This is a genomic window from Sorangium sp. So ce145, from assembly GCF_051525985.1.
Taxonomy (GTDB): Bacteria; Myxococcota_A; Polyangia; order Polyangiales; family Polyangiaceae; genus Sorangium; species Sorangium cellulosum_B.
Window position 1 is genome coordinate 3403529 of sequence record NZ_CP150315.1, and the last position, 57671, is coordinate 3461199.

Sequence of the window (57671 nt, forward strand, 5' to 3'; positions counted from 1 at the left end):
CGCGCCTTGCCCACGTTCGCCGTTCTCTCTCACCTTTCTAGAGGCCTGGGTTAGCGTGTAGCCTCCGATCGACCGCAACGGTCGTTCAAAAGCGGGTCACAGGAGGGAATTTGACGCGCACCGGAGGACATGAGGGGGAAAAGCAGCACGCGCCCGCACGGGGCGTCAAGCGACGCGCGCTGGCGGCTGCTGCGGCGGGAGCCTTGTTCTTGAGCGCGCTCCCTGTGAGCGCGCAGACGAGAACGTTCTACCTGGACCGGCTCTACATGGCCGGCGCTCCCGACGACTCGATCGCGCTCTGGCGACCGCAGGTGGCGCCGGAGACGCGCTTCTTCGGGCAGTTCGGGCTCGGCCTCGGCCTCAATCCCTTCCGGGTCGAGAACATGCTGAATGACGAGCAGGCCGCGGGTCGGTTCAGCAGGGAACACGGCTCGCCGGTGTCCTCGCAGCTCATCGGCTACTTCAACGGGGGCGTCGAGCTGCTCGACCGCTTCTCGTTCCAGGTGGGGCTGCCGATCATCGCCCTCCAGACGAGCAACCCGACGAACGACCCGAACGTCCTCGGCGCAGAGGACGCGGCGAGCCCGGCGACCGCCGCGCTCATGGACATCCGGCTCGACGGGCGGGCGATCCTGTACCGCACCGAGGATCGCTTCTTCAAGCTGGGCGCCAACGTGACGGCGTGGGTTCCGACCGGCAGCAAGCTCTCGTTCTCGGGCGACAACGCCGCGAGCGCGATGATCGGGCTCTCGGGGGAGATCGATCTCAAGTCGATGTTCTTCGTCCTGAACACCGGGGTGCACTTCCGTCCGTACTCATCGCTCAACGACTTCGCCGTGACGAACGAGTGGAGGTGGGGGATCGGCGGCTTCCTCCCGCTGCGGAACGGGGCGCTGCGGCTCGGCGCGCAGATCTTCGGATCGACGGGCCTCGGCCGCGACACGACGTTCACCGGCGACAACACGCCGCTGGAGTGGATGGCCGAGGGGCGGCTCGCGCTCGATCAGCGGAAGAAGGGGTGGCTCGGGGTCGGCGCCGGAACGCGGCTGTCCGGCGGCTACGCGCCGGATTTCCGGATGGTCGGGGTCATCGGCTACTCGTTCGGCATCAAGGATGTCGAGCCCGTGTCTCCTGGCAGGCGCTTCCAGGCGGTCCCGCCGCGCGCCGCGGACACGGACACGGACGGGCTCCCCGACGACATCGATCTCTGCCCGACCGATCCCGAGGACGGCAAGCCGCCGAACGCCGACGACGGCTGCCCGGCGCTGCCCGATCGCGACGGCGACGGCATCCCCGACATCAGCGACAAGTGCCCGGATCAGCCCGAGGATTTCGACAAGATCAACGACGCCGACGGCTGCCCGGAGGACGACGCCGACGAGGACAGCATCCCGGACGCGAAGGACGCCTGCCCCAAGGAGCCGGGCCAGCCGAGCCCCGAGCCGACGAAGAACGGCTGCCCGCAGTTCATCCGCCGCATCACGGGGTCGAGCGAGATCCAGATCCTGAAGCAGGTGCAGTTCGCGACCGGCAGCGCGAGGATCCTGCCGAACAGCTACAGCATCCTGGACGAGGTCGTCCGGCTCTTGAAGGTGAACCCCGAGATCACGCTCGTCGCGATCGAGGGCCACACCGACAACCGGGGCTCGGACCAGCTCAACGAGAAGCTCTCGAACGATCGCGCTCACTCGGTCAGGACGTACCTGATCGAGCGGGGCGGCATCGATCCCGCCCGGCTCACGGCGGCGGGCTTCGGTCCGAAGCGGCCGATCGACGACAACAACACCGAGGCCGGGCGCCAGAAGAACCGGCGCGTCGAGTTCCACATCCGCGAGAGCAACACGGGCGGGAACAAGGCTGGCGGCGACAAGGGTGGCGGTACCGTCACGCCGTAGGTGGCCCATCCGGGCGGCGCGCGCGGGAGCCCTGCTGTGCGTGGTGCTCTCGCCGGCGTGCCGCCCTGAGCAGGGCACGCCCTACCGCTGCAGCTGCACCTTCGTCACGGACTTCGACGACGACTCGAGGCTCGACGTGGAGGTCTGCGCTCCGAGCGACGCCCGCGCCGAAGGCGTCGGACGTGGATGCGCGCAGATCCACGCGCCGGGCCCGGTGTCCGGATGCACCTGCGGAGGCGCCCCGGATCGCGGCCCGTGCGAGCTCGGCGCGTGCCGCGTTACGCCAGCAGCGCCTTGAGGTCGGCCGCCGTCGTGACGGGCGCCGAGCACGTCCGCCCGCGGCATGCGTAGGCGACCGCCCCGTCAGGGCGCGCGGGCTTGCCCTCGGCGACGACCTCGACCGCCGCGGCGCTCTCCGGCCGAGCCGGATCCACGAGCACGATCGCCCGGTTCGGCAGGTACACCTTGAACGCCTCGCGCGTGAGCTCGGCCGCCGACGCCGAGCTCGCCTCGCCGACCACCACGACCGTCACTGCACCGCGCGTCAGCCGGTCGAGCACGCACACGGTCTGGCCGAGACCGAAGGCGTTCTCGAGCGCCATCGGCGCGAGGACGTCCAGCTGCCGCTCTGCCGGTGAGAGGTAACGCTCGTCGGCGATCTCGGAGAGGCGCAGGCAGAGGAGCGCCGCCATCGAGGCGGCCGAGGGCGCGGCCTGGTCGTAGATGTCCTGCGTGCGCGCGATCAGCGCGTCGCCGTCGTCCGGCGTGAAGAAGAACCCGGGCGCGGCCTCGTCCCAGTGGTGCGCGATCATCGCGTCGGCGATCGCGCGCGCGACGTCGACGTAGCGCGGGTCGGAGGTGGCCTCGTAGAGGTCGAGGGCCGCGTTCCCGAGGTACGCCTGGTCGTCGAGGAACCCAGGCCGGACGTCGCCGACGGCCGCCCCGGAGCCGCCTTGCTCGCGGTTCGCGCCTGGGGGCGCGCCGTCCTTGAGATAACGGCCGACGCGGCCGCCGCGGAGGAGCTTCCGCTCGAGCAGCGCGAAGGCGCGCGCCGCGGCGTCGACCCAGGCGGGCTCGTCCAGCGCGCGGCCGGCGTCGGCGAGCGCCCCGATGAGAAGCCCGTTCCAGCTCGCGAGCACCTTGTCGTCGCGCGCCGGCCGGGGCCTCGCGTCGCGCGCCGCGAGCATCGCGACCCTGGCGCGCGCGAGCGCGTCGCGGCACCGATCGAGGTGGGTCGAGGGGCCGCCTCCCGCGCCGTCGTCGATGACCGCCGCGGCCTGCTCGAGCGTGCGGTGCTGCGAGAGCACCGTCGCGCCGCTGTCCTCGAAGTTGCCCTCCTCGCTGATGCCGAAGACGAGGCGGGCCATGTCATACGCGAGCTGATCCGCGCCGACGGCGTCGCGGAGCTGCTCGAGCGTCCACACGAAGAACTTGCCCTCGCGCCCCTCCGAGTCGGCGTCCTGCGACGCGTAGAAGCCGCCCTCCGGGTCGCGCATCTCGGCGAACAGGTAGCCGACGATCTCGCGCGCCGTCTCGGCGTAGATCGGCTTCTTGAACGCGCGGAACCCGTCGGCGTAGAGGCGCAGGAGCAGCGCGTTGTCGTAGAGCATCTTCTCGAAGTGGGGCACGAGCCAGCGCTCGTCCGTCGAGTAGCGGTGGAAGCCGCCGCGCAGGTGATCCCAGATGCCGCCGTCCCGCATCCTGTCCAGCGTGAGCTCCACGCCCTCCGCCGCGACGCGATCGCCCTCCAGCACGCCGCGGCGGAGCAGCACGTCGAGCGCCATCGTGTTCGGGAACTTCGGCCGCGATCCGATGCCGCCGTGGCGGGGGTCGAGGCGCGCGAGCAGCTGCCGCGACGCGCGCCGGAGCAGATCCGACGACGCGGGCGCGGCGACGCCTGCAGCGCGCGCCGGCGCGCGCTGCGCGCGCTCGATGGCCTCGGTGATCTCCTGCGCCTGCTGCTCGACGTCGTCGCGCCGGTTCCTGAAGGCGTCGGCGATCTTGTCGAGCACCTTCGGGAAGCCGGGCATGCCGAGCGCGTCCTTCGGCGGGAAGTACGTGCCCGCGAAGAAGGGGCGCTGATCCGGGGTGAGGAACACCGTCAGCGGCCAGCCGCCGCTCCGGCCCATGAGCTGCACGACGAGCTGGTAGATGTGGTCGAGATCGGGCCGCTCTTCCCGGTCGACCTTGATGTTCACGAAGAGGTCGTTCATGTGCCGGGCGATGGCCTCGTCCTCGAACGACTCGCGCTCCATCACGTGGCACCAGTGGCAGGCGGCGTAGCCGATGGACAGGAGGATCGGCTTGTCCTCTCGGCGAGCGAGATCGAGCGCCTCGGCGCCCCACGGGTACCACGCGACCGGGTTGTGCGCGTGCTGCAGGAGGTACGGCGACGACTCGCTCGCGAGCCTGTTCTTGTGGGCTGCCATGGGCCCCACGTAGAGCCGGGCGCGGGGGGCCGCCAGCCGTCCGTCAGCCGTGGCGCGGTCGCCGGCGCTACGCCCGCTCCAGCACCAGCGCGCAGTTGTGCCCGCCGAAGCCTGCCGAGCACTTCACCGCGTGACGCAGATCGACCGCCCGCCGCTCCCTCACGACGTCCAGGGAGCACTCCGGATCGAGCTCATCCACGTTGATCGACGGGTGCAGCAGCTGGTCGCGCAGCGAGCACACGACCGCGATCGTCTCGACGGCGCCGGCGCCGCCGAGCAGGTGCCCGATCATCGACTTGGTCGCCGAGATCGGGATGCGCGCGAGGCGCTCGCCGAAGACGCGCCGCAGCGCGAGGACCTCGGCGGCGTCGCCCTGCGGCGTCGAGGTCGCGTGCGGGTTGATGTAGCCGATCGCCTCCGGCGCCGTGCCCGCCCTGGCGAGGGCGCGCTCCAGCGCGAGCGCGAGCCCGAGCCCCCCCGAGTGCGGCCGCGTGAGGTGCTCCGCGTCCGTGGTCATCCCGAAGCCGGCCACGACGGCGAGCGGCTTCGCGCCGCGCGCGAGCGCGTGCTGCTCCTCCTCGAGCACGAGCGCGCCTGCTCCCTCGCCCATCACGAAGCCCTGACGGCGCCGGTCGAACGGGCGGCTCGCGCGCGCCGGGTCGCCGTCGACGGCCCTGGCGAGCGCCTTCGCGTTGCCGAACCCCGCGACGGTGTTGAGCCGCGTCGCGGCCTCGGCGCCCCCCGCGACCATCACGTCGGCCTCGCCCGCCTCGATCATGAGGGCCGAGGTCGCGATCGAGTGCGTGCCCGTCGCGCACGCGCTCGCGAGGTTGTACGACGGCCCCATGAGCCCGTATCGCATGGAGATGAGCGCCGCGGCGCCGTTCGGCATGACCCCCGGGATGAAGTAGGGCGACACGGCCCGCGGGCCGCGCGCCGCGCTCCTGCCGACCTGCTCTTCGAAGATCTCGACCGACCCCATGCCCGTGGACATCAGGCACCCGACGCGGGTCCGGTCGATGCCGCTCGCCGGCGCCGCGGTGGCGAGCGGCGGCGCGCCCTGTGCCCGCGCGCCCGCGCGCTCCGCCGCCTCGTCCTCCGCGGCAGAGGCGCGCTCGAGCGGCACGATGCCGGCCTCGCGCAGCGCCTCCACCGCGGCCGCGAGGCTGAAGTGGGTCACGCGGCCATAGATCTCCGCCTCCTTGGGCGACAGGTACCTCGCGACATCGAAACCCTTCACGCTGGCCGCGATGTCGCTGCGGAGCCTGTCGACGGGGAAATCGCGGATGTAGTCCACGCCGGATCGGCCGGCGAGGAGGTTTTGCCAGGTGGTCGCGACATCGTTGCCCAGCGGGCAAACGGCGCCGATCCCGGTCACGACGACGCGCCTTCGCATCGGACTGCTCTTGCTCGTTGGGGGGAGGTGGAAGGTTCAGGCGGACAGCGCCTGGGGCGCAGTGTTGTCCAGGTTGGGAGCGCTTGCGAGGCCCTCGATCGAGGGGTCACGGCGCTCACCGCCGCGGCGAAGCTCGAGCGCCGTGCGCTGGGCGGCGAGCATCTCGTGCCGGTTCACGCCGAGGTACTTGAGGATCGGCATGTAGACCTTCTGGATGAACACGTTCCGGTCGACGCCGGCCTCGCGCATCTTGAGGATGCGCGAGTCGTAGTCGGGGACGATCCCGACGCCCGGCATCTCGAAGTTCGCGAACACGTGCGCCATGTCCGTGAGCGTCCCCGGCCGGTCCTCCTCGAGCAGCACCTTGATGACGCTCTGGTAGAAGCGGCAATGGGCGATCTCGTCGCGGGCGATGTAGTCGTAGATCGTCCGCAGGCACTCGTCGCCCTCCGTCGCGGCCCGCTCCCGGTGCTTCACGTAGATGACGAACGTCGCCATCTCCTGCACGCAGCCGTAGAACGTCATCTGCCGCGGCGTGTGGAACGGGAGGTCCCACTTCTTCGCGAAGATCTGGTGCTGCAGATCGCTGAGCTGCTCCTCCGTGCGCTTGCCGGAGCGCAGGAGGTACTGCATCAGCGTGAGCGAGTGCTTCGACTCTTCATAGGCCCAGTTGGCCTGGAACCACGCCTGGCCGAAGTACTTCCGCACGAGGTTGATGCCGTTCGCCACGTAGTCGGGCAGGTACATCTCGACCGAGCAGAAGGTCTCCGCGCACAGGGCGAGCTCCTCGCTCGCGTCCTTGTTGACGCGCTCCCACGGGATGTCCTGGAAGACGTTCCAGCGGCGCTCGCGCTCCGCCTTCTCGAAGAACGTCATGTACTCCTGGAAGATCTTCTCCTCCAGCCGGCTCATACGGTCGCCTCCAGCCGCTCTCCGACCTTCTTGCAGAGGTCGCCCACGGTGATGAGCTCGACCAGATCCTCGTCCGGGATCATGATCCCGAGCTCGGTCTCCATCTCTCCCACGATCTGCATCATCGAGAGCGAGTCGATGCCGAGCTCCGTGATCACAGACGTCGCGGTGACATTGGGGAACTCGCGCTTGTCCACCCGGGCGGCAACCGTCTTGAAAATCTCGAGCAGATTGGTCTTGTCCGTCATGGTTCAGTCGATCCTGCGAAGCTCGTATTGAGCGAGGGAGCTGTAATGCTTGTCGAACGCGTTCACGCACGTCGACAGGTAACGATCGTAGTCGTCGAAGACCTTGTCCCCCCACGTCGACCGGATGGTCTTCTCGTTCAGCCTGAGCCGGCGGAGCCACTCCGCGGTGGTGCGCTGGTAGTGCTCGCGCCGCGTGTTCACCTGCATCACCTCCCAGTAGGGGTTCGCCGCCTGGATGATGTCCTCGAGCCGAGGGTTCAGGCCGCCGGGGAAGATCTCCTTCGTGACGAAGTAGATGTCCTCCAGCTCTTTCCTCGTGCCGGCGGGGAGCCCGCCCCAGGGCGTCATCCGCGGCGTCCGGTTGCGGAGGATGGTCTGGAGGCCGAACCAGGCGCCCTTGTTCGTGAGCTCCCAGGCCTTCTTGAAGTAAGCCCGATAGATGTCGATCGCCTTGCCCTGGCGCGCCTCCTCCGGCGAGCACAGGTGATCGATCATGCAGATCGAGATGAGGCTGTCGAACCGCTCGGCCGTCGCGAAGGTCCGGAAGTCGCCGCCGACCACCTCGACGCCGGGGATCTTCCGGGCGTTCACCTCGGCGGCCTGCGCGGTGGACAGGGTGACGCCGACCGCGCGCGTCACGCCGCGCGCCGTGGCCACGTACTCGAGCGCCGCGCCCCAGCCGCAGCCGATGTCGAGCACCTTCCTCCCGGGCCCCGCCTTGGCGAAGTCCGACAGGATCCGGAGCTTGTTCAGCTGCGCGGCCTCGAGCGACTGCTCGGGGGACTCGTAGACGGCGCAGGTGTAGTTCATGCGCTCGTCGAGCCAGAGCCTGAAGAACTCGTTCGAGACGTCGTAGCTGACCTCGACCTCGGCCTTACTGGATCCCATCGATGACTCCTTCGACACGTGCCGGGGCGCCGCCCGCGCGGCCCCCTTCGGTTCGCGACACAGGTCCGCTCGCGCGGATCGCGTCGCCATGGGGAGAGGGCGTCGCGCCCTCGTCAATGTCCGAGGCGACCTCGAGCTCGCCGGCCTCGAAGCGCCGCTTCATCTCGCGGCGCCGCACCTTGCCGCTCGACGTCTTCGCCAGCGTCCCCCGCTTGATCAGCGCGACCTCGGACAGCTGCACGCCGAGCTGGGCGCGCACGGCCTGGGTGATCGCCTGCGCGACGCCGGCCACGCTCCGCTTGGCCTCGGCGACGACGATCGCGCGCTCGGCCCCCTCGGCGGTGAGGCACGAGAACGCGACGCAGTGGCCGTCGCGCACCCCCTCGACGGAGGACGCGATGCGCTCGATGTCCTGGGGGAAGTAGTTCTTGCCGCCCAGGATGATGAGGTCCTTGGAGCGGCCGCACAGGTACACCTCGCCGGCGACGGTATAGCCGAGATCGCCTGTCCGCAGCCAGCCCCCTCCGAACGCCGCCTCGGTCGCCTCTGGCTCGTTGAAGTAGCCGGCGGCGACGCTCGGGCCGCGCACCCAGATCTCCCCGACCTCACGCGGGCCGAGCGGCGATCCGTCTGGGCCCGCGATGATGAGCTCGTGGCAGGGGAGGGGGCGACCGCAGGAGACGAGCTCCAGCGAGGCGCCGCCGTTCGCGGGCCACGCCTTGCCGGCCTGCATCGCCTTCGCGTCCACGCGATCGGTGGTGAGCGGGGCCTTGAGGTCGCTGAACGTGATCGCCAGCGTGGCCTCGGCCATGCCGTACGAGGGAAGGATGCTCTCCGGGCGGAGCCCCCGCTCGCTGAAGCGGCGGAGGAACGCGCGGAGCACGTCGGCCTGGATCGGCTCGGCGCCGCACCCGAGCGCGCGCACGCAGGAGAGGTCCCAGCTGCCCGCCTGCGCGTCGGTGACGGCGCGCGTGGCGAGGGCGAAGGCGAAGTTCGGGGCAAAGGTGATCGTGCCGCGGAACCTGTGGATCGCGTCGAGCCAGAGCGACGGGCGGCGGATGAACGCCGTCGTCGGCAGGAACATCACCGGCACGAGCGCGTAGAGCGGCGCGATGACGAAGCCGATGAGCCCCATGTCGTGGTAGAGGGGCAGCCAGCTGACGCCGCGGTCTTCCGGCGTGGAGCGCAGCCCGTCGAACATGATGGCGTGGCTGTTCACCGTCAGGTTGCGGTGGGTCACCATCACGCCCTTCGGCCGGGAGGTGCTCCCCGACGTGAACTGCAGGAACGCGAGGTCGTCGAGGGACACGCGCCAGGGCTCGGCCGCGTGCGATGCGTCGGACGCGTCTGACCCATCGCGCGCGCGCAGGTCGCGCTCGAGGACGACACGCAGGCCTGGCAGGGCCTCACGGCTCTCTGCGTTCGCGGCGAGGTAGGCGTCGATCATCTCCTTGAGCTGCTCGTTCGTCACGAGCACGCTGGCGCCCGACGCCTCGAGGATGTGCTGCACCGTCTCGCCGTACGCCTCGAGCTTGGCCAGCGACTGCGGCGGGTACATCGGGACGGCGACGATGCCTGCCGTCAGCGCGCCCACGAAGGTCAGGACGAACTCGTCGGCCTCCGTCAGGATCAGCGCGACGCGGTCGCCCTTGCGGAGCCCGAGCTTGCGAAGCGCGTAGGCCCGGCGCCTCGCCTCGAGCCAGAGCTCGGCGTAGCTGATCGCTCGCTCCTCCCCGGAGCTGCGAACGAACGTGACTGCGCGGTCGGCGTGCACCGAATTCTGCTGGAGGACTTCGACGAACGTGCGCATAGGCTCTCTGGCGGCTCAGGTCGCTCGGATGTCGTGATCCGTCCGATAAGGACAGCGGGGGCCTGAGTGAGCGCAGCCATAAGCGAAAATCGAGCCAGGGCAAACAGAAAACACGGGAATCCAGGGTTTGGGCTTGATTCCGCCGTGAACGCCTCTGGTTCCACCGGGCGCGGTGGTCATAGGTGACGAAAAATCGTGCGCACAGTGCGTCGAATATTCGTCACATCGGCCCCTGAGTGCGAATCGAGGTTCGCGTGGCGCGGGAGCCACACGGGCTGATTGCACCGACCCGGGTTGACGTTGCCGGCGGCCGGCGCCGACCCGGGTTGAGGTTGCCGGCGGCGCTGCCGACGCCGACCCAGGTTGAGGTTGCCGACGCCGACCCGGGTTGAGGTTGCCGGCGCCGACCCAGGTTGAGGTTGCCGGCGCCGACCCAGGTTGAGGTTGCCGGCGCCGACCCAGGTTGAGGTTGTCTGGTTGGGCCGCTGAGACGCCGACGCGGCTTCGGGAGGCGGGCGCACAAAATGCAAGGAGGCGCCGGTCTCCCAGCGCCTCCCGCTCTCATGCGCGACGTCGCCTGCTACTCGGCGCCGTCCAGGCCCATGTGGCCCGCCGCCTCATCGTCATGGGCGTCTTCGCCCTTCTTGTCGTCCTTCTTCTCGGTCTTCTCGAACCTCTTCGGCTCTGCGGTGGCCCAGTCGGCCGACCACGACGACAGCACGTAGATCGTGCCGTCGCCGCCTTCCTTCGTCGCGTAGCGGCTCGAGCCCTTCGCGATCTTGCCCACCTTGACGGTGAAGTCGCCCGCGTTGTCCTTCAGCTTGATCGTGATGATGCCGCCGTTCGAGGCCGCCGCGTCGAGCCCCGTGTCCGACTTCTCGTCGCCGAAGTCCTCCGCGCCGAGGTTCTTGTAGGCGCGCAGCAGGTCCTTCACCTTGGCCTCGTCGAACTTCTCCCATTTCGCGGAGGCCGCGCCCAGCTTGCCGCCCTTGTCGCGCTGAGCGAACGTGCCGGCCCACTTGTCGCCGTTCTTCGAGAAGCTGAACAGGCCGTTCTTGTTCTCGACCGAGACCTGGATGGCGTTCTCGTCCTCGAACTTGAGGATCGACGTCTCGCGCCAGTTCTTCGGCTCCCGCGTGTAGAGGTAGCTCGAGTAGCCGCCAGCGACGTAGACGCCGTCCTGCCCGTCGACGCGCGCCATCTGCCCGCGCGAGCCGCTCTTGCCGAAGTACAGGTCGAGCGCCTTCTCCTCGCCCTTGTACGCGACGACGTGGACCGCCTTCTCGTCGGTGAGCTCGTACTGAGGGTACGTGCCGCTCGTCCGGTCGATGACCTCCTTCAGCTTGAGCTCCTTCAGGTTGTCGAGGAGGCTCCGCACGTTCGCCGCGTTCGCCTTGGCGTTGACGGGCTTCGTGACCTCCCACGTGTCGCCCTTCTTCTCGAGCGTCACGTCGGACTTGTCGGCGTTCTTGATCGCGATCTTCGTGACCTTCTCGACGTCATCCTTCGAGACGCCCACCTTCGGCAGATCCGCCGTGGCGGCGGTCGCCGAGTGCGCGGCGAGCTCGTCCTTCTGCTTCTTCTGCGTGAAGTACACGCCGAGGCCGAGGAGCGCGAGGACGGCGAGGGCGATGTAGATTCTGTGCTCGGTCTTCATGGCTCTTTCACCCGATGGGGCTCTGGCTCAGTCGAGCGTGATGTTCTCGCGGGCGCTCTCGCGACGCCGCCACCGGATGAGGCCGAACACGGCGAACAGCGCCGCCGGCAGGAGCGTCAGCGTCCACTGCACGCGCTGCTGCACGGTCTTGCGCTCCGCCCGGTACTCCTCGGCCTTCTTGGCCAGGGTGGCCTCGTCGTCCGTGGCCTCCTGCTTCGGCTTCTCGATGCCCGCGTAGGTCAGGTTCGTCTCGCCGAACATCTTCGCGGTCGCGGCGAGCAGCGTGCTGTCCCCCGCCATCCAGTCGAGGGTGTTCTTGAACGCCAGGATGGTGGCGGTCAGGTACTTCTGCGCGTACGGCTGCGAGAGCATCAGGAGATCCTCGTCGCCGCCCATCCCGCCCATCATCGCCATCTGCGGCGGCATGGGGGGCGGGTTGCCGGAGCGGGCGAACGGGTTCGCGAGGAACTGCGACGCCGAGAGCACGAGGATCCGGCCCTTGTCCGCGCTCTCCGCGGGCGCGCTGATGCCGAGCCCCTCCTGGCCGCCGAAGGCGCTCTTGAGCTTGCCCTCGACCGTCACCGCGATCGCGCGCTGCGCGTACTCGCCCTTCGGCTTCCAGTCGGCCGAGAACTTCATGTCGATGGCCTCGGACACGTCGACCGTCGTCTTCGGCGTCGAGCGCGCCACGACCTTCATCGTCGCCTCGGGCTGCTTCTCCGGGTGCGGCACGAGGGTCGACGGGAAGGGGAAGGCGAGCTCGGGGAGGCGGAAGAAGCCGGGGAACGACGAGTCGAGGATCTGCTCCTTCTCGTCGAAGCGGCTGTCCTCCTGGAGCTGGAGGATGCCCGGCGCGCGGAACCACATCATCTGGCCCGACTGCGTCTGCACCGGGATGGCCATCGAGCGGCTCCAGTCGAGGATCGCCTCCTTCTTCATCTCGACGCCGTAGCCGTCGAGCAGCTTCTCGAGGCCCCAGGTGTTGAGCGACGCCTTCATCGCCGGGTCCGACGCCTTGAGGTTCACCGCGCCGGCGAACACGGCGAGCGCCTTGTTGCCCAGCATCATGAACTGGTCGATGCGGCGCAGCTCCTTCTCGGTGAACTCCTTGCCCGGCTGCGTGATCACGAGGCCGGCGAGCTCCTTGTTGATCTCGCTGTCGCCGCCCTTCAGATCGACGTCCTCGAACTTGTAGAACGGGAAGTGGTGCTCGAGCAGCGCGCGCATCGACGGGCCGCCGCCCCGGCCGCCCTGCGACGCGACGAGGTTCGCGTCCGTCAGCTTGATCTCATCCTTGCCGGTCACGACGCCGATCTTGGTGTCGATGGCGTCCGCCTTGTCGCGGATCTCGCGGATGGTGTTCGTGATCCAGAACTCGAGGCCCTGCGCCTGGTCCGGCGAGAGCATCGGGATCGCCTCCTTCTCGCTGCCGTACTTGAAGGCGATGCCCATGAACCCGCGGGTGATCGTGGCCTGATCCTGGCCGGTCTCGCTCCCCTCGCCGAAGGCGGCCTCCTGCAGGCCCGCCTCCTTGGCGGCGGCGCGCTGCTCGTCCGTCTTCGCCTCGATGATCGCGTAGTGGAGCTTGCCGTTCGAGGCCTGCTCGTACTCGTTCATGAGGTCGGTGAGGTCCTGGATGAACGCCTCGTGCTTCGGGAGCCCCCGGGTGACGTAGACGTCGATCTGGAGATCCTGCTTGAGCCCCTCGCGGACGAGGTGGGCCGAGCCCTTCGAGAGGGTGAACCTCTCGGCCTTCGTCATGTCGAAGCGCTTGTAGGCGCCGTACGAGATGATGTTGGCCGCCACGAGGATGGCGGCGACGATGGCCAGGTAGACGCCTGTCTGCGTCGCGGCTTTGGCTTTCCGTTCCATGGTTGGTCCTTACGCCCACTTCCTGCGCTCGAGCGCCCTGAACGAGGCCATGAGGCAGCCCGCTGTGATCGAGAGGAAGAAGACGATGTCTCGGGTGGACACCATGCCGCGCGCGAACGGCGTGAGGCGGGTGTCGAAGCTGATGAAGGAGAGGACGTCGCGGAAGAGCGACGGGGCGTAGTCGGCGAGGTTGTCCACGCCGTGCAGGAAGCCGAGCACCAGGAAGGTGATGAAGAACGCGATCACCTGGCTGTCGGTCAGCGACGAGATGAGGAGGCCGATCGACACCGCCGCCGCGCTGTAGAGCACGAGGCCGATGTACCCCGAGAGCACCGGCCCGCTGTCGAGCGCGCCGAGGTGCCAGGGCCACACGAACATCATCAGCGGGTAGAGGATCGTCGAGAAGACGAGCACGAGGACGAGCCCCCACGCGCCGAGGAACTTGCCGAGGACGACCTCGTGATCCTGCACGGGCAGGGTGATCAGCATCTCCAGCGTGCCGCTCCGCTTCTCCTCGGCGATGAGCCGCATCGTGATGACGGGGATGATGAGGAAGGAGAGCCCTATGGGCGCCCAGCTGAACAGCTGCACGAGCGAGGCGCGGTCCGCCTGCCAGAAGCCGCCGTTCATCAGGAAGAAGATGACGCCGAGCGCGATCAGCCCGAAGCAGATCACGACATAGGCCAGGGGGGAATCGAAGTTGGAGCGGAACTCCCGCTTCGCGATGGTCAGGGTGGTGCTCATACCGTTCAGCCCTTCTTCTTGGCGGGCGCTTCTTCCTCTGCGCCTTCGTCCTCGTCGCCGTCGCGGCCGTCCTTGGCCTCGTCGCCGGCGCTGTCGTCGTCCTCGTCCTCTTCGTCCTCGTCGTCGGCCGCGGCGCTCGCCTCGTCCTCATCGTCGAGGTCGTCGGTGATCAGCTTGCGGCCGCGATCCTTGCGCTCGTCGCCGCGCGTGAGCGCCTTGAACACGTCCTCGAGGCTCTGCGAGTCGCGCCGCATCTCGAGGAGGAGCCAGCCCTTCTGCACGACGAGCTGGAAGAGCTCGGGCCGGATGTCGCCGCCGAGCGCGCCGAGGAGCTGGAAGCTGTGGGCGCTGTCGCCTGTCGGCAGCTCGGTGACGCTCGTGACCCCGGGCAGACCGGAGAGCGCCTCCTGGACCTCCTGGGCCGTCGGGGGCTTGCGCGCGCCCGACCGGTAACCGTCGCCGCCCTCGAAGACCTTCTTCTCGTGGACGGTGATGACGTACCGGACCTTGCCGCTCTTGGCGCGGATGTCGTCGAGCGGGCCGTCGGCGACGACGCGCCCCTTGGAGACGACGATGGCGCGGGCACAGGCGGCCTCGACCTCGGAGAGGTTGTGGGTGGAGAGGAGGATCGTCCGCTCCTTGCCGATCTCCTTGATGTAGCGGATGACCTCCGCCTTCTCGTTCGGGTCGAGGTCGCTCGTCGGCTCGTCGAGGATGAGGATCGGGGGGTCGTGGACGAGCGCCTGGCCTAGGCCGACGCGCTGGCGATAGCCGTGGGAGAGCGTGCCGATGTCCTTGCCGAGCACCTGGGCGAGGCCGCACACCTCGACGATCCCCTTCATCCGCTTCTTGAAGAGCGAGTGATCGAGGCCGCGCATGTCGGCGACGAACGAGAGGTACTCCCAGACGTTCATCTCGCCGTAGAGCGGGGCGCGCTGGGGCAGGTACCCGAGCTTGCGCCGGACATCGAGCGGGTCGTCGAAGACGTCGTACCCGTGGACCCGCGCCGTCCCGGCCGACGCCGAGAGGAAGCAGGTGAGGATGCGCATCGTCGTCGACTTGCCGGCCCCGTTCGGTCCCAGGAAGCCGACGACCTCGCCGCGATGGACCTCGAAGCTCACCTTGTCGAGCGCGCGCAGCGACCCATAGCGCTTGGTCAGCGAGCTCGCCTCGATCATCACATCGCTAGCCAAAATGACCTCCTTAGATGGTTCCTTGAGAAGCGGAGCGCCCTGCTCCGTCGTTCGCCCCTGGCGATCCCCCCCGCCCTGGCCGGCGGACGCGCCGTTGTGGCACCCTGGATCACCCATTACCCAGGCGAAAGGCGGCGCCATCGTAGCGGCGGGTGGATCTCTGTCAACAGCGCCGACCCGAAGCCGCTGAACCTGGGGTTTATTCCCGGCGATCGGGGGCGCACCGGGCACGGTTGTCCGGGCTATCCCCGGTTTGGCGGGGTCGCAGCGGTTCCTCCGCGGCGTGTCGTGCGTGGGACGGGCTCGCCCGGCGCGCGCCGCTGCCGAATTTCTCCTTGACCTGGGCGTCTGTGTTGGACTAGTTGGCCACACCTCGCGTGAGCCTCATCGTCCAGAAGTTCGGCGGCACGTCCGTCGGGTCCATCGAGCGCATCCAGCGGGCGGCCGCGCGGGCGCTCGCCACACAGCAGGCCGGTCATGACGTCGTGGTCATCGTCAGCGCGATGTCCGGCGAGACGAACCGGCTGCTCAAGCTGGCGTCGGACATCGCGCCGGTGCCCGACGCGCGGGAGATGGACGCGCTCGCGGCGACCGGCGAGCAGGTCTCGGCCGCGCTGATGGCGATTGCGATCCAGGCGCAGGGGGGCAAGGCGCGGAGCTTCCTCGGCCACCAGCTGAAGATCCTGACGGACAGCGCTTATACGAAGGCGCGGATCAAGGCGATCGACGCCCAGCGGCTGCACGAGGCGCTGGCCGGGGGGAAGATCGCGGTGGTCGCCGGGTTCCAGGGCGTGGACGACGCGGGCAACATCACGACGCTCGGCCGGGGCGGCAGCGACACGAGCGCCGTGGCGATCGCGGCGGCGGTGGGCGCCGAGTGCGAGATCTACACGGACGTCGACGGTGTTTACACAACGGACCCGAACATCTGCAAGACGGCGCGGAAGATCGAGCGGATCAGCTACGAAGAGATGCTGGAGCTCGCCTCGCTGGGAGCGAAGGTCCTTCAGATACGGAGCGTGGAGGTTGCGATGAAGTACGGTGTCCCGGTGCATGTGCGGTCGTCGTTCTCGGACGTGCCGGGCACGTGGGTCGTCAGCGAGGAGCAGTCTCTCGAGAGCGTGACGGTGACGGGCGTGGCGCTCGACCGGAACGAGGCGCGGGTCATGCTCGTCGGCGTCGACGACAAGCCGGGCGTGGTGGCGCAGATCTTCGGCGCGCTGGCCGAGGAGAACATCAGCGTCGACATGATCATCCAGAACGCGCCGAGCTACGGCCTGGAGACGCGCGGCACGTCCGGCGAGGTGAAGGCCGACGTCACGTTCACCGTCGGCAAGGCGGATCTCCCGCGGGCGAAGCTCGTGATGGAGAAGGTCTCCAGCGGCGTGCGCGCGATGAGCATCCGTTACGAGGAGGACATCGTGAAGGTGTCGATCGTCGGCCTCGGGATGCGGACGCACGCGGGCGTGGCGGCGCGGATGTTCCAGCTGCTCGCGGCGGAGGGGATCAACATCCAGGCGATCTCCACGAGCGAGATCAAGATCTCGTGCCTCGTCTCGACGAAGTATGCCGAGCTCGCCGTCCGTGCGCTGCACGATGGCTTCGGGCTGGGCGGCAAAGCCTGACCGAACCCGCGCTACCGTCGTGATGCGCTCGCCGTGAGCGGCCCCCGACCCGGTCGGTGAGGCGGCTCGCGGCGCGTTGCGTTATGGTGTCGCGATCGCTCCGTCGGGGCGCACAGCGTCGCTCCATGCGAAGCTCATCGGACCGAGCGACGTTGCCTCGGCACCCATGGAAACATCCACCTCCAGGGCGGCCCTGCGCGGGTGGTGGACGAGGGGTAGTCCATGGGCGGCGCGCAGAGCGCCTGGCACGAGGGGCCGAGCTCCTCGAGCGTGGATATCATGTTCACGCGGGTCGATCGCCTCGTCCAGAACAACTTCCATGTCCGGAGCTCGCGGCTGGCGAACGAGCGCGCGGACATCGCTCTGCCGAGCGAGGACTGCGCTGAGGACGACCTGATGTGTCGCTGAGACGGCCCCCTGCGCGCGCCGCGCCGGCTCCGATGACACGCCGTACAGCGTCAGCGTCGCTTTCTTGATGTCCGCCGCCGCGCGACGGCCGAGAGATCGAGCCGGAGGACCCTGCGCCGCACGCAGCACGGAAGAACACGCGAGGGGACCCAGGCTTCCATCGCTCGGAGGTGCTCGAGCGATCCCACATATCGAAGGGGCGGCGTTCACTTCACAGCCGGCCTGCGGAGTCGGGCCTCCGATGTCCGATGTCACGTGACATGGGACATGTCACGCCCCCGATCTCCGATGTCACGTGACATGTCACGCCTCCGATCTCCGATGTCACGTGACATGTCACGCCTCCGATCTCCGATGTCACGTGACATGTCACGCCTCCGATGTCCGATGTCACGTGACATGTCACGCCCCCGATCTCCGATGTCACGTGACATGTCACGCCGCTGCGTCATAGCAGCGGCCGCTTGATCGGATCCGCTGAGTAGGTTATCGCTGCCGTGGGGCGGTGACAGGTCTGTCTTCGACATGTATTTAGTCGAGAGCCCGCCTCGCCACCACGTCTGCTGGAGGAAAATCAATGACAACGAAAAAGCTCGCTTTGCGCTTCCGGATCGCATCATCGCTCATGTTGTTCTGCGTCGCCGCGGGAGCTGCCGTGTCCACGGCGTCGTGCACGGTCGCCGCACCAGGCGACGCGAGCGACTGCGCGCCGGGCGAGGCGGGGTGTGACAGCGAGACCCAGGCTACAGATGCCTTCGCCCTGGAGGAGGAGCTCGTCTGCGACAACACGAGCGTCTGCGGAGATTCCACGAGCGGGTGTGTACAATGCGCGCTCGGAGGCAACTGCTCGGCTGCTCTCAACGCCTGCGCGGTCAGCGACGCATGCATCTTCTACCTGGATTGCACCACGGTCACGTGCGGGCTGGAGCCTGAATGCGTGGCCGAATGCGCGGAGACGTTCCCGGCGGGCGCCGCCCTGGCCCATGCCGTGTATTCCTGCCTCTACTGCGACGAGTGCCCGAACGACTGCAGCGGAGTGGGCTACGCGTGCGAGTGACGGCGCAGCCCGCGCCGACCTTCACCGCCGCACGTCGCGCGCGACGCGGGCGCCGAACGCCTTGAGCTTCTGATCGGCGCTTGCCGGATCGAGCGGCCGTCCTTGGCGCAGCAGCGGACTCGGCACCCGCTGCTGCGCTCCTTGGTTCGCGCTCTCCAGGGAAGGGACGCTAGTCCTGCGCCATCGCCGCGGCGAAGCGCAGCAGCCCCTCGCCCCAGCCGCCGAGGATGTACGTGCGGTCGTAGAACTCGGGCACGAGCGTGTCCTGGTACCCGGCGACCTGGACCAGGAACACGCGCACGTCGCGGTTCACCCGAGCGCGGTACGTCGCCACGAGCTTCGCCACGTCGATGTAGTGCCCGTTCCAGGCGAAGTCGGCGTAGTCCTTCGGCCGCGTACCGTACAGGCCGCCGTGGCCGGCCTGCATGTCGCTCATCACGAACACCGAGTCCCAGCGCTGCCGCTCGCGGATCGCGCGATCCCAGAAGAGCCACACGCCGTTCTCGGTCGCCGTCCCGATCGTGCGGGCGAGGTGCTCCGCCTTCTCGAGCTGCGAGAACACGCTCTCCTGCTTGCGCACCGCGAAGGTCTCCAGCCGGTCGCCGAACACGCCGAGGTGCCCGTCGCTCGAGCGCATCCCGGCCACGACCCCCGTGAGGTTCGCGATCGTGGAGATCTGCATCGTCCCGAGGCTGCTCGTGGTCGTGCCCTGCGCGGAGCCGCTGTTGTCGCAGAGCACCATCACGCGGCCGGGGAAGTACGGCACCTGACCGAGCGATCGGTTGAGGCACTTCTCCACCGCGTCGAGCACGGCGCCCGGCGCGCATCCCTTCACGGCGCGGTAAGCGCTGTAGTACCGGAACGGCAGCTGCTTGCCCTCCGCGGCCGTCTCGACGAGCTTCGGCAGGAACTGGTCGAACGGCACGCCCGCCTCGATCAGGTTGCGCAGGTTGCGCAGCAGGGCCATGTGGCCCATGACCGGCAGCGCCTTGCGCCACGCGCACCGGTTCGAGCCGCGCGCCGAGACGATCGCCTCCCAGGTGCGGCCCGTCGCGCGGAGCGCGCCCTTCGCGAGGCGATCCACGCTGGGGCTCTTCGGGTGCACGAGGTTCATGACGTCCACGGTCTTGCTCCCCTTGCCCTCGAGCCGGTACTTCGCGAGGGCGTGATCATCGAAGCGCTCGAGCGCGTCGCGCAGCGCGCGCTTCAGCGCGTTCGGCACCGGCTTGCCGAAGCGGTAGAGCTGGTACGCGAGGGCGACCGCCGGCTCGTCCGCCCGCTTCAGGATGGACGGCGCGTAGCGGCGCACGAGGCCCGTCCCGCGCACGGAGGCGGTGTTCGCCGCGCGCACCAGGATGACCTGGGGCGTCGTGCGCAGATGCTCCTCCTCGCGCAGCCGCGCCGCCTCGGCGAGCGTCGCCTCCGGATCGGCCGCGAGCGCCTCGTCGATGGCCTTCTCGATCAGCGCCGCCGGCGAGAGCTTGCGCCACTCGGCCGGGTCGACGGCGCCGAGCGTCTCGCGCAGGCGCCGCACCTCGGCGTCCGAGAGGCGCGCGCGGGCGGCCGCCTTCTTCGCCGCCTTCGCCGACACCTTCGCCTTCGCCGCGTTCACGGCCTTCGCCGGGCGCGGATCCGCGGGGTCGCGGTGGTAATACATGGGCTCGCCGAAGAAGCACGACGAGGCCGCGAGGCGGAGGCGCGTCAGCGGATCGGCGATATCGTAGGAGCGGCCGCCCATCCAGTTCAGGTGCGCGTCGGCGCTGCGCTTGTCCTGACGCTTGAGATGCTGAAAGAACGCCATGATGACACCTCCATCCTCGACGCACGCGCGGCGAGGGGTCGAGAGCGGGGCGCAGATTGAAGGTGCGCCCCGCTCGAGAAAGCGGGCGCAGCGCGGAGGATGGTGGTCACGGGGTTGGTCGTGTCGAAACGAAGGAACCGTGACGCTCACTGCCGCGCTGCACCCTGGTGCCAGAGGCGGGACTCGAACCCGCGACCTCGTCCTTAGAAGGGAAGTAACCCCGGAGCTCACTGCCGGCGCTCATCGCGCCGGAGAACACCGTCCGGAGTTGTTTTCGCGCTCTAACCGCTGAGCTACTCTGGCGTGGACGCTGGGGGGTATTGCAGGGCGGATGCCAAGGTGGTCTCGGCCGGTGCCGACCGCAGAAACTCCGGGGTTCACGGGCGGGAGCGAGGGCAGCCGACGGGGCCCGTCCGTGCGCTGCATATCCTACGGGATAAAATCCTAGATGAAACGCTAGAACGGGGCGATCGCCGTGGTCGGCGCGCCAGAAGGCGCGCGCCGCCGACGAACGCGCCCGTCGAGCGAGCCGGCTGCGACGCGGCGCGAGGGATGTGGCGCAGCCTGGCCCATCAGGCGGGGGATGAGCGGGATGCGCCAGAATTGGCCGTGCTCGGCGGCATCGGGTTTGCTGGAGCCGCCTCATGCTCATCCGAACGCCAAGCTGCTTCGTGTTGGCCACGTACCTTTCCCTCTTCGGCTGCGCCCCCCTCGACGACGATGGGAGCGCGTCGGACACGGGCGGCGCTCCGGGCGCGAGCGTCGACGCCAGGCCCGCTCCGGAGGGCTGCAGCGGTATTCTGGAGGTGTCGGATCCGGCGCTCGCCGCGGGCCTCCGACAGATGCTTGGCCTCGGCGCCGACGAGCCGATTCCGGGGGCGGCGGTCGCCGTTCCTCGATTGCTCATCCTCAGCAGACTCGGCATCGAGGACCTGAGCGGCCTCGAGTGCGCCACGTCGGCCGAGCAGCTGGCCCTCGGAGGTAACGAGATCGAGGACATCTCGGTCCTCGCGCGCCTGCCGCGGATCACTTCCTTGTACCTGGACGAGAATCGGATCGTCTCGCTGGGTGCGCTCTCCGGGCACCCGGCGCTCTCCACGCTGTCCGCGAAGGACAATCTCATCTCGTCGACGGGCGACCTCAATGACCTTCCGGAGCTTCAGTACCTGATGTTGTCGGGCAATCCGCTCGAGGCGCTCGAAGGGCTGGACGGCGTGCAGGCCCTCTACCAACTCGCGGTCGATCGCACGCACATCGCCGAGCTCTCGAGCCTCTCCAAGTTTCCGGCCCTGAACGTCGCGCACTTCACGAACACCGACGTGAGGAGTCTCGGGACGCTGCCGCGCCACGGCTCCCTGAGGGCGCTGATCCTGGCGGATGCGGAGGTCGAGGACGCGCGCCTCGGAGCGGAGCTTCCAGCCCTCGAGAACCTTCAGCTCGACGGCAATCACATCGCGTCGATCGCGGGGCTCGATCCCGCGAACGTGCCCAAGCTGAAGAACCTGGGGCTCGATCGCAATCCGCTGACGGACACGTCCCCGCTCGCCAGCCACCCGCAGCTGGTGGTGGTGCAGATCAGCGAGATCGGATCGAGCGGCGCGGATCTGAGCTGGGTCACGGGGCTCACGGGTCTCACGTGGATCGAGGCGCGCTCCGACGCCATCACCGACCTCACACCCCTCCTGGGCGTACAGCGCATCGTCAGACTGGATCTGTCGGACAACCTGATCGAGGACGCGTCTCCGCTGAACGACGTCGTGTTCCAATCCTGCGCGCGGGTCTCTCTCTCGGGGAACCCCGGCGAGAGCTCGTTCGGCAGCGTGCTGGACGCGCTCTGCGCGAGGAATATCGAGGTCGACGGCCATTGCTCGCCCGCTGCGTGCACTCCTTGCCCGAACGCGAACTGCGAATGAGCGCCTCGGCTCGACGGCGCCGAGCCAGGGCGCTGCGCGCGGACCGCCTTTCACGTCAGGATCCCTGGCCGTGGGGATCCAGAGGGCGCGTGAGGCGGACCTGTGCGGGGGATCCGGAACGTCGCGACCGTGGCGCGCGCTCATCACCGTGGACGCGAGGGGGGTACGATCCAGGGATCGGTAGAATTTTGAAGGAACGCCCAGATCCAGACCTGGGGGTTACGTCGTGGCGCGTGCCCTGGGGTAGGTCGAGACCTCTGAGGCGGGTGCGAGGGGAGGGCTCAGCCAGGTCGCGACGTCGGCGGCAGGCTGGAGACGAGGGTCTGGTCAGGTCGCGACGTCGGCGGCAGGCTGGAGACGAGGGTCTGGTCAGGTCGCGACGTCGGCGGCAGGCTGGAGACGAGGGTCTGGTCAGGTCGCGACGTCGGCGGCAGGCTGGAGACGAGGGTCTGGTCAGGTCGCGACGTCGGCGGCAGGCTGGAGACGAGGGTCTGGTCAGGTCGCGACGTCGGCGGCAGGCTGTCGTCGGCTGCGCCCCCGTTCCCGCTCTCGCGAGCTCGACTCCTTTCGTCGGCGCCGGCGACAGGTATGATGGCGCCCGCCCTGAACGCGCACGCGCGCGGTGGAGTCGCTCCCATGCCCGATCCCTACATCTACCAGCGTGACATCGAGACGTACGGCCGTTTCACCGCGTCGCAGATCCAGAAGCTCGTCCTGCCGGTCGACGCGGGGTTCGACAAGGCGCTGCGCACCGTCACGGCGCGCCTCGACGCCGCGACCGAGGCCCTGCGCAAGGCGAAGCTGGACGCGACGGCCGCTCCCGTGCCTCCCGGCGCGTCCCGCGGCTCGAGGGGCGGCCGGGCCAACCCGGTCGCGGCGGGCCGCGGCCTGCTGCGCCGCCTCGTGGAGCACGCCGCCTCGCGGCCCAACGGGGTCGCGCTGGCCCGCGAGCTCCTCCAGGGCCAGACGCTCGCCACCGTGCTGCGCCGCCGCCCCGCGGCGCTCGCCGCGGCGCTGACGCGCGCGATCGAGGTGCTCGAGCAGCACGAGGGGCAGCTGTCCGAGCGCGAGGCGTGGACGGCCGACCTCGAGCGCTCCCGGGACGCCCTCGAGCCGCTCATCCGGAGCGTGCGCAAGACGCGGCTCGCGCGCCGCACCATCACCCCGGAGATGAAGGCCGCGCGCGACGAGTGGCTCAACACCTACCGCGCGGCGAAGCTCCTCGTGGAGTGTGTGCTCCGGCTCCACGGCAAGACGTCGTTGATGCCCGAGATCTTCGGCGATCTGCCGCGTGCCCCCCGCGCCGCCGCGGTGGCCACCGCCGGGCGACGCCCACAGGCCAGCGCGCACGCGCACGCGCACGCGCACGCGCACGCGCACGAGCACGAGCACGAGCACGCGTGACGATTCCGCTGCTCACGCCGGAGCTCGACGGGTTGAAACCGCCAGGAGAGAGCGGAATTTAGAACCGCCATGACACCACGGACGCCAAGGAGAGAAAGAATCTTGGCGTCCTCGGCGCCATGGCGGTTCATTTCTCTCCTTACCTGCCGTCCCCGCCCCCGAGGTGCGCCCGGAAGAATCGCACGAGGTGCCCGTACTGGAGCACCTGGTTGTCCCGCTTCTGCGCGCCGTGCCCCTCGTCGGCGAACAGGATGAGCTCGGACGGGATCTTCCTTGCCTCCAGCGCCTGCTGGATCTGCACCGACTCACCCGCAGGGACCCGCGGATCGGATACGCCTTGCACGATCAGCAGAGGCGCCTTCACCCGATCGAGGTACGTGATCGGCGAGAGCTTGAGCAACGCGTCCCGATCCTTCTCGGGATCACCGTACTCGGAGATCCGGAGGATGCGCCGGTAAGGCGCCGTGTTCTGGAGGAACGTCACGAGGTTGCTCATGCCGACGACGGCGGCGCCCGCGTCGTACGCGCCGGCGAACATGGTCATGCCGATCAGCGAAGAATAGCCGCCGTAGCTGCCGCCGAAGATGCCGACCTTCGGCGGCCGGCCCTCGTGGCCGAAGCTCGCCTTGACGAACTTCGCGGCGTCCTCGATGTCCGTGATGACGTCGAGCCGCTTCGCGCCGTCGTCGGCGTGCAGCCATGTCTTGCCGTAACCGTCGCTCCCGCGGACGTTCGGCTCGACGAACACGAACCCGGCGTCGACGAAGATCTGCGCCCGCGCGCTGAACCCAGCCCTGGTCTGGGACTCAGGGCCGCCGTGGAAATGGACGATCACGGGACACGGCCGCTCGCACCGCGCAGGGCGGCGCACGAACATCGGGATCTGCGCCCCGTCGCGCGCCGGATAGGACTCCAGCGCGGCCGCCGAGAACGCGCCCGGCGCCACCTCGGGCATGCTCGGAGCGTGCCACTGCGAAAGCTTGCCAGTCGTCCAGTCGAGGACATGCGCCGTCGCCGGCGACGTCGAGGTCTCCAGGAGCAGCGTCGTGAAACGGCCGTCCCGCGTCGTCGAGCCCGGGATCACGTGATCCGCCGACGGGAGCGCGGGCAGCTTGATCTCGCGGTGCGACCTCGCGTCGAGCGCGCGGAGCCGCGTGTAGCCCCGCTCGTTCACCGTGTAGAGGATCCTCTTCCTCGCCCGATCGATGGAGAACGCGCTGACGTCGAACGGGATCTCCGGCGAGATCGGCGTGAGCTTCCCCGCCTTCCAGCTGTAGAGCCGGCGATGCTCCCCGAGGCGCGGCGTGAGCACGAGGACCTCGCCGGGGGCGGCGCCGTACAGGGCCTCGTAGTCCTCGCGCTCGCCCTGCCCGAAGAGGGGAGTCAGCGGGTCGGCGCCCGGAGCGGCCTTCGCGAAAGGCGCCCACTCGAAGAGCTCGCTCATGTTGGAGCCCACGTCCTTCGCGAGCAGCAGGCGGCCGTCGGCCGTGGCATCGACGGCGCGCCAGATGCCCTCTCGATCGAACACGGGCTCTCGCTGCCTCGACGCGATGTCGTACCGGTAGATGACATACGCGTCCTTCTTGACGTCGTTGGCCCGATAGTAGACGTGCCGCCCGTCGTCGGAGACGAACTGGAGCTGCGTTTGCACGCCAGGCAGATGCTGGATGGCGACGAGCGGGCCGCCCTTCACGTCCTGTAGATAGAGCCCGGGGTTCTCCTCGCCCTTGCGGTCGCGCGAGAGAACGAGGCGCGCACCGTCCGGCGTGACGTCCGCCACGACGGTCGGATCCTCGCCGCCCGTCAGCTGCAGCGGGAAGCGCTGCGGCCCGTCGAGCCGGAAGACCTGCCTCGTCCCCGTGATCGTCCACGTGAAGTAGAGCGCCTTGCCATCCGGCCCGAGGACACCTCCGGAAGGAGCGCGCACGTCGAGCATGGCCTGGATCCGGCGCGAGACGTCGTCCGGGAGCGGAGGCGGCGCGTAGCGCGCCAGGATCTCCGGAGAGACGCTCGTCGCGCCGTGCCCCGCGTACCCGGGCCGCTCCGGCGCGGGCGCGGGCAGCGGCGGTCTAGCGGGCGAAGGGTGCGCCGGAGGCGCTGACGCGGCAGGCCGAGGCGCAGCCGCCGGAGGGACCGGCGGGGCCGGCGCGCACGCCGCGGAGAGGGCGAGGGAGCCGAGCAAGCCGAGCAAGGAGCGCCGCGCGGCGCCGTGGCGCACGCGCTGCGTCGAGGAGGACGACATGCGGCGCATTTCGCCGGAGCGGGCGCACGCCGGCAAGGTCAAAGGCCGCGCGGCGCGGGCAAGGTCAAAGCCGTGCGGCGCGGGCCCGCCTCAGTCGGGCTCGCCGGGGAGCTTCGCGCGGCCGAGGGCCGCTTCCGCCGCCGCAAGCTGCGCCGCGAGCTTCCGCAGCTCCTCGGCTTCCTCGCCCTGGAGCGAGATGTTCGGGACGAGCGCGTTCAGGGCGCGGCGGTTGTACGCGAGCCCGAGCGGCGAGCCCTTCTCGAGGTTCATCACCATCGACTCGGCCAGCACCGCCAGCGCCTCCCGGTGCAACCCCTTCGCCGAGAGCACCTCCGCGAGCGCGGCCGTCGAGCGGGCCAGGCCGAGCAGGTCGCCGAGCGCCTCCTCGGCCTCGATCGCCGCGGTCAGGCGCTGCGTCGCGCGGTCGAGACGGCCGTTGCGGAGCTCCAGCCGGCCGATCGTCTCCCACACCCGGGCGAGCTCCCGGGTGTCGCCGAGCTGCTTGTAGGCGCGCTCCGCGGCGAGCGCGTGGTCGAGGCCCATCGACACCGCGTCGGACTCGCGCCCGGGGCGGGCGGGGACGTGGAGCGGGATCCGCGCGAAGAGGTGGTCGGTCTCGGCGAGCTCGACGCGCGCCGACGGATCGACCCGGGCCCGCTCCTCGAAGGTCCGGCGCGACTCGATCAGGAGGTGCGTCGCGCGGACGGGATCGCCCATGCGCACGTGGACCGCCGCCTGATCGTTGAGCAGCCGGGCCGCGCCGAGCGCGTCCCCGGCGTCGAGCAGCTGGCGGCTCGCGGTCGCGAGCTCCTCCAGCGCGCGCTCCAGCGAGCGCGCGTCGCCCATGTCGTAACAGACGCCGGCGATGAGCGCGGCGACCTCGGCGTGCAGCTCCGGCGGGTCGCCCTGCGCGAGGAGCGCGCGCGCGGCGTCGAGCACCTCGAGCGCGCCCGCGAGCGTGCTGGCGGGGTCCGGACCGGCCCCCTGCCATTGCACCCGCGCGATGCCCGCGAGCGCGCCGATGCGGAGCCGGCGGCGCGCGGGCGTGGCCGGCATGCCGTCGAGCAGCGAGAGCGCCTTCCGCCCGTAGCTCAGCGCCTGGGCGTACGCTCCCATGTCAGCCGCCTCGACCGCGGCCGCGCAGTAGCGCCGCGCCGCTTCCTCGTGCTCGCCCGCCTCGGTCAGGTGCGCCGCCGCGCGCACGTCGTGGAGGTGGCGTCCAGCGCCGTGCGCCGCCGCGCTCGCGGCGCCCGCCGCCTCGGCGCGATCGGGCGCCGCGGGCGCCGGGTACATGGACACGCCGAGCGGCGCCGCGGCGCGCAGCGACTCGGCCGCGGCGCGCCCGGCGACGGCGTCGGCCGCCGCCGGCCAGGAGAAGGCATGGCGGGATCCGGAAGACGAGCGCTCGGACAGCGCGGCAGGGACGCGCAGCGAGGCGCCGCGGGCCGAGCGGCTCGGCTCGTCCGGGAAGGCGCCGCCGAGGGACGCGAGATCGCGGGGCACCCGCATCGGCCCCGGGATGGGCGCGTCGAGCGAGTCGGGCGGGGCGTCGAACATGATGGACTCGGGCGGCTCCGAGACGCGGCGGCTCTCGGGGCTGCGGTGGAACAGATCGGCGTAGGGCCACGCGGGATTGCCGGGCCCTGCGGTGGCCATCGGCGCGGGCCTGTCCTGGGTGACGCGCGGCGGCGCGCGGCGCGTGTTGCTCATGGACGCACCGCCCGCAGGGGCCATGGCTGGCGGCGGCCTCAGCGTCTCGGCCGCCCGCGGCACCCCGCCGCGCGCCACCGGGAGCGTGGGGTCGGCGGTCTTCTCCCACTCATCGGCGGTCGCCGCGCCGCCGGCCTCGGGGGCCGGCCCGCCGGCGACGGGCACGCCGGGCGAAGCGGCCGCTGGTGACGCCGTCGCCGGCGACGGGCCCGGCGGCGGGGGCGCGGCGGCCATCGTGCGCGGCGTCGCCATGGCGGGCAACGACGCGGACGGCGGCGCCGTCGAGAGCGGCGGCGCCCCGGCCTTCGCCTGCGCGGCGGCCCTCGTGGTCGGGTCGTCGCCGCGAGGCACGCCGAGGTTCGCTCCGCCGATGAACTGCCGCTCGACGGTCGACGTGAGGATCGCCGCGCTCTGGGTCGGCGGCGCCGCGGCATGAGCCGGCGGCGCCGCGGCATGAGCCGGCGGCGCCGCGGCATGGGCCGGCGCCGCCGCGGCATGGGCCGCCTGGTGATCGGCCGCTACGACGCCCGGCGCGGCGCGCGGCTCGCGCGCGGCCGGGGCGTCCGGAGCGGTCCGCTCCTCGCTGAGCAGCGTCGCGAGCCGCCGGTGCCACACGCGGGCGAGCGACGGGAGGATCGAGCCGCGGAGCGTATCGACGGTCTCCTGCGGGAGATGGAAGCGCCCGTCGCCGCGGTCCTCGACCGGAACACCCGCGTCCGAGGCGCGCTGCAGCGCCTCGAGCACGTCGAGCGCGTCGACGCGGAGGAGCGCGGCGACGAGCTCGCTCTCGAACCCCGAGCCGACGATCGCGCCGGCCCGGAGCACCCGGAGCACCTCGCCGGGCAGCTCGCGCACCGCGACCTGCGGCGGCGGCGGCGGCGGCGGCGTGGTCGCGCTCGTCAGCGTGATCGCGCCGTCAGTCGGCCGGAGGAGCGCGTCGGCTCCGCAGGCGGCGCGCATCGCGTCGACCAGGCCGCCTGCGGGGCCGGTCGGCGCGTGCAGGCGGAAGGAGAGGACGAGCGGGACGCGGAGCGCGTCGGGGCGGGACACCACCCGGCGCAGCACGTCGAGCGTGGCAGGATCGGCGTGCTCGACCGCGTCGAACACGATGGCCCACGTGCAATCCGCCTGCTGCGCGAGGCGGTTCGCGGTCTCGATGAACTCGGCGTCCACCATCAGCTCGTGCACGTCGCCGAGGAGGCGGCGCCGGAGCCCCGAGGCGGCGCGGCTGCGCGCCTGATCGAGCGTCGGCTGCGCCCCGCCGGCGAGGCGCTCGATCTGGGTCCGGGCGTCGCGCAGCGGTCCGAGCGTCATCTCGGGGACGTCGCAGCGCACGCGCACGATCCGCAGCCCGAGCCGCGCCGGCGGATCCCCGGGGACGACGTTCAGCAAGGCCGTGTGCCGGCCCTCGGAAATGCGCTGCCAGAGCTGTTCCACGGTCCGCTCCTCCTCTCTCCAGGCGCACACGGCCCAGAGCGGGGCGCATCGTCGTGCGCCACGGGATCATCCGCGGAGTGAAGCTCGCCGCGGCGTACTTTCGTACGCCTGGCTCGCCTGCCTCGCGGCTGAGCCCGTATCCTACGAGCCTGCGCGCTGCACTAGTATCCCCAGAGGAACTCCGCGCGGGCGAACGCCGTGAAATAGCTCCCCGGACCGTCGCCCGCGCCAGGGAGGAGCAGCGTGTACTTGCCGGCGAAGCCAGCGGCGAACTCGCGATTGAACGCGTAGTCGATGCCGAACGGGATGGAGACCCCGAACTGCCCCCGGTGGCAGCCCGGCTGGCCAGACGAGCCGCAGGGCGCGAGGCGTACACTGTCGTATGCGCCGGTCATGAGGCCGACGTAGGGGACCCACTGCAGAATATCGATGACGTACGTGGCGCCGGCGGATGCGCCGAGGAGCATGAGATCGCGCCCCGGGTGGGACGCGGTGTTGACCTCGGCGACCGCGTTGAAGGCGTCGGTGAGCCCGTAGGCGAGGTGCAGGCTGCCGCCGATCCCCGGGTACGTCCCGCCGTCCGCGAGGAGCGCGTACCCGACGCCGGCGCCGGCATGCCATTGCCGTTCAAAGGCGTCGGCCCGCGAGGGGGCCAGGAGCGCGAGGAGCGCGAGCGCGGCGGCGGTCAGCAGGGCGACAGGGGGGCATCTCATGGTCGGTTGCGGCGAGCAGCCCGGAGCGCCCCCGCGACGAACCATGGGTCGAGGGCGACGACGGCGCGCGCCGGGCGCTCGATGAGGGCGCGCGGCGCGAGGCTAGCACGCGCGCCGCAGGACATGTTCAGCGGAGCTGCTCGCGGCGACGGGGAGCGCGCGACGCCTCCGCGCCCTCGTCCTCGAGCTCGTCGGCGTAGATGCGCGCCGCGGGGTCGGCCGCGCCCTCGCCCGGATCGATGCGGAGCGACGGCCGGGGAAAGCGGACGGCGGCCGCCCCCGAGATCCCGGGGAAGGTGTAGAGGATCTCGCCGCGCTCGCCGATCTCGACGCCCACGTCGCCGGGGCGCTCCTTGGCGAGCTCGGTGAGCAGGGCGTCCGCCTCCGGGGCCGGCAGGTCGAGCGCGACGCCGACCTCCTGCGCCGTGAGCGGGCGGCGGCGGTGCGACGCGAGCGAGAAGATCGCCTGAACCTGGGCGTCGCGCGAGGCCTTGGCCCCGGAGCGGGAGAGCTTCCGCCCGCCCAGCAGGAGGAGCAGGCCGACGGCGAGGGCGACGAACCCGATCGGCAGGCCGATCGCGAGGCCGGCGATCGACCCCGGGAACAGCGCGGCCGCGCCCAGGCCGAGGAGGAGCGCCACCGCGGTCCCGCCGATGAGGACCAGCCAGCCGAGCACGCCGGCGACCGCGCCGCCGACCCTGGACGGCTGCCCCGCCAGGCTGACCGATTTGCCCGCGAACGGCAGGCGCTCTCGACCGCACGCGGTGCAGTACGCGGCGAGCCCGCGGTGGATGACGGGCGCGTTCTTTCCGCAATGAGGACACATGAGGACTCCCCCGCGAGCAGATCTTCGCGAGCCAGGCCGTAGCGTAGGAATGAAGCCCCTCCGCCGCCAGGTGTGCGGCCGCGGGATCTCCAGGTTTTTCGCGGGCACGCCGCGCGGGTCGGCGTCCGTCGGCGTCCGTCGGCGTCGGTCAGCGCCGATCCGCGTCGATCAGCCTCAGATTCCGAGGTAGCGCGCGATCTCGGCGCGGGCCGGGTCGGAGGCCACGGCGCGCAGGGCGTCGTACCGGCGTTGCCATGCGGCCGCGCTGCCTTCATCTCCACGCCATCGCGCCGCCTCGGCGCGGGCGAAGGCGTAGCGCCGGAGCGAGAAGCGCGAGGCGTCGAGCGCGAGGAAGGCGTCGAGCCACACCTCGGGATCACCCTCGCCGTCGCCGAGCAGCTGGGCCGACAGCGCGGCGTACGGGACGAGCGCGGGCGGCGCGTCGCCGCGCCGGCGGAGGGCGGCGTAGCGGAGCGCGCGGCGCGCGGGCGGCGGCGCGTCGCGCGCGGCGCTCCAGGTGGAGAGCGCGCGCGAGAGCGCCGGCTGATCGTCGCGCGCCCAGGGCGCGTCGAGGCTCGCGAAGCCGACCCACGGCCAGGCGGCGGCGTGATCCGCGGGCAGCTGGGCGGGCGGGCTGCCCTGGCGGAGCGGCGAGTCGCCCGGAGGGAGCGCGAGGGAGAGCCGGGTCCACCGCGATCGCGCGTCGAGCAGGGCGAGCTCCGCGCGGGCAGGCATCGCCTCGCCGGCGGGGTCCACCGCGCGCGCGGCGGCGGCCTCCTCGTCGGCGAGCACGGCCGCGCGCGCGGCGTCGCGCCGGCGCCCGCGCGAGGCGAGGAGCTCGGCGCGCTGCAGGAGCACGGCCGCGCGGAGCGCTGGCGGCGCGGCGCCGAGGTCGACGCGCTCGACGAGATCGAGCGCGCGATCGCGCTCGCCGACGAGGGCCCACACGCTCGATCGCGCGAGCGCCCGGGCCGCCTCCGGCGCGAGCTCCGGGGCGAGCGAGCCAAGGCGATCCAGCGCGTCGACCGCCCGGGGCGCATCGCCTTCGAGCGCGAGCTCGCGGGCGGCGCGCAACGCGAGCGCGCCCGCGGCGGCGCGCAGCGCGTCGGCCTGGGACGGCGAGATCTGGGGGGCGGCGGCCAGCTCGGCGGCGCGCGCGGCGGCGCGCGCGCGCAACGACCCGGCGATCGCGGGCCTCGCGAGCCCGCGCTCCGGGAGCCAGTCGAGCGCGCGCAGCGAGCTCGCAGGCAGCCCCGTCGGCGCGCGGGGCTCCGAGCGCGCCGGGACGCCGTCGTGGCCTGTCTCTCCGGCCGCGGGCTCGTCATCGTCGTCCGGCCGCGCGAGCGCGGCGGCTTCGGCCGCGTCGAGCGCCTCGTCCTCCGCCAGCACGACGGCGAGCAGATCGCCGCGGGCCTCGGGATCGAGCGCGGCCGAGCTGCCGAGCAGGTCGCGGATCGCGCGCGTCGCGCGCTGCGTCGCCTCGACGGCGTCCTTCCGGGCGGCGGCGAGGCGGGCGCGCTGCGCGAGCCGCACCTCCACGGCGTCGGCCACGCCGGCCTCGGGGGCTTCCGGCATCGGCGGAGGCTCCACGCCGGCCCGGGCGGCGCAGGCGACGAGGACGGCGCGGACCTCGCCCCAGTTGCGCGCCATGCCGGCGTAGCGCCTCGACGCCCGGTCGTCCTGGTTGAGCGTCAGGAGCTCGATGCCGCGCTTCGCCTCGGCGCCCGCGCCGAGGCAGAGGATCGCGCCGGTGGTCGTGCGCAGATCCTCGTCGCGGGGCTCCATCGCCGCGTACCCCTTGGCGATCGCGAGCGCGCGCTGCAGGTCGCCCTCGGTGAGCGCCGCGCGGAGCGTGTGCACGCGCACGTGCCAGTCGGTCCAGCGGTCCGGCTGCGCGAGGAGCGTGCGGCGATCGCCGAGCCTCGCCGCCTCGCGGCCGAGGCTCGGCGCGCCGCGGGCGGGCCCGAGCTCATCGAACGTGACGCGCCCGGTCCCGGCGGCGACCATGGCCTGGGCCGTCGCCACCGCCTCGGTCGCGCCGGCGAGCGCCGCGCCATCCGGCCGGCCGACCGCGGCGTCGGTGTAGTCGGCGACCGCCGCGCGCACGCCGAGCTCCTCGGCCAGCGCGCTCGCCGCCCTGTAGGTCCAGGGCAGCCGCGACGGCAGCGCGAACCAGCGGATCTCGGGCCTGCAGTCGGGCAGCGCCGGGCCGCGCGGCGCCTCGATCGAGGCGAGGCACGCGGCGGCGGTGCGCGTGCCCGCGAGGATCGCCGCGACAGGGCCGAGGAGAGCGAGCGCGGGCACGGCCACGGCCGCCGCCGCGAGCGCCAGGGCGAGGGGGCGCCGCCAGGGCGGCCGCGCGGTCGAGGCGTCGCGGTGGAGCGGGGAGCCCCCGTCGCGCTCACGAGGCCGTGGGGTGGGCTGCGCGCACACGGGACGGCTTTTAGCCCACGGCACGGCCGAGCGACACTGCCTCCGCGACGCAGCGTGTTCCGCGTCCCGCGAAGCGACGTCACCCGCGGAGCGCGCGCCGTGCGACGCGCAACGTCGGCGCGCTCCTCGCCCGGAGGCCGGCGCGCGCGGCTAGGGCGCGCTCCGGCCCTCGGCGGCGCCGGCCTCCGGGGCGAGGAGCGCACCCGCGAGATCCGTGACCGCCGACAGATCCTCGACGCAGGCGACGTCGAGCTCGAGCCCGCGGGCGAGCTGCGGCGCGCTGGCGAGGGCGACCTCGGCGACGGTGAGCTTCCGCCCGGTGAGCTGGTGGAGCGACGTCACGCCGTGCTCCCGGATGCCGCAGGGCACGATCAGCTCGAACGCCTTGAGGTCCACCGCGACGTTGAACGCGAAGCCGTGCATCGTGAGCCATCGGGACAGGCGCACGCCGATCGCGCCGAGCTTCGCGATCTCGCGCGCCCACTCGGCGCCGCCCCACGCCTCCGGGGCGGCGCGATCCGCCCAGACGCCGATCATGCCGTCGACCACGCCGCCCTCGACGTGGTGCTCGCGCGCGAGCAGGATCATCACCTCCGCGAGCGAGCGCACGTACCTGCGCACGTCGCAGCGGTCTGGCCTGAGATCGAGCAGCGGGTAACACACGAGCTGGCCGGGGCCGTGGTAGGTGACGTCGCCCCCGCGCCCCGTCGCGACGAGGTCGATGTCGCGCTCGTCCAGCGCGCGGGCGTCGAGGAGCACGTTCTCGGGGTTCGCTCGCGGGCCGAGCGTGATCACGGGATCGTGCTCGAGGAGCAGGATCGTGTCGCCGATCCGCCCCTGCGCGCGCGCCTCGACGAGCTGCTTCTGCAGATCGTGGATCGGGGCGTAGCGGCGCCGGCCGATCCACACGGCGCGCGCGCGCCTCGGCCGGGGCGCCTCGACGGCCGTCGCCTGGCCGTTCGCGGGCTGGAGGAGGTCGCGGAGCGAGGTGGTCGGCATGGCTGGCTACTCCGGGATCTTCTCGCCCCGCGCCCGCCGCTCCTCGCGGTAGGCCTCGATGTGCGTCGTGAAGGTGGCCGCGACCTCGGGGTCGAACTGCGAGCCCGAGCACCGCTCGATCTCGGTCACCGCGACCTCGTGGGGGAGCGCGCGGCGGTACGAGCGGTCGCTCGTCATGGCGTCGTACGTGTCGGCCACGGAGATGATGCGCGCGATGATCGGGATCTCGTTGCCCCGCATCCGGAGCGGGTAGCCGCGCCCGTCCCAGCGCTCGTGGTGCAGGTGCACGCCGGGGATGAGCGGGTGCAGGAACTTGATCGGGTCGAGGATATCGCGCCCGTAGGTGGGGTGCCGCTTGAACACCTCGTACTCGTCGTTCGTGAGCTTGCCCGGCTTGTTCAGGTTGAGCACGCACCCGATCTTGCCGATGTCGTGCATGAGCGCGCTCTGCCGGACGATCTCGATCTCGTGCGGCCCGAGGCCGAGCCGCTGCGCCAGCAGCACGGCGTAGACGGCGACCCGATCCGAGTGGCCCGAGGTGTAGCGGTCCATCTTGTCGATCGCCTTGGCGAGGCCCTCGATCGTCTGCTGGAACGTCGCCTGGAGATCCTGGTAAAGGCGCGCGTTTTCGATCGCCGCGGCGGCGCGCGAGCCGATGATGCTGAGCAGCTTGCGCTGCCCCTCGTCGAAGCGCCTCGTCCGCGTGAACGACGCGACGGCGAGGAAGCCCATCAGCCGCTTCTGGATGCGGAGCGGCACGGCGACGAGCGACTGGAGCGGGAGCGCCGGCTCCGCCGCGAAGAACCTGAGCCCCTTCATGCCCTGCTCGAGCAGCTGCGCGTCGGGGCGGAAGTGCTCGAGCACGAGCGCGGGGTCGAGCCGCCCGAGGTCGGCGCCCGCCGGGATGGACGGGCCGCGGAGGTGCTGGCGCTCGAAGAAGCCGCCCTCGCCGTCGTCGAGCCAGGTCGAGATGAGATCGCCGCACACCTCGTGGAGGCAGCTGTCCGCGACGGTCTCCAGCACCTGGTCGAGCGAGAGGCTCGCCGCGATGGCCTCGCTCACCTTGTAGAGCGACACCGCCTCGCGCAGCCGGATGTTCTCGGCGGCCATCCGTTGCTTCTCGATCCCGCGCTGGACGACGTGCACCACCTCGTCCAGCTTGAACGGCTTGAGCACGTAGTCGTAAGCGCCGCGCTTCATCGCGTCGATCGCGGTCTCGACGGTGCCGAAGCCCGTCATGATGACCGTGAGCGCGTTCGGCGCCGTCTTGCCGATCTCGTCCAGCAGCGCGATGCCGCCCATCCGCGGCATCTTGAGATCGCTGATCACGAGATCGTAGTGACCCTTCGTGAGCTCGTTCAGCGCGCTGGAGCCGTCCTCCGCCGTGCGGACGTAGTAGCCCTCCATGCCGAGAAAGTCGGCCAGCATGTCGCGGATCACCTTCTCGTCGTCCACGACGAGGATGCGAGGGCGGTCTTCTGGAAACGTGGACATGCGGCCGGTAAGCCTACCAGATCCGCTCGCAGCGCATCGCACCAAGGTGGGCGGGGCGGGCACAGGAGCGGACCCACCTCGCCGGGGTGGCCGATCCACACGGCGCGCGCCGGCCGCTCAGTCCTCGTCGCCGGTCGAGATGATGGGGTGCCGGATGGTCCGGGGCGACTCGTCCAGATCCGGGACGCGGATCGAGATGGGCCCGGGGCTGCGGATGGAGGGAGGAGGCGCGGACTCCGCGTCCTCGGGGCGGAGCGGGATCATCCTGCTGCTCGGCGCGGGCTCGTCGCTCGCGGTCGTCAGGACGGGCACGGCGCGCTGCTCGCCGAGGGCGTGCTTCTGCTCGAGGAAGCGCAGGACCGAGGGGCCGGTCGAGCGCTCCAGCGCGGAGCGCAGATCGCCGGGCAGCGTCGACTCGATGATCATCTTCACCCCGGTGCGGGGGTGCTCGATCTCGATGCGCACGAGGTGCACGAACGAGCGATCTAGCCCGTGCTTCTCCTCGAAGTACCGGTTCGTGGGCACGTGACCGTAGCGCTCGTCGCCGAGGATCGGGTGCCCGATCGCGGCGAGGTGCCGCCGGATCTGGTGCGTGCGCCCGCCGTCCGGGATGACGCGGAGGATCGAGTGGCCCGAGGCGACCGCGAGGCGGCGGTACCGCGTGCGCGCCGTGTACGTGCGCGTCCCTTCGCGGAGATCGCGGGTGATCGCGCCCTTGCCCGGCGTGACGCCCTTGGCCGCGGCGAGGTAGATGAGGCGCCCCGTCTTCGCGAGCGCCTCGCCCCAGCGCGCGGCCGCCTCCTCGCTCCGCGCGAGCATGACGAGGCCGCTCGTGCCCGGATCCAGCGGGTGAACGATGATGGGCGTCGTCGTGCTGCCCGGGATGCGGGCGCACCGGGCGAGCAGCGAGCCGAGGTACTCCGGCTGCGTTGCCACCGGCTCGTGGGGGCCCTTCTCGACGACCAGCACGCCGTCGTCGTCGTAGATGACCTTCGGCGCGGGCGGGGGCGTCCGGCGGAGGGCGGCGATCGTCTCGATCTCCTCCGTGAGCGGGATCATGTCGAGCGGCGTGAGCTCCGTCGACGAGTACCCGAGGCGGCAGAAGTGATCGAGGTCGCGCGCGAGCGTGTCGGGATCACACGAGACGTAGACGAGCAGCGGCGCGCCGAGGCGCGCGATCGCCTCGCGCGCCGTCGGGGAGACGCCGCGGCGCGGCGGGTTGACCACGATGCCGTCGAACTTCTCCGAGCTGTTGACGAGGGAGCCGACGATCTCCGCGACGTCGCCGGTGCGCACCTCCACGCGCTGGCTGAGGCCCTGGGCCTCGGCCGCGGCGCGGGCGTTCGCCGCCGCGGGCGCGAAGGACTCGACCATGAGGACCCGGTTGCCGCCCTGCGCGAGGGCGAGCGAGATCGCGCCCGAGCCGCCGTACAGATCGAGGATGCGCGGCGGCTCCTTGCGCCGGGAGGCGGGGCCGAGCGCGGCCTCTCCCTCGATGACGGGCCCGTCGTTCTCGAGCGACGCGATCTCGCGGAGCAGGAGGGCGTGCACGCGCGCGGCCTGCGCGCGGTGCGCCTGCACGAACGAGCCGAACGCGGCGATGTGGTAGGTCTGCCCGATCCGGTCCTCCGCGTGCGCGGTGCCGTCGAGCACGATCGTCTCGGGCCCGAGGATCTGCGGCGCCTCCGCGTCGTGGAAGTTCGCCGCGACGCCGATGACGCGCGGGAGCATCGGGCGGATGGCGCGGCCGGCCTCCCGCAGCTCGTCGCGGGTGCACGCGCGCTCGCGCTGCAGGACGAACGTGACAAGCACGAACGCCGGGTTGTCCTCTGTCGCTCCCACCTCCGCGAAGAGCGGCGTCCCGGGCGCGAGGTGGACCTCGCGCAGATCGAGGGCGCGGAGCACGCCGCCCCTCGCCGGGTCGTACGGGAGGAGCAGCGGCCGGACCTCCGGCGGCGGCGAGGCGATCAGCTCGCGCAGCCGCGAGGTGACCGCGGCGAGGGCCGGGGTGAGGACCCGGCAGCCCGGGATGTCGACGACCTCGTGATGTCCCGTGCGGCCGTACAGCCCGATCGCGCCGGAGGGGGCGACGATGAGCTTCGCTCGACCGCGATAGCCGGTGATCGGATCGGCCGGGATGACCGAGCTCGTCTGGAGCAGCCCGAGCGATGGGTAGTGCGCGGCTGCGGACACGACCCGAGCACGCTTGGTGCCGAGCTGCTCCGCGTAGTCACCCGCGATGAGCGGACAGCCCGCGCACTCGACCGAGTGCGTGCACTCGATCAGCGTGTTCGGGATCTCGCCTGCCTTCAATGTGCGTCGCACGGGCCCGGACAAAACACCGCCGCCCGATCCCTCAGCGCTGGTGCTCTCGCCCAGCCCGTGCGGTCCTTCGATACCTGCGCCGGAAGCCATTCCGGGGGAGCTTACAGGGGCTCTCGGTCAGCGTCGAAGGTGTAAAGCGGAATCCGTCGAGCTTTTCGTCTGCGGCGCTCGGCGCGCCGGGGAGCGCTCTCGGATCCTGACGAGCTCCCGCGTTTTCGCCGGGGTCTGCGGTATCTGCCCGGACGGTGGGCGGTCCAGGCCCCGCTCGCTCCGTCGAGCCAGCCGCCAGGCAACGCAGGGGCCAATGTGGGCGATCCCTGGCGCTGTTCCTTACCTCGGGCCGCGCCGTTCGCGACATCCGCGGTCGTAGCGTCGCAGCGCCCGGTCCGTCCCGCGCGCCTCGCGGGGGGCGATGGTAGACTGAGCGCCTCTTGCGTCTTCCGATCGCTTCTCTCTTCGGCCTCCTGGCTGTGCTGCTCGCCCCTCCGGTGTTCGCCGGACCCGGCGACAAGGAGGCGAACCAGGGCATGAACGCAGCCAGAGGCGGCTTCTGCAAGCGGGCGATCCCGCTGCTCGAGTCCGCCGAGAGCCAGCGGCATCGCCCGAGCTCGGCGGTTCCGCTCGCCGACTGCTACGTCAAGCAGGGCGAGCTGCTGAAGGCCAGCGACATCTATCACAAGGTCGCGAGCGAGAAGAAGGCGCCCGGCTACAACGCGCGGGATGTCGCGGCCATCACATCGGCCAAGAAGAAGGCAGCTCAGCTCGATGCGCGCATCCCGACGCTCGTCGTCACGCCGGCGGAGCCGTACGAGGGGCTGGTGGTCGAGATCGACGGGGAGGTGATCAGCGAGCCGTCGGCGCCGCACCGGTTCGATCCGGGCGAGGTGCTGGTGATCGTCGCCAGGGCCGAGGGGCACGAGGAGACGTCGCAGAAGATCACGCTGAAGGAGAAGCAGCGGCGCGAGATCAAGCTGCGCCTCAAGCCGAAGCCCGGGGGGAAGAAGCCGCCGGAGAAGCCGGTCGCGAAGAAGCCACCGGAGAAGCCGCCGGAGAAGCCGATCGCGAAGAAGCCGCCGGAGAAGAAGCCGCCGGAGAAGCCGATCGCGAAGAAGCCGCCGGAGAAAAAGCCGCCGAAGAAGCCGGTCGCGAAGAAGCCGCCGGATAAGAAGCCGCCTCGCGCCGCCGAGAAGCCGGTCGCGAAGAAGCCGCCGGATAAGAAGCCGCCTCGCGCCGCCGAGAAGCCGGCCGAGGACACGCCGCGCGTCGCGACGGGCCCCGAGGAGAGGCCGAAGCCCGCCGTCGAGATGCCCGAGCCCACGCCGCCCAGCCCGCGCAGGCAGCGCGACGTGTGGCTCGGCGCCGGCTTCCAGGGCTTCTTCATCCCTCAGCTCATGTTCGGGCTCCTCGGGGAAGGGGGGCGGGACGTCCTCGTCCCCGGCGGCGACATCTCGCTGTCCACGCGGCTCGGGCGGCGGTTCGATCTCGTCTTCTCGGTCGCCTACGCGCGCTTCTGGATGGACGAGACGCCGTTCAAGCCGAAGGGACACCCGGACACCGACTACGAGATCGTCGAGAGCGATCTCCAGGCGCTCCAGGCGGGGGTCCGCCTGGTCTGGAACATCCCGCTCGATCGGGACGAGCTGTTCGCCTTCCGCGTCGGGGCCGGCCTTGGCGTGGGCTGGACGTTCATGGGCGACCTCTACCGGACCCAGGCATATCCCGGCGACGCGGTGCCCGGCGACCCGGGCTCCTTCGTGCCGGGGGACCCGTACCGGTACGTGAAATGCCGCGGGCCCAACAACCCGGTCGGGAGCTTCCGGTACTGTAACCAGCTCGACTACGACGCGGATCACTACCCCGGCTATGTCGAGCCGAGCTGGTTCACCCGTCCCAAGGGGCGGCCTCAAGGCCTGCGTCCGCTCGTCTATCCGTGGCTCGTCCTGCCCGAGATCGGGCTCGCGCTTCGCCCGTGGGACCGCGTCGCGTTCGACCTCCGGGTCGGCGCCTCCGTGACGGGTCTGCTCGGAGGGCTCGGCATCCGCTTCGCCCTGTGATGCGCCTCGCCCCGCGGGCCGCGCGGCTCAGCGAGCGAGCTTCACGGCGCGGCCGAGCTTCCGGGACAGCACGGCCTCGAGCGTGCTCCAGAGCTCTTCGCCCGATTTCTGGGCCACCCAGCGGTCCTCGGACGGCCGGTAGTCGAAGTGCCACGCGGCCCGCTCGGCGGCCATCCAGATCTGCCGCGCCGCGCGGTGGCTGTTGACCACGTACTTGATGCCGTCCTCGAACTCCAGGGTGAGAATGCCGCTCTGCAGGTCGGCCTCGACGCCGTCGGGGATCTCGTTGATCGCTCGATCCAGCGCGCGCAGCGACCGATCGGCCACGTCGTCGAACTCTCGCTCCGATAGGGGCTCTCCGCTCATGCCGATCCGCTTACAACGGCGCGCGCCGAGGCGGTACGGGGAAGCGCTGGCGCCCCCTCACTCCCAGGGGACCGTGTAGAGCTTCACGTTGGTCATCGCCTTCATCGCCTCGACGACGCCCTCCTTGATCCCGATGCCGCTGTCCTTGATCCCCCCGAACGGCGACAGCTCGGACCGGTACCCCGGTACCTCGCGCACGTTCACCGTGCCGCAGCGGAGCTCCCGCACGAGCCTGTGGACGCGCCCTAGGTCGTTCGTGCAGACGCCGGCGGAGAGGCCGTAGCTCGTCCCGTTCGCCACCGCGATCGCCTCGTCGATGTCCCTCACCCGCAGGATGGGCGCGTGCGGGCCGAAGGTCTCGCGCTGCACGGAGGGGGCGTCCCGCGGGACATGATCCATCACGGTGGGGCCGTACAGGGCCCCGCGGCGCTCGTTCCCGAACAGCAGCCGGGCGCCGCGCGCCAGCGTGTCCTCGGCCGCCGCCTCGAGCTGCCGCGCCGCGGCCTCGGAGATCACCGTCCCCATGTCGGTCGCCGGATCGAGCGGATCGCCCACCTTGATCTGCGCCGACGCGGCAGCGAGGCGGCCGGCGAGCTCGTCGGCGACGCGCTCGCTCACGATGAGCCGCTTCACCGCCGTGCAGCGCTGCCCCGAGTTCCTGTAACAGCCGTACGCCGCGAGCCGCACGGCCTCGTCGAGATCCGCGTCGTCGAGCACGATGAGCGGGTCGTTGCCGCCGAGCTCGAGCACCGCGCGCCGGTAGCCGAGCAGGCTGGCGATGCGCTTGCCGATCTCGACCCCGCCGGTGAAGCTCACGAGCTCCACGGCGGGGTGGGTCACGAGCGCGCGCCCGATCTCCGCCGGATCGCCGGTCACGACGCTGAGCATGCCCGGCGGCAGCCCCGACTCGTGCAGCACCGACGCGAGGTAGATCGCGGAGAGGGGCGTCTTCTCCGACGGCTTGAGCACCATGGCGCTGCCGCTCGCGACGCTCGGCGCGACCTTGTGGGCGACCTGGTTGAGCGGGTGGTTGAACGGGGTGATCGCCGTCACCAGGCGGAGCGGCTCGCGCAGCGTGTACCCCCGCCGGGGCTTGCCGTTCGCCGAGATGTCGAACGCGAGGCACTGGCCGTCGTCGCGGAGCGCCTCGTACGCGGAGAAGCGGAGCACGTCGAGCGCGCGCCGCACCTCGTAGGCCGTGTCCTTGAGGCAGAGCCCGCTCTCCCACGTGATGAGCCGCGCCACCGCCCCCGCCTGCGCCTCGATGTGCGCCGCGGCGCGGAGCAGGATCTCGCTGCGCTCGTGGCGAGAGAGCCGCGGCGGGCCGGAGGACACGCTCGCGAGCGCCTCCAGCACCGCCCCCTCGTCGAGCCTCGGCACGCTGCCGATCACCTCGCCCGTGAACGGGTAGCGCACGAGGATGACCTCGTCCCGGCTCACCGGTCTTCCCCCGATCAGGCACGGAAAATGGAACGCTGGTCGATCGATTGAGAGCATCGAGCCCATCCCTGTCCCCCCTTCAGGCGCTCGATCGTCGGCGCTAGGCCATGGCGGTCGAGAGTCGGTTGAGCACCAGATCGAAGACGTCCGCGTTCGACAGCGCGCTCGGCCGGCCGCGCGCGGCGTCCGCGTCCGCCTCGGCCGCTTCCGCGCCGAGGAGCCACGCGCGCTCTCCGAGCCGGAGCGGGTGGCTCGCGAGGATCGGCACCTCCGCCTCGTGCAGGCCGCCGTGGGACCTGAGCCCGCGCTGCACGGCGGAGAGGTCGTGGTAGGCCGCGCTCTTGCCGAGCACCGTGCTCCGATCGCCGAGGATCACGAGGTCGCCGATCCGATCCGGCGGCAGCGCGAAGCGCCTCGCGGCCTCCTCCCTGGCAAGGACGAGCTCGACGCCCGGGAGCCGCCCGAGGACCTGCGCGGCGCGCGCGCCGTCGTCCGGCGCGCCGAGGTACACGGTCGCGTACGACCCGAGCGCGCCGTGGTGCACGACGTACGGGTCGGTGATCGGCAGGAGCACGCGGAAGCCCGAGAGGCCGGCCTCGCGCAGCGCGTCGTCCAGGTAGCGCACGTTTGGCGAGCCGTCCTGCGCCGTCTTGTCGTTCATGCCGTGATCCGCGGTGATGCCGCAGACGAAGCCGGCGTCGAGGTACTCGCCGAAGAGGGCGTCGAACCGGGCGTAGAACCGATCGGACATCGGCCCGCGCGGCGGCTCCTTGTGCTGCACGTAGTCGGTCAGCGACACGTAGAGCAGCGTGGCCGAGAGCCGCTCGTGCAGCGCGAGGCCCATCTCCATGGCGTAGTGGGAGATGTCCCAGTCGTAGATCGACGGGTTCTCGCGGCCGACTGCGGCGGTGATCGAGCCGATCCCGTGCTCCGGGATGGCCTGCTCGTGCGCCTTCTCCGCCGACAGCGAGATCGGGCGAGGGCCCCCCTCGCGGCAGGCGCCGAGGAGCGCGCGGAGCTTGTCCTTGGCCGTGACGCAGAGGGTCCTGACGCCCGCCTGCTCCATCTTCTCGAAGAGCGTCGGGACGCGCAAAAACCGAGGATCGTTCATCGGCACCTCCTCCCCCGTGGCGGCGTCGAGGTAGTAGTTGCCCGAGATGCCGTGCACGCGCGCCGGCTGGCCGGTCACGATGGACACGTTGTTCGGGTTCGTGAAGCTCGGGATCTGGCCTCGGCCGCGCACGTACAGGCCGCCGGCGGCGAGCGTGCCCGCGAGCCGCGGCATCAGCCCGTCCGCGAGCGCCTGGTCGAGGTACTCCGGCCCGCACCCGTCGACGCAGAACACCACCGTCTTTCGCGCGGGCAGCGCATAGCGCCGGTCGCCGAGTTCGATCATGCCGAACGCTGACACGCAGCGCGCGGGCCGAGAAGGGCCGTCGCCGCGCCGCCACGGGCGCTCCTCCGCCTCGAACGGCGGGCAGGGGAGCGGCGGTGCGTCAGTAGCCCGGCCAGGGATCGGCCGGCTTCGGAGGGGCCGGGACCGGCCGCTTGAAGCACATCACGCCGGCGTCGAGCGCCACGAGCTCCCAGCCGCCCTCGCCCCGCGCCTTCGCGATGGCGCGCGCTTCGTCCACGCCGTGCGCCTGCTCGCAGTCCTGCTCCCACCGCGGCGCGGGGACGCTCGGCGTGAGCCCCTGGGCGCGCACTCGCCCCGCCGCGAGCGCGACGGCCGCGCCCAGCACCAGACCGCCCAGCACGAGCACGACCCTCTTATTCATGGCGTCAGGGACATGGTGGTCCGCGCTGGGCAGGACCGTCAAGCGACGCACCGAGGACGTTCGGCACGCCCGGCAGGATTCGAACCTGCGACCCGCGGCTTAGAAGGCCGCTGCTCTATCCAGCTGAGCTACGGGCGCTTGGACGACAAGCGCATCTCTCGTACTGCATCGCGGACGCGGAATCGAGCGTTACAAGCGTTACGAGCGTCGCCAGCGCCGTGGGCGCGGGGAGCGCCCCGGCGACGTCCGCTCAGGTCGACGCGGCCAGGCGGCGGACCTGCTCGCCGGTCCGGCCGTAACGCCGCTGTCGCCGGCTGTAGGTCGCGACCGCCTCCTCGAAGGTCTCCTCGGTGAAATCAGGCCAGAGCGTGTCGGTGAAGAACAGCTCCGCGTACGCGGCCTCGAAGAGCAGGAAGTCGCTGAGGCGCTTCTCTCCGCCGGTGCGGATGATGAGATCGGGATCCGGCATCGAGCTGGTCGTCAGGAAGTTCCGGAGCGACTTCTCGTTGATCTCCTCCGGGATGACCAGCCCGGCCCGCGCGCGGACCGCGAGCGCGCGCATGGCGTTCGCCATGTCGCGGCGACCGCCGTAGCTCAGCGCGAGCGCCAGGGTCATCTCGGTTCCCCCGGCGGTGTCCTCCACGAGCTTCTCCATCGCGCGCCGCGTCGGCGTCGGGATGTCCTCGAGATCGCCGACCACCTGAACCGCGATCCCTCGACGGATCAGCTCGTCGTGCTCCCCCTCGGCGAACTCCTGGCAGATGCGCATCAGCGCGTCGATCTCGTCCTTGGGCCTCGACCAGTTCGCCACGCTGAACGCGTAGAGCGTGAGGTACGGGATGCCGCGATCGCGGCAGGCGCGCACCGAGAGGCGCACGGCCTTCGCCCCGTGCTGGTGCCCCGCCATGCGGGGGAGCCCCCGCGCCGCCGCCCAGCGGCCATTGCCATCGAGGATGATCGCGACGTGCTTGGGGAGATTGCTGGACGTCATGGGCTTTCCTGGGTGGGGACGACGAGAGACTCTGCGCCGAGCATGGGCGCGGTGGGGGGGCCGACGGTGATGCGATTGTGGAGGTTCTGTGGAGGATGGCGCGGGAGAGCTCAAGGCGCTCTGCCCGCTGACGGGTGCGCGAGCTCTTTGACACGAGCACGCGCACGCGCCCGCTCGCCCGACGACCACCGCCGCGCCTTCGCACCACCGATCCGGTGCGCTGTCAAACCGAGGAAACCTCCCGGAAACAAGGCGGGTCGCCGGGGAGGGGCGGCGTGGCGAGAGAGCTCATCCTTTCACAGGATCAGGCCCCCGGCAGCGAGAGCTTGAACTCGACCTCGGGCGGCCCGCGGTGGGTGCACTCGGCCGAGCCGCTGTGGGCCTCGGCGATCGCCTTGACGATCGCGAGGCCCAGGCCGGTGCCGCCCCGGTCGGCGCGGGTCGTCACGAAACGGCGGAAAAGGCGGCCCGCGACGTGCCGCCCGATCTCGCCGCGGTTGCGGATCGAGATCGCGACCTGTCCGCCCACGCGAGACACGGCGATCTGGACGGGGGCCGCGGCGTCGCCGTGCGTGCGCGCGTTGTCGAGCAGGTTGTCGAGGGCGCGCGACAGCCACTGCTCGTCGCCGCGCACCGTCGCCGAGCTCGGCGCGTCGAGCTCGACGCGGCTGCCGCGCTCTCGCGCCCGCGCCGCGGCGGCCTCCGCGATCGCGACCAGGTCGACCACCGCGGCCTGCTCCACGCCGCGCGCCTCGAGGCGCGCGAGCGACAGCAGCTCCCCGAGGAGCGCCTCGATGCGCGTGGTCGCCTCGCGGATGCGCGCGACGAAGCGGGCTGCCTCCTCGGCGTCGTCGAGCGCGCCCTCGGAGAGCACCTCGGCGCTCGCGCGGATCGCGGCGACGGGGTTCTTGAGCTCGTGCGAGAGATCCGCGGCGAACGTCTCGACGAAGGGGCGGCCCTCGATCTGGCGCCGCATCGAGTCGATGGCGCGCGTCAGCCGCTGGACCTCGCGGCCCTGGGCCGGCGGCGTCGCCGCGCGCACCTCGCCCTCGCTCACGCGCACCGCGAACTCGGTGAGCGCCTCGATCGGCGTCGCGATGGTGCGGCCGATCAGGAACGACGAGATCGCCGCCGCGGCGCCGAGCACCGTGCTGAGCACGAGGATCGGCGGGGCGAAGTCGGCGACCATCCGCTGCACCACGATGGTCGGCTTCACGACCTGCACGCTGCCGACGCGCTGGCCGCGGACCTGGATGGGCGCGGTCACGAAGACGGTCCCGGGCTCGCCCGGCGAGGCGCCGCGCGCCCGGAGCACGCGGCCCTCGGGATCGAGCAGCGCGATGCTCTGGGCGGTCGGGCCCTCGGCCTCGCCGTCGAGCGCGCGCACCGCCGCGAGATCGACGCCGCGCACCTCCATCTCCATCGCGGCCACGGCGGCGAACGCGGCCGCCTCGTCGCGCGCGCTGCCCTCGGCGAGCAGCGTCGCGCGCGCCTCGATGCGATCGATGACGAGCAGCCCGAGCCCGAACGCGAAGGCGCCGACGATGCCGCCGAGCGCGATGAAGATCTGCATCCGGATGCTCATCCCCGCCGTCCGGGCGCGGACGAGGCGCGAGGCGAACAGCGCGACGAGCAGGATGAGCGAGACCGCCGCCGCCGCGGTGACGACGAGGCGCAGCACGCGTCAACCGCCGCCTTCCGCGGGGCCCGGCTTGTCCGCGACGCGGTAGCCGACGCCGCGCACCGTCTCGATGAGGTCGGCGTCGCCGCCGGCCTCGACGACCTTCTTCCGGAGCCCCTTCACGTGCGAGTCGATGGTCCGGTCGGTGATCGCGAACCCGTCGCCCCAGACGCGATCGATGAGCTGCGCGCGCGTGAAGACCCTGCCCGGCGCGGCCAGCATGCAGGCGAGCAGGTCGAACTCGACGCGGGTGAGGTCGACCTTCTGGCCGCTCACGTACGCGCGCCGCGTGGCCTCGTCGACCACGAGCGGCAGCGGCGTGGGCGCGGCGGCGGACGGCGAGGGCCGCGCGGCGCGGCGCAGGACGGCCCGCACCCGCGCCACGATCTCCCGGGGGGAGAACGGCTTGGTCACGTAGTCGTCGGCGCCGGTCTCGAGCGCGGCGACGCGGTCGGCCTCGCCGTCGCGGCTCGACAGGACGATGATCGCGGCGCGCGCCGCGCTCCGCCGGGCCTGCCCGATCAGGTCGAAGCCGCTACCGTCGGGGAGCATGAGATCGAGGATGATGAGGTCGGCCTTGTCGATCTCCCGCTCCGCGGCCGCGAGCGTGGTGGCGACGGTGGCCGCGAACCCGTCGCGGCGCAGGAAGTAGGCGATCGACTCGGCGATGGCCGGCTCATCCTCGACGACCAGGACCTTGGCCATGGTCGGTGAGCCTAGAACGGCGCGGCGGACGCGTCGACAGGGCTGGTCGGCTAGGAGGTCGGGGGGCGCTCGGGCGGGCTCAGTCGCCGTCGGTGTCGACCTCCGCCTCGCCCGCATCTTGCGCAGGCAGCGGCAGATCGAGCTCGGTCAGGAACGCGCGCTCGATCTGCGCCAGGTGCGCGGCGCGGGCCTCGATGAAGCCGCTCCGATCGTTTCGCTTGAGCGCCTCGAACGCCTCGAGAGGGATCCCGTGGCTCGCGAGCACGCGCTCGCGGACGTCGTCGGGGATGGCGAGCAGCTGTGTTCGCGCCGCCTTCCCGGGGACGATGGGCAGCAGGACGCGGTTTGCCGGGTTCGAGGCCAGCGCACCCGAGCCTGCAGGGAACACGTGCCGGAAGGCGAGGTAGCTCTTCTCCTGCTCCCAGAGCAGCCGGCGCACATCGAGTGGGGCACCGGTCGTGTCGAGCGGGGACAGGCGGCAGAAGAGCGTCGTGAGGAGCAGCGTCCGCACCCGCGCGCTCCGCAAGTCGAAGCGCAGGGGGTAGGGGCGCGTGGGGCCGGAGAACCAATCGGCAGGGAGCGTCGCAATTTCGCCTCGCGCGAGCTGCCGCATCCCGTCGAGCGCGTCGTTGATCTGCGTCGTGTTGGCCCCGGCGAACCAGCCGGAGAACGACGTCGCCCAGAACCATCGCCGGAGCAGCGCCTTCTCTCCCGCGTCCGGCTCGGCCTTCAGGTGAAAGAACTCGCCGAGGAGGACCATCTGGTTGGCGTAGGGGAGGAGCTTGTCACCGGGGACACCGACCTCCTCGAGGAGGAAGCGCGCCGCCCGGAGCAGGCCGGCCTCGGCGGCGTTGACTGCTGCCGGGAGCGCGTCGCGGAGCTGCCTCCAATCGCTACTGCGCACGTCTACGGTCGCGGCCGCAGCGATCGCCTGAAGAACGGCGCTCCGTGCCATCCCTTCGAAATGATAGCCAGCGAGATGCTCCTGCACTCGGTCGATGCGATCGGCGAGATTGAACGCGCCCTCGCCCTCGCGGTACGTAAGCGCCGTGAGCATTTGGTCCGGCGTCATCGACTGCCCCATCGTGTTGAGACGCGAGAAGATGTCGATGGCCTGCTCCAGCGTTCCACCTTTGATGCGGGTGACCGCGAGCTGGTACGTCTTGAACTGCTGCGCAACCGCTTCCGCCTTGGCGAGGAGCGGATCCGGATCACACGCGAGCTTGCTCGCGATGGCTCGTGACATCCGGAGGAAATCCATGGTTCGCAGCATCGCCCGGATCGGGAACAGGTGCGCGGCAGGCTCCTTGTTCGGGACGTGGACGAATTCCTGGGTGTGTAGGTCGTAGAAGATCCACCAGCGCCAGTTGTGGAGCTGGGCATCGCGAGGGAAGTCGGCCGGCAGCCTGAGCGCGCCGAAGAGCGTCGAGAGCCGCTGCTGGCCGTCGAGCACATAGGTCACCGGGCTCGTCCCGGGTTGCGCCAGAGCGAGCGGGCCGAAGTGGTCGAGGCTCTGCACGGCCTCGCTCGTATCCCAGAGCAGCAGGCTGCCGATCGGGTAGCCACGTCGGATGCTGTCGAAGAGCGCGAGCATGTCCTCCGGGCGCCAGACGAACGGGCGCTCAAAGCGCGGGATCCTGACTTTCCCAGTTGAAATCTCACCAAGGAGCTCGTCCAGCAGGGCGACCTCAGACCTGAGGATGGGCGGAGGGGGCTCGTTCGGTGTCACCATGGGCTGCGCCGGAAAGCTCAGACGAGGGCCTCGATGATGTCAAGGAGCCGGGGTATCTCGCCGGGGTTCGTCGTGCAGCGCTCCTCGACGGACGCTGCGGTGATCTCCGAGCGCGTCCACAGAAACAAGCGCCAGGCATCGCTGCCGAACCCGCCGCAGAGCCTGCGGAGAACGTCTTGGGCGAGCCCGCCGAAGAGGCCCCTGTGCTCCGGGCGCACGGCGACATCACCGCCTGGTGTCTTCGGCCGCTCGAAGCCGTCCTTCATGTTGTAGTGATCCCGCTGGACATCGCTGAGCGCGCCGAAGAACGCCGTGAAGACGTCCGGCCTTTTCAGGTGCTGCAGCGATCCCTTCGGCAGGTAGCTCTCGATCGTGCGCTTGTGAAGGACGTGGCCCGGCACCCCGTGGTGCGCGCAGCAAGCCGCCAGCACCTTGATGGCCTCGGTGTCGTTGTGCGCCGGATGCATGCGATCGCTGTCGCAGAACACAAAAACCCGGCATGGCCCTGGGACCGCGCTGACGCGCTCGTTGACGCGCTTCTCGAGCTCGCCGACCCCGCCAGCGTGAACGATATCCACCCAGCCGCGCTCGATCGCCACCTCGAGGTCGGTTCGTCCAAAGGCCCGGACCATCGCTTTGAGGAAAGCGCCGTCGCTCTCGCGGTTCTCGACGATCACGTGGGCCGGCGCTTCGAGGCACTCCCTGGCCTGGTTCGGGTCGAGGTCAGCGCCGACGACGATCAGCAACGCGTGCGTCCGACGGCTCGGGGGCGCGTAGAGCGCCTCGGTGTAGGACTTCCGCATGATCTCAAGCGAACGCTTCGCCTCGCGGCTGCCGGCGTCGCCCGCGATCCAGCGGCTCGCCTCGATGGCGTCGGGATCGTCGATCTCCCAGACGTGGCGCCCCTCGGCGAAGGCGTCGACGATCCGTGCCAGCGCGCGCCACGTCGCGCCGTCCTCGCGCTCGAGGACCTCCTGCGAGAAGCGGACCCTCACGCGTGCTCCCGCTGCGCGGCGCGGATCGCCTTGGCCTCCTCGAAGTCCTCCGAGAACACGCCGCGGGGCCAGTCGGACACGTCTCCGGTCGGCAGGATCTCGATCCGCTTCAGCTCGCTGCCGCCCTGGGGCGCATCATCGACCCAGTAGAGGCTGACCCGGTCCGGATCGAGCGTCTTCTCGGCGATGCGGCGCCGGACGCGAAGCACGAAGTTCTCGGAGTGCGTCTCGATGACGAACCGCGCGCCGTGCTGCTTTGCCGCCTCGATGTACAGGTCGGCGAGGTCCCCGTGCGCGCCGGGGTGCAGGTGCAACTCCGGCTGCTCGACGATCTCGATGCCGCCGGCCTTGCCGGTGATCGCCTCGAACTGGCGCTGCACGACGAGAGGCAGGACTTGGCTCAGGCCGGTTCCAACGTCGGCGAGGTTCACCTCGATGGCGGGGTTCGCCGGATTTCGCAGGACGACCGCGAACGAGTCGCCCTGCCGGGCGATGCTGAGCGGCCAGCCGCCGAGGTGCTGCTGGTACCAGTCGCTCACGCTCTGCAGGACCACGCCGCTACGCCGCAGGTAGTCGGCCGCGAGCAGCGCGGGCGCGTTGATGCCGCGGCGCCCGACGCTCGCGGGGTTGCCGCCCGGGAAGCGATACAGCCGCTGCGGGGCCTCGCGGAACGGGCCGAGGTAACCCACGCGCGCGAGGGCCGTCCGCACGAACTCCTCGCAGATCTCGAAGGTCCGAGCGATCTCGGTGAGGCCCAGCTCGGCGAGCTGTGATCGAAATTCCGGCTCGGGCAGCAGTCCGCGAAACGAGAGGGTTACCTCGCGCGTGCCATCGGCGGTATCGAGGCGGTAAGGAGCGGGGTCCTCGAGCGGGTTCGCCCCGATCCAGGTGAGCTTGAGCCATGGGTAGCCGTCGGGCGTGCGCAGCTCGAGTGCGGAGACCACCTGCAGCATGTACTCGCTCACGTGCTGGATCTTCGCCCGCACATCGATGCGCGATCGGGCGTCGTCTTCAAAGGCGGCGCCGAGCCCGATGGCGCCATGCGGAGTGCGGTTGTGGATCAGATCGAGGAACGACGCGCCGAAGTCGACGCCGTCGACCTCGAGCTCGACCGGGGACTCGGCGCGGCCATCCAAGGCCCGCGACAGGAGCAGCGGCAACCGGGCCACGGCGCTCTTGCCGGCGCTGTTGCGGCCGATGAGCAGCGTGAGCGGGCGCAGCTCGAGCGTCGCCGGGCGATGAAATGCCTTGTAGTTCTCGAAACGCAGCTCGACGAGCTCCATCAACCCTCCCCCGTGCCGCTGCCGCGTCCGTGCGACACTGGATGTTCGTGCGGCATGTGCGCCGCCACGACGCGGCGTCCGGTATAATCCCCGTCGGGGCGCCGATCCAGGATCGAGCTCCCGGCCCGGCCGCGGGCGCGGCACCGCGAAAGCGCGCGCAGACGCGCGATCGCACGAGCCCAAGGCCCCGCGTTTCCCACCGGGCACGGCTTGTTGTCACAGCACGGCCGCGCTGACGATCTCGCGCACGACCCCGAGCAGGCTCTCGTAATGCTCGGGGGCGGGCCGCAGCCCGGCGCAGTGGACCACGAGCCCGCCGCGGCGCAGCTCGAGGTGTCCATGGAAGCCGCGCGTGGCGAGGAGCTTGCGCAGGCGCGGGTGGAACGCGGCGGCGGCCTCGCGCGTCGAGGCGGCGAAGGTCGTCACGTGGGCGTCCCAGAGCGCGTCGCCGAGGACGACCCGCGGCGGGGGAGGGCTCTCGATGAAGGCGACGCGCGTCAGGAAGTGCTCGCCGACGCGCATCGACGCGCGGTGCCGGAGGGCCGGGTGCGACGCGAAGCCGAGCAGCGTGCGCTCGAGCGGATCCGCATCGCCGTCCGCGTACCAGGGCTCGACGAGCACCACATGCCCGGGGTTCGTCATCCACGTACACGCGCGGATGTAGGCGGAGGGCGGCGCGATCGTGTCGTAGGGCTCCCAGCGGCGGAACCACGCCTCGTCGGGGCGGAGAGTGAACGCGAGGCCGCGCCGGGCAGCCCACGATTCGATGAGCTCGGATCCCCGCACCGTCGGCATCGGGGGCGAGGTTAGCGTGCGCGACGGCGCCGCGCGCGACTTCCGCAGGGGGCGGGACGCTGTCCATCGAGAGAACGGGACGCCCGGCGCGTCGCGTCGGCCGGACCGCCGCCCCGCGACGCTCCCCCGGTGCCCATCGGCGCACGCCGGCAGACCCGGAGCGCACGCCAACGGATCCGAGGCGCTCGCCAGTGGATGCGGCGCGCTCGCCAGCAGGCCCGGGGCGCGCGCCAGCAGATGCGGGGCGCGCGCCAGCAGATGCGGGGCGCGCGCCAGCAGATGCGGCGCGCTCGCCAGCAGGCCCGGGGCCCTTGCCGACAGCCTCGAGTCGTCCGTCAGCACCCGCTGGTATGGCTCCTCGGAGCTGCTGGTATGCGTCCCCGGAGCTGCTGGTACGGGTTCCCTGAGTTGCTGGTACGCGTCCCCGGACCTGCTGATATGGCTCCTCGGAGCTGCTGGTATGCGTCCCCGGAGCTGCTGGTACGCGTCCCCGGACCTGCTGGTATGGCTCCTCGGAGCTGCTGGTACGGGTTCCCGGAGCTGCTGGTATGCGTCCTCGGAGCTGCCGACACGGTTCCTCGCGTTTCACCACCCGCTGGCGGCGCTCCCCGCCTCAGCGGAGCGCGGCCTGGACGTGCTGGTGCAGCCCCCAGGCGTCCACGTCGTGCTCACCGGAAGTTCAGACCGTCTGGATGGCCACGAACTCTGCTGCGAATGCGAGCCCGCGCCGGGATGGCCGTGCGGCGACGAGCTTGGGGATCAGGGCGATCCCAGCATCGCGGTCGAGGTCAGCGCACGCGCCGGCCCCTCGGACGCGCCCGCCACGCGGCGGCGAGCGCCCCGGCGGCGAGCGCCAGCCAGGGCGTCGAGCCGGCCGCCGCGCCGCTCCCGGGCGCATCGCAGGTGCAGCGGCCGTAGATGCCGACCGTCGTCGAGGTCGTCTCGTCATCGTCGTCGTTGCCCAGGGGGGCTCCGGCGCCGCCGTGCCCTGCTGTCGTGACGGGCGCGCCTCCCGCGCCGCCGCTCCCGCTTGTGCCGCCGCGGCCGCCCGTGCCGCCGCCTTCACCGCCGCCGCTGCCAGCGCCGCCGCTCCCGCCTTCACCGCCGCCGCTGCCAGCGCCGCCATCGCCGCCAGCGCCGCCGCCGCCCGTCTCGCCGCCGTCGTCCGCGCAGCGCGTGAGATGGAGGGGACGTTTGCGCGTGCAGTCCGTCGGGGACGCGCAGCGGGGATCGGAGAGCGCGGGCGGCGCGCCTGTGCCGCCGATCTCGCCCAGATCAGGGTAGGCGACCTCGGTCCTCTCCCAGCGCCCCCCGGTGTGCTCCATCCAGCCGAACACCCGCTCCTGGTACGGAACGGCGCCGCCGATCGCCGGGTCGTAGACGCCGCGGCCCGCGTCGTAGTTGGGGTTGTTCGGGTTGTTGACGTACGCGAGCCCGTTGTAGGCCCACACGGCGCTGTACCAGTGCTCGATGAACGCGGGTTGCCGGTCGCCGACGCAGCGCGTGGCCCTCCACTTCGCGGCCAGGATCTGGGTGCCGGTGGCCGCGTTGTAGGTCGGCTCCGCGGCCACGCGGCGCGGATCGAAATCCGGGCTGTCGCCGCGCCGCATGCCGCTCGTGATCTGCGAGGCGCCGTAGCCGCAGTCGAAGGAGATGATCGTCCGCGAGCTCCCCCCCGCCTGATCCATGGGCCGGTCCGGCGGGCAGAACTGCTGCCACCCCGACTCCTGCATGGCGATCGCCTTGAGCAGCTCGCAGGGGAACGTGGCGGGAACGTCGCGCCGCGCCTCGGGCAGATCGCAGCCCTGACCGAGGTTGAAGGCCGGCGGACCGGCGTCGCCCCAGGCCTCGGGGCCCCGCGAGACGCGGTCGAAGATGGCGTTCCACTCCGCGACGGAGGGGTTGATCCCGGGCACGGCCTCGATCGCGCAGCCGCGATCGTTGTACGCGCTCGACGCGGTGAAGCAGGGGCAGTACGCGGCGCGCGCGGCCGGCGCGACCAGCGCGGCCGCGGAGAGCGCCGCCGGGATCAAGAGAAGGCGGCCCCTCACGGGCCCTCCTTCGCAGTGGTGAAGCCGGCGACGGCGATGCGCGCGCCGGGGGGCGCAGGGATCGCGGCGACCTCGCCGCTCTCGACCCGGATCGCGAAGGGGACGGCGAACGCGGACGGGTTCGTGTGCAGCGCCGCCACCCACGCCGCGTCCTGCGAGACGGCCTGGATGGCGTCGATGCCGGGGCCGAGCGGGCTGCGGATCGCGGCGCGCGCGCCGACGACGAACAAGCCGGTGGCGCGCTCGGGCGTGTACGCGAGCCCGCCGCCCGGCCAGGCGTACGGGGCGAGGCCGTGGCTCGCGCTCGCCTCGAGCCGGGTGCGCTTGCCCCGGGCGAGATCGATCCGATCGATGACCCACAGGCCCGGATCGGTCTCGTGCCGCTCCTGGAACACGAGCGCGCCCGCCGCGGCGTCGATCGAGAAGTCGCGCGCGAACGGCGGGATCGACGGGGCGATCACCCGCGTCGCGCCGGAGTCGGGGTCCACGAGGACGATGTCGGCCGACGCCGGGGAGACGCGGTAGAGGACGAGCTCGCCGTTCCACGCGCCGGCGAGGAAGGCGAGGTGGCCGGTGTGTCGGTGCACGGTGCGGATCGCGCCGGTGGCGAGGTCGACCTCGTCGATGGTGAGCGCGTCGACCCGGAGCCGCGCGGGGTCGTTGTCGGGCCGCGGCTCCGGGCCGGCGACGCCGCGCGAGACGAAGACGCGCCCCTCGGCGGTGACGAGCGGGCGGCTCGCGTGGACCACGCCGTCGCAGAGCGCGACGGGCTCTGCGCCCGGCTGGATCCGGAAGAGGCTCGCGTTGAACGAGCGGTCGCTGGACGGGCTCGTCTCGGCGGTCGCGACCACGAGCCGCGTTCGCGGGACGACGCGGGCGCGGACCACGGCGTCGCTCAGGTGCCGGAGCGTGGCGAGCGCGGGGCCGGCCTTGGCTCCGCCGATCGGCGCGATGTGGAGCGTGGTCCGGGCCGCCCCCGGAGGCGTCGCGAGGATCGCGACGCTGGGTGGCGCGGAGGGATCGGCGGGCGCCGCGACGGCCGTGGGCACGAGGAGACGGCCGACCCGCGAGATCGCGGGCGCAGGGGCGTCGCCATCGGCGAGCACCGCCGTCATCGTGCCCGTCAGCGCGGCGAGCAGCGCGCAGGGGAGCGCGATCCTGTGCAGACGGCGCCGTGTCAGGGGCGAGCGGGCGTAGGAGCTGAGATGCACGACAGGAGAGTAGACGATGCGCCGGTGAGCGCTCGCTCGCGACGCGGCGCTCTCTTGCCAGCCTCTGCCTCCGCGCCGTCCCGTGCGGCCGGGGCGCCCGACCACGTCGCCGTCGCGCCCGGCGCCAGGTCGCCAGCCCTAGAAGCGGCCGGCCATGCCGAGCCCGGCCGCGCCCGGCCCAGCGACCGGCGTCAGCTGGATCTTGCTCGGCCAGGGCTGGTTGAACCCGAGCTCCCAGATGAGGCCACCGGCGACGCCGGCGGCGCCCAACCCGAGCAGCACGCCGCCGACCGTCGCGTGCGTGCGCCCCTGATTGCCCCGCTCGGCCACGTCCTCCGTGCAGCCCTTGCGCGACGGGCAACGGTCCTCGGCGGCGCCGATGTCCGCGAAGCCGCTCGAGGTCAGGATCCCGCCGACCAGCAGCGTGACGACCCCGGCGCCCGTCGCGACCCACGGCGAATAGCCGTAAGGAGGCTGCGGCGGAGGCTCCTCCTTGGGGCGGTCCGGGATCGCCGAGGCGGTGGGAGCCGTCGGGAGCACCGCCGGCGCCGATGCGGACGCGCTCGCGCTGGCGCTCGGCGCCGGCCGGAGGGCGTTCTTGAGGTTCTGGATCTTGTCCTGGATCGTCTGCGCGTCGCTCGCGTCCGGCGTGCGGGCCAGGTAGGTCTCCAGCGCCGTGACCGCCTCGGCCCGCTCGCCCTTCTTCTCGTAGGCGTTGGCGATGTTGATCAGCACGCCGTGCGCCGAGCAGTCGAGCTGGTAAGCGTCCTTCCAGTACTGGATGGCGCGATCGTAGTCGGCGCGCTCGTAAAACTGCGTGGCGGCCTTGTGCGCCCCCTTCGCGCCTTCCAGGTCGGCGGGGGTCGCCGTGCGGTAGCACTCGGGGTATTCGATGGCCGGATCTCCTGCTAAGGCCAACCCCGCGGCGAGGAATATCCCCGCGCCGAGACCGACCAGCCAAGTCCGAAGCACACGCATCCGAGCCGCCCTCCGAGAAGTGGCCGCAGCATACTGATCCGCTTCGCCGGCAGCGAGAAAAAGGAACTATTACGGACCTCGAGGCAATGCGTTCGGCCTGCCGACCGGCGCGGCGAGCGCCGAGCGAAGCGGCGGCCAGGGGAGCTGGACAGGAGCGCCGAGCGAAGCGACGGCTGGAGCGCCGAGCGAAGCGACGGCCGGGGGACGGGAGCCCCGAGCGAGGCGGCGGCCGCGGGGAGCGGGCCGGGAACGCCGCCGGCGCGCCCGCGCGGCGCGCCGGTCGGCAGGCCGGAGCGTCGAGGGACGGTCCCGGCGCTTGCTTGGTTTCCGGTTCTGCTAGTCTCGCCCGGTGATGCTCCCCGAAAAGAAGCAGATCCTCGTCGTGGATGACGAGGCGAACCTCCGGCGGGTCCTCAGCGCCCAGCTCAGCCGGGATGGCTACGAGGTCCACACCGCGGAAGACGGCGAGGAGGGGCTCGCGTTCCTGAAGGAGCACCACATCGATCTGGTCATCACCGATCTCCGGATGCCCAAGGTCGACGGCATGGACCTGCTCCGCGCCGCGCTCCGCGACGACCCGTCGCGGCCTGTGGTGCTGCTCACGGCGCACGGGACCGTCGACAACGCCGTCGAGGCGCTCAAGACGGGCGCGTTCGACTACATCACGAAGCCGTTCGATCAGAACGAGGTGCGCGTCGTCGTGAAGAAGGCCCTCCGCACCCGCGATCTCGCGAGCGCGGACGCGACGCGGGACGTCTCCGCGGCGCAGCCCCGGGGGGGCTCCGACCGGTTCGGCATCATCGGCGAGAGCCCGCCCATCCAGGAGCTCTACGCGATCCTCGAGCGGGTCGCCGACACGCCGACCACGGTGCTCATCAGCGGCGAGAGCGGCACCGGGAAGGAGCTCGTCGCGCGGGCGCTGCACGAGAACTCCGGCCGTCGCGACCGGCCGTTCATCAAGGTCAACTGCGCGGCCATCCCGAAGGACCTCATGGAGTCGGAGCTCTTCGGCTACGAGCGCGGGGCCTTCACCGGCGCGGTCGCCTCCAAGCCGGGGCGCTTCGAGCTCGCCTCCGGCGGGACGCTCTTCCTCGACGAGATCGGCGAGATCCCGAACGAGATGCAGGTGAAGCTCCTGCGCGTCCTGCAGGAGAGCGAGTTCGAGCGGGTCGGGGGCATCAAGACCATCCACGTCGACGTCCGGCTCGTCGCCGCCACCAACCGCGACCTCAAGCGGGAGATCGCGGCGGGCACGTTCCGGGAAGACCTCTTCTACCGGCTCAACGTCGTCCCGATCGCGCTCCCCGCGCTGCGCGACCGGAGGAGCGACATCCCCCACCTCTGCGCCCACTTCGTTGCGAAGTTCAACGCGCGCCTCAAGAAGAGCATCGAGAGCATCGAGCCCGAGGCGCTCGAGCGCCTCGCCTCGCACGCCTGGCCGGGGAACATCCGCGAGCTCGAGAACGTCGTCGAGCGGGCGCTGCTCTTCGCCGACGGCGCGCGCATCCGCCTCGACGACCTGCCGGAGGAGATCCGCGGCGGCGCCACGTCGGCGCCCGGCGCGGCGCTGCCGCTCGCGGCCGCCGCCGCGGACACCTCCGCCGCGCCGTCGACGCCCGACGGGCTGAAGGAGCAGGTGAAGGCGGCGATGAGCAAGCTCGAGCGCGACCTCATCGAGCGCGCCCTCAAGCAGACGCACGGCAACGTCACCCACGCCGCGCGGCTCCTCAAGATCTCGCGCAAGGGGCTCCAGCTCAAGATGAAGGAGCTGAACCTCCGCGAGCGCGACGCCGAGTGAGCCCGTGGGCCTCGGCGAGCAGCGCTCCGTCCGCGCGCCGGGGGGGAAGGCCCTCGCCGCCGCCGCCTCACTCGCCGGCCTCCTCGCGGCCTCTCCCGGCTGCGATCGCGGCGGCGCCCCGCCGGGCATGGACGCCGATCTCGACGCCGCCCCGCCCTGGGACGTGAGCCAGACCGAGCCGGAGCCGCGCCCCGGCATGGCGTGGATCCCGAAGGGCGTGCTCATCGCGGGCACGCCGCCGGACCGGCTGCCGCGCATCGCCGACGAGGAGATGGCGGGCGCGCAGGTCGTGATGCACGGCTTCTACATCGACATCTTCTCGTACCCCAACGAGGTCGGCGCGATCCCGACCACGAACATCGCGCAGGACGAGGCGCGCGCG

42 protein-coding genes and 2 tRNA genes (1 of these 44 cut by a window edge) are annotated in these 57671 nt (G+C 71.4%); 9 read left to right on the forward strand and 35 right to left on the reverse strand.

The genetic code is table 11. The features are described 5' to 3' along the window. The first annotated feature begins 209 nt into the window (after positions 1-209). Positions 210-1895 carry an OmpA family protein gene (locus WMF34_RS13080; RefSeq protein ID WP_437993485.1) on the forward strand — a complete coding sequence of 562 codons (1686 nt, stop codon included), beginning with the start codon at positions 210-212 and terminating at the stop codon, positions 1893-1895. A gap of 278 nt (positions 1896-2173) precedes the next feature. On the opposite strand, the gene WMF34_RS13085 is transcribed toward WMF34_RS13080, so the two are convergent. From WMF34_RS13085 to WMF34_RS13130, 10 genes are all read right to left on the reverse strand, one after another. Continuing rightward, a complete protein-coding gene (locus WMF34_RS13085; protein ID WP_437993486.1) occupies positions 2174-4324 on the reverse strand; it encodes a thioredoxin domain-containing protein in 2151 nt (716 codons plus the stop codon). Positions 4325-4391: 67 nt separating this feature from the next. After that, positions 4392-5720: a beta-ketoacyl-[acyl-carrier-protein] synthase family protein gene (locus WMF34_RS13090; RefSeq protein WP_012235158.1), complete on the reverse strand. Its 1329-nt coding sequence runs from the start codon at positions 5718-5720 to the stop codon at positions 4392-4394. Between the two features lie 36 nt (positions 5721-5756). After that, the gene (locus WMF34_RS13095) at positions 5757-6632 is read right to left on the reverse strand and encodes an acyl-ACP desaturase (RefSeq protein ID WP_012235159.1); all 876 of its coding nucleotides are present in this window, start codon (positions 6630-6632) and stop codon (positions 5757-5759) included. Then, entirely contained in the window at positions 6629-6880 is a 252-nt protein-coding gene (locus WMF34_RS13100) for an acyl carrier protein (RefSeq protein WP_012235160.1), read from the reverse strand. The genes WMF34_RS13095 and WMF34_RS13100 overlap by 4 nt, the downstream gene beginning before the upstream one ends. Before the next feature lie 3 nt (positions 6881-6883). Continuing rightward, positions 6884-7768, reverse strand: coding sequence for a class I SAM-dependent methyltransferase (locus WMF34_RS13105; RefSeq protein ID WP_437993487.1), 885 nt, complete (start codon positions 7766-7768; stop codon positions 6884-6886). After that, positions 7755-9578, reverse strand: a complete 1824-nt coding sequence (locus tag WMF34_RS13110; RefSeq protein ID WP_437993488.1) for a fatty acyl-AMP ligase — start codon at positions 9576-9578, stop codon at positions 7755-7757. Before WMF34_RS13110 ends, WMF34_RS13105 begins: the two co-directional genes overlap by 14 nt. Positions 9579-10158: 580 nt before the next feature. Further along, positions 10159-11235 (reverse strand): DUF4340 domain-containing protein, encoded by a 1077-nt coding sequence (locus WMF34_RS13115; RefSeq protein ID WP_437993489.1) that lies wholly within the window; start codon positions 11233-11235, stop codon positions 10159-10161. 27 nt (positions 11236-11262) lie between these two features. After that, the gene (locus WMF34_RS13120) at positions 11263-13107 is read right to left on the reverse strand and encodes a GldG family protein (protein WP_012235164.1); all 1845 of its coding nucleotides are present in this window, start codon (positions 13105-13107) and stop codon (positions 11263-11265) included. Between the two features lie 9 nt (positions 13108-13116). Beyond that, positions 13117-13851: an ABC transporter permease gene (locus WMF34_RS13125; protein WP_012235165.1), complete on the reverse strand. Its 735-nt coding sequence runs from the start codon at positions 13849-13851 to the stop codon at positions 13117-13119. 5 nt (positions 13852-13856) lie between these two features. Next, positions 13857-15044 (reverse strand): ATP-binding cassette domain-containing protein, encoded by a 1188-nt coding sequence (locus WMF34_RS13130; RefSeq protein ID WP_231864817.1) that lies wholly within the window; start codon positions 15042-15044, stop codon positions 13857-13859. 377 nt (positions 15045-15421) lie between these two features. Between WMF34_RS13130 and WMF34_RS13135 the strand changes: the two genes are divergently transcribed. The 3 genes from WMF34_RS13135 to WMF34_RS13145 all read left to right on the forward strand — a co-directional run bounded on the left by WMF34_RS13135 (position 15422) and on the right by WMF34_RS13145 (position 18134). After that, positions 15422-16669 (forward strand): aspartate kinase, encoded by a 1248-nt coding sequence (locus WMF34_RS13135; RefSeq protein WP_012235167.1) that lies wholly within the window; start codon positions 15422-15424, stop codon positions 16667-16669. Positions 16670-16891: 222 nt separating this feature from the next. Beyond that, the gene (locus WMF34_RS13140; protein WP_044964754.1) at positions 16892-17077 is read left to right on the forward strand and encodes a hypothetical protein; all 186 of its coding nucleotides are present in this window, start codon (positions 16892-16894) and stop codon (positions 17075-17077) included. Positions 17078-17654: 577 nt separating this feature from the next. Next, a complete protein-coding gene (locus WMF34_RS13145; RefSeq protein WP_012235168.1) occupies positions 17655-18134 on the forward strand; it encodes a hypothetical protein in 480 nt (159 codons plus the stop codon). Between the two features lie 169 nt (positions 18135-18303). On the opposite strand, the gene WMF34_RS13150 is transcribed toward WMF34_RS13145, so the two are convergent. Next, positions 18304-19935 carry a TROVE domain-containing protein gene (locus tag WMF34_RS13150; RefSeq protein WP_437993490.1) on the reverse strand — a complete coding sequence of 544 codons (1632 nt, stop codon included), beginning with the start codon at positions 19933-19935 and terminating at the stop codon, positions 18304-18306. A gap of 165 nt (positions 19936-20100) precedes the next feature. After that, positions 20101-20238, reverse strand: a tRNA-Arg gene (locus WMF34_RS13155). Positions 20239-20609: 371 nt separating this feature from the next. Between WMF34_RS13155 and WMF34_RS13160 the strand changes: the two genes are divergently transcribed. Then, complete coding sequence (locus WMF34_RS13160; protein WP_157906646.1) at positions 20610-21848, forward strand: leucine-rich repeat domain-containing protein; 1239 nt, start codon at positions 20610-20612, stop codon at positions 21846-21848. A gap of 636 nt (positions 21849-22484) precedes the next feature. Then, the gene (locus WMF34_RS13165; RefSeq protein ID WP_437993491.1) at positions 22485-23252 is read left to right on the forward strand and encodes a hypothetical protein; all 768 of its coding nucleotides are present in this window, start codon (positions 22485-22487) and stop codon (positions 23250-23252) included. Positions 23253-23391: 139 nt separating this feature from the next. Here the strand turns inward: WMF34_RS13165 and WMF34_RS13170 are convergent, their stop codons facing one another. From WMF34_RS13170 to WMF34_RS13205, 8 genes are all read right to left on the reverse strand, one after another. Next, on the reverse strand, positions 23392-25494 hold the full coding sequence (locus tag WMF34_RS13170) for a S9 family peptidase (protein WP_437993492.1): 2103 nt from the start codon (positions 25492-25494) through the stop codon (positions 23392-23394). 90 nt (positions 25495-25584) lie between these two features. Then, entirely contained in the window at positions 25585-28641 is a 3057-nt protein-coding gene (locus tag WMF34_RS13175) for a hypothetical protein (RefSeq protein WP_437993493.1), read from the reverse strand. A gap of 161 nt (positions 28642-28802) precedes the next feature. Then, a complete protein-coding gene (locus WMF34_RS13180) occupies positions 28803-29354 on the reverse strand; it encodes a hypothetical protein (protein WP_437993494.1) in 552 nt (183 codons plus the stop codon). A 127-nt stretch (positions 29355-29481) separates the two neighbouring features. Next, the gene (locus WMF34_RS13185; RefSeq protein WP_012235175.1) at positions 29482-30180 is read right to left on the reverse strand and encodes a hypothetical protein; all 699 of its coding nucleotides are present in this window, start codon (positions 30178-30180) and stop codon (positions 29482-29484) included. A 174-nt stretch (positions 30181-30354) separates the two neighbouring features. Then, the gene (locus tag WMF34_RS13190; protein WP_437993495.1) at positions 30355-32613 is read right to left on the reverse strand and encodes a hypothetical protein; all 2259 of its coding nucleotides are present in this window, start codon (positions 32611-32613) and stop codon (positions 30355-30357) included. A 150-nt stretch (positions 32614-32763) separates the two neighbouring features. Beyond that, entirely contained in the window at positions 32764-33612 is an 849-nt protein-coding gene (lipB, locus tag WMF34_RS13195; RefSeq protein ID WP_437993496.1) for a lipoyl(octanoyl) transferase LipB, read from the reverse strand. Positions 33613-33618: 6 nt separating this feature from the next. After that, entirely contained in the window at positions 33619-35106 is a 1488-nt protein-coding gene (locus WMF34_RS13200; RefSeq protein WP_157906648.1) for an HD domain-containing phosphohydrolase, read from the reverse strand. A gap of 117 nt (positions 35107-35223) precedes the next feature. Continuing rightward, a complete protein-coding gene (locus tag WMF34_RS13205; RefSeq protein ID WP_231864818.1) occupies positions 35224-37431 on the reverse strand; it encodes a pseudouridine synthase in 2208 nt (735 codons plus the stop codon). A gap of 431 nt (positions 37432-37862) precedes the next feature. Between WMF34_RS13205 and WMF34_RS13210 the strand changes: the two genes are divergently transcribed. Then, entirely contained in the window at positions 37863-39485 is a 1623-nt protein-coding gene (locus WMF34_RS13210) for a hypothetical protein (RefSeq protein ID WP_437993497.1), read from the forward strand. A gap of 27 nt (positions 39486-39512) precedes the next feature. Here the strand turns inward: WMF34_RS13210 and cyaY are convergent, their stop codons facing one another. The 15 genes from cyaY to WMF34_RS13285 form a co-directional block, all read right to left on the reverse strand. Next, on the reverse strand, positions 39513-39851 hold the full coding sequence (gene cyaY, locus WMF34_RS13215; RefSeq protein ID WP_012235181.1) for an iron donor protein CyaY: 339 nt from the start codon (positions 39849-39851) through the stop codon (positions 39513-39515). A 57-nt stretch (positions 39852-39908) separates the two neighbouring features. After that, on the reverse strand, positions 39909-41357 hold the full coding sequence (gene phnY, locus WMF34_RS13220) for a phosphonoacetaldehyde dehydrogenase (protein WP_437993498.1): 1449 nt from the start codon (positions 41355-41357) through the stop codon (positions 39909-39911). Between the two features lie 34 nt (positions 41358-41391). After that, a complete protein-coding gene (phnA, locus tag WMF34_RS13225) occupies positions 41392-42687 on the reverse strand; it encodes a phosphonoacetate hydrolase (RefSeq protein WP_437993499.1) in 1296 nt (431 codons plus the stop codon). Between the two features lie 100 nt (positions 42688-42787). Next, positions 42788-43069, reverse strand: a complete 282-nt coding sequence (locus WMF34_RS13230; RefSeq protein WP_437993500.1) for a hypothetical protein — start codon at positions 43067-43069, stop codon at positions 42788-42790. 64 nt (positions 43070-43133) lie between these two features. Next, positions 43134-43207, reverse strand: a tRNA-Arg gene (locus WMF34_RS13235). Between the two features lie 112 nt (positions 43208-43319). After that, on the reverse strand, positions 43320-44060 hold the full coding sequence (uppS, locus tag WMF34_RS13240) for a polyprenyl diphosphate synthase (protein ID WP_012235185.1): 741 nt from the start codon (positions 44058-44060) through the stop codon (positions 43320-43322). 304 nt (positions 44061-44364) lie between these two features. Beyond that, positions 44365-45741, reverse strand: a complete 1377-nt coding sequence (locus WMF34_RS13245; RefSeq protein ID WP_012235186.1) for a histidine kinase dimerization/phospho-acceptor domain-containing protein — start codon at positions 45739-45741, stop codon at positions 44365-44367. Positions 45742-45744: 3 nt separating this feature from the next. Next, the gene (locus WMF34_RS13250; RefSeq protein ID WP_012235187.1) at positions 45745-46446 is read right to left on the reverse strand and encodes a response regulator transcription factor; all 702 of its coding nucleotides are present in this window, start codon (positions 46444-46446) and stop codon (positions 45745-45747) included. A 79-nt stretch (positions 46447-46525) separates the two neighbouring features. Further along, positions 46526-48178 (reverse strand): GmrSD restriction endonuclease domain-containing protein, encoded by a 1653-nt coding sequence (locus WMF34_RS13255; RefSeq protein ID WP_437993501.1) that lies wholly within the window; start codon positions 48176-48178, stop codon positions 46526-46528. Positions 48179-48195: 17 nt separating this feature from the next. Next, positions 48196-49173, reverse strand: a complete 978-nt coding sequence (locus WMF34_RS13260) for a hypothetical protein (RefSeq protein WP_437993502.1) — start codon at positions 49171-49173, stop codon at positions 48196-48198. Continuing rightward, positions 49170-50639 (reverse strand): AAA family ATPase, encoded by a 1470-nt coding sequence (locus tag WMF34_RS13265; RefSeq protein WP_437993503.1) that lies wholly within the window; start codon positions 50637-50639, stop codon positions 49170-49172. Before WMF34_RS13265 ends, WMF34_RS13260 begins: the two co-directional genes overlap by 4 nt. Before the next feature lie 33 nt (positions 50640-50672). Continuing rightward, on the reverse strand, positions 50673-51251 hold the full coding sequence (locus tag WMF34_RS13270; protein WP_437993504.1) for a hypothetical protein: 579 nt from the start codon (positions 51249-51251) through the stop codon (positions 50673-50675). A gap of 788 nt (positions 51252-52039) precedes the next feature. After that, positions 52040-53302, reverse strand: coding sequence for a hypothetical protein (locus WMF34_RS13275; RefSeq protein ID WP_437993505.1), 1263 nt, complete (start codon positions 53300-53302; stop codon positions 52040-52042). Then, on the reverse strand, positions 53299-54513 hold the full coding sequence (locus tag WMF34_RS13280) for a hypothetical protein (RefSeq protein WP_437993506.1): 1215 nt from the start codon (positions 54511-54513) through the stop codon (positions 53299-53301). Before WMF34_RS13280 ends, WMF34_RS13275 begins: the two co-directional genes overlap by 4 nt. 138 nt (positions 54514-54651) lie before the next feature. Beyond that, positions 54652-55485, reverse strand: coding sequence for a tetratricopeptide repeat protein (locus WMF34_RS13285; protein ID WP_437993507.1), 834 nt, complete (start codon positions 55483-55485; stop codon positions 54652-54654). A gap of 358 nt (positions 55486-55843) precedes the next feature. On the opposite strand from WMF34_RS13285, the gene WMF34_RS13290 reads away from it, so the two are divergent. Further along, positions 55844-57289: a sigma-54-dependent transcriptional regulator gene (locus tag WMF34_RS13290; protein WP_012235192.1), complete on the forward strand. Its 1446-nt coding sequence runs from the start codon at positions 55844-55846 to the stop codon at positions 57287-57289. Positions 57290-57293: 4 nt separating this feature from the next. Beyond that, positions 57294-57671, forward strand: partial view of a formylglycine-generating enzyme family protein gene (locus tag WMF34_RS13295; RefSeq protein WP_437993508.1) — the start only. Its footprint extends 915 nt past the window's final position; 378 of the gene's 1293 nt are visible here — the first part of the coding sequence; it begins with the start codon at positions 57294-57296; the stop codon falls past the right edge of the window.

Bases quoted from the DNA above. Each gene is read 5' to 3' on its own strand.
- WMF34_RS13085 (WP_437993486.1), bottom strand. From the start codon at position 4,324: ATGGCAGCCCACAAGAACAGGCTCGCGAGCGAGTCGTCGCCGTACCTC.
- WMF34_RS13090 (WP_012235158.1), bottom strand. From the start codon at position 5,720: ATGCGAAGGCGCGTCGTCGTGACCGGGATCGGCGCCGTTTGCCCGCTG.
- WMF34_RS13095 (WP_012235159.1), bottom strand. From the start codon at position 6,632: ATGAGCCGGCTGGAGGAGAAGATCTTCCAGGAGTACATGACGTTCTTC.
- WMF34_RS13100 (WP_012235160.1), bottom strand. From the start codon at position 6,880: ATGACGGACAAGACCAATCTGCTCGAGATTTTCAAGACGGTTGCCGCC.
- WMF34_RS13105 (WP_437993487.1), bottom strand. From the start codon at position 7,768: ATGGGATCCAGTAAGGCCGAGGTCGAGGTCAGCTACGACGTCTCGAAC.
- WMF34_RS13110 (WP_437993488.1), bottom strand. From the start codon at position 9,578: ATGCGCACGTTCGTCGAAGTCCTCCAGCAGAATTCGGTGCACGCCGAC.
- WMF34_RS13115 (WP_437993489.1), bottom strand. From the start codon at position 11,235: ATGAAGACCGAGCACAGAATCTACATCGCCCTCGCCGTCCTCGCGCTC.
- WMF34_RS13120 (WP_012235164.1), bottom strand. From the start codon at position 13,107: ATGGAACGGAAAGCCAAAGCCGCGACGCAGACAGGCGTCTACCTGGCC.
- WMF34_RS13125 (WP_012235165.1), bottom strand. From the start codon at position 13,851: ATGAGCACCACCCTGACCATCGCGAAGCGGGAGTTCCGCTCCAACTTC.
- WMF34_RS13140 (WP_044964754.1), top strand. From the start codon at position 16,892: ATGGGCGGCGCGCAGAGCGCCTGGCACGAGGGGCCGAGCTCCTCGAGC.
- WMF34_RS13145 (WP_012235168.1), top strand. From the start codon at position 17,655: ATGACAACGAAAAAGCTCGCTTTGCGCTTCCGGATCGCATCATCGCTC.
- WMF34_RS13150 (WP_437993490.1), bottom strand. From the start codon at position 19,935: ATGGCGTTCTTTCAGCATCTCAAGCGTCAGGACAAGCGCAGCGCCGAC.
- WMF34_RS13165 (WP_437993491.1), top strand. From the start codon at position 22,485: ATGCCCGATCCCTACATCTACCAGCGTGACATCGAGACGTACGGCCGT.
- WMF34_RS13170 (WP_437993492.1), bottom strand. From the start codon at position 25,494: ATGTCGTCCTCCTCGACGCAGCGCGTGCGCCACGGCGCCGCGCGGCGC.
- WMF34_RS13180 (WP_437993494.1), bottom strand. From the start codon at position 29,354: ATGAGATGCCCCCCTGTCGCCCTGCTGACCGCCGCCGCGCTCGCGCTC.
- WMF34_RS13185 (WP_012235175.1), bottom strand. From the start codon at position 30,180: ATGTGTCCTCATTGCGGAAAGAACGCGCCCGTCATCCACCGCGGGCTC.
- lipB (WP_437993496.1), bottom strand. From the start codon at position 33,612: ATGCCGACCACCTCGCTCCGCGACCTCCTCCAGCCCGCGAACGGCCAG.
- WMF34_RS13200 (WP_157906648.1), bottom strand. From the start codon at position 35,106: ATGTCCACGTTTCCAGAAGACCGCCCTCGCATCCTCGTCGTGGACGAC.
- cyaY (WP_012235181.1), bottom strand. From the start codon at position 39,851: ATGAGCGGAGAGCCCCTATCGGAGCGAGAGTTCGACGACGTGGCCGAT.
- phnY (WP_437993498.1), bottom strand. From the start codon at position 41,357: ATGGGCTCGATGCTCTCAATCGATCGACCAGCGTTCCATTTTCCGTGC.
- phnA (WP_437993499.1), bottom strand. From the start codon at position 42,687: ATGATCGAACTCGGCGACCGGCGCTATGCGCTGCCCGCGCGAAAGACG.
- WMF34_RS13230 (WP_437993500.1), bottom strand. From the start codon at position 43,069: ATGAATAAGAGGGTCGTGCTCGTGCTGGGCGGTCTGGTGCTGGGCGCG.
- uppS (WP_012235185.1), bottom strand. From the start codon at position 44,060: ATGACGTCCAGCAATCTCCCCAAGCACGTCGCGATCATCCTCGATGGC.
- WMF34_RS13250 (WP_012235187.1), bottom strand. From the start codon at position 46,446: ATGGCCAAGGTCCTGGTCGTCGAGGATGAGCCGGCCATCGCCGAGTCG.
- WMF34_RS13255 (WP_437993501.1), bottom strand. From the start codon at position 48,178: ATGGTGACACCGAACGAGCCCCCTCCGCCCATCCTCAGGTCTGAGGTC.
- WMF34_RS13270 (WP_437993504.1), bottom strand. From the start codon at position 51,251: ATGCCGACGGTGCGGGGATCCGAGCTCATCGAATCGTGGGCTGCCCGG.
- WMF34_RS13290 (WP_012235192.1), top strand. From the start codon at position 55,844: ATGCTCCCCGAAAAGAAGCAGATCCTCGTCGTGGATGACGAGGCGAAC.